The organism is Pseudomonas moraviensis subsp. stanleyae, assembly GCF_036283065.1.
GTDB lineage: Bacteria > Pseudomonadota > Gammaproteobacteria > Pseudomonadales > Pseudomonadaceae > Aquipseudomonas > Aquipseudomonas stanleyae.
Map to the genome: position 1 here is coordinate 57672 of NZ_JAADJI010000003.1, position 57671 is coordinate 115342.

At 56.3% G+C, this 57671-nt stretch carries 44 protein-coding genes and 2 pseudogenes (1 of these 46 only partly in view); 15 read left to right on the plus strand and 31 right to left on the minus strand.

The window, feature by feature from the left end:
• Positions 1 to 74: 74 nt before the first annotated feature.
• Positions 75 to 1502, plus strand: a complete 1428-nt coding sequence (locus GXB78_RS05350) for a mechanosensitive ion channel family protein (protein ID WP_329514624.1) — start codon at positions 75 to 77, stop codon at positions 1500 to 1502.
• 207 nt (positions 1503 to 1709) lie between these two features.
• Here GXB78_RS05350 and ycaC read toward each other — a convergent pair whose 3' ends face one another.
• The 6 genes from ycaC to GXB78_RS05380 all read right to left on the minus strand — a co-directional run bounded on the left by ycaC (position 1710) and on the right by GXB78_RS05380 (position 8309).
• The gene (gene ycaC / locus GXB78_RS05355) at positions 1710 to 2333 is read right to left on the minus strand and encodes an isochorismate family cysteine hydrolase YcaC (protein WP_186623210.1); all 624 of its coding nucleotides are present in this window, start codon (positions 2331 to 2333) and stop codon (positions 1710 to 1712) included.
• Positions 2334 to 2401: 68 nt separating this feature from the next.
• Positions 2402 to 4240 (minus strand): amidohydrolase, encoded by a 1839-nt coding sequence (locus GXB78_RS05360; RefSeq protein ID WP_329514625.1) that lies wholly within the window; start codon positions 4238 to 4240, stop codon positions 2402 to 2404.
• Positions 4241 to 4282: 42 nt separating this feature from the next.
• Complete coding sequence (locus tag GXB78_RS05365) at positions 4283 to 4909, minus strand: antibiotic biosynthesis monooxygenase (protein ID WP_329514626.1); 627 nt, start codon at positions 4907 to 4909, stop codon at positions 4283 to 4285.
• On the minus strand, positions 4902 to 5315 hold the full coding sequence (locus GXB78_RS05370) for a DoxX family protein (RefSeq protein WP_024012430.1): 414 nt from the start codon (positions 5313 to 5315) through the stop codon (positions 4902 to 4904). Before GXB78_RS05370 ends, GXB78_RS05365 begins: the two co-directional genes overlap by 8 nt.
• A 1032-nt stretch (positions 5316 to 6347) precedes the next feature.
• Positions 6348 to 7271 (minus strand): LysR family transcriptional regulator, encoded by a 924-nt coding sequence (locus tag GXB78_RS05375; RefSeq protein WP_122506416.1) that lies wholly within the window; start codon positions 7269 to 7271, stop codon positions 6348 to 6350.
• Positions 7272 to 7325: 54 nt separating this feature from the next.
• On the minus strand, positions 7326 to 8309 hold the full coding sequence (locus tag GXB78_RS05380) for an MBL fold metallo-hydrolase (protein ID WP_408005109.1): 984 nt from the start codon (positions 8307 to 8309) through the stop codon (positions 7326 to 7328).
• 236 nt (positions 8310 to 8545) lie between these two features.
• Here GXB78_RS05380 and GXB78_RS05385 point away from each other — a divergent pair, with 236 nt between their 5' ends.
• Both GXB78_RS05385 and GXB78_RS05390 read left to right on the plus strand, forming a co-directional pair.
• Entirely contained in the window at positions 8546 to 8977 is a 432-nt protein-coding gene (locus GXB78_RS05385) for an AraC family transcriptional regulator (protein ID WP_329514627.1), read from the plus strand.
• Between the two features lie 134 nt (positions 8978 to 9111).
• Positions 9112 to 12021, plus strand: coding sequence for an ATP-binding protein (locus GXB78_RS05390; RefSeq protein WP_329514628.1), 2910 nt, complete (start codon positions 9112 to 9114; stop codon positions 12019 to 12021).
• Here GXB78_RS05390 and GXB78_RS05395 read toward each other — a convergent pair.
• Positions 11986 to 13458, minus strand: a complete 1473-nt coding sequence (locus GXB78_RS05395) for an ATP-binding protein (RefSeq protein ID WP_329514629.1) — start codon at positions 13456 to 13458, stop codon at positions 11986 to 11988. The genes GXB78_RS05390 and GXB78_RS05395 overlap by 36 nt on opposite strands.
• Before the next feature lie 90 nt (positions 13459 to 13548).
• The gene (locus GXB78_RS05400; protein WP_329514941.1) at positions 13549 to 14499 is read right to left on the minus strand and encodes a GlxA family transcriptional regulator; all 951 of its coding nucleotides are present in this window, start codon (positions 14497 to 14499) and stop codon (positions 13549 to 13551) included.
• Between the two features lie 220 nt (positions 14500 to 14719).
• Here GXB78_RS05400 and GXB78_RS05405 point away from each other — a divergent pair, with 220 nt between their 5' ends.
• Complete coding sequence (locus GXB78_RS05405; RefSeq protein WP_329514630.1) at positions 14720 to 15442, plus strand: pirin family protein; 723 nt, start codon at positions 14720 to 14722, stop codon at positions 15440 to 15442.
• 41 nt (positions 15443 to 15483) lie between these two features.
• Here GXB78_RS05405 and GXB78_RS05410 read toward each other — a convergent pair whose 3' ends face one another.
• Positions 15484 to 15921, minus strand: a complete 438-nt coding sequence (locus GXB78_RS05410; RefSeq protein ID WP_329514631.1) for a hypothetical protein — start codon at positions 15919 to 15921, stop codon at positions 15484 to 15486.
• Positions 15922 to 16171: 250 nt separating this feature from the next.
• Positions 16172 to 17047, minus strand: coding sequence for a LysR family transcriptional regulator (locus GXB78_RS05415; RefSeq protein ID WP_329514632.1), 876 nt, complete (start codon positions 17045 to 17047; stop codon positions 16172 to 16174).
• A gap of 111 nt (positions 17048 to 17158) precedes the next feature.
• Between GXB78_RS05415 and GXB78_RS05420 the strand changes: the two genes are divergently transcribed.
• The 3 genes from GXB78_RS05420 (at position 17159) to GXB78_RS05430 (ending at position 20477) form a co-directional block, all read left to right on the plus strand.
• Positions 17159 to 18358, plus strand: a complete 1200-nt coding sequence (locus tag GXB78_RS05420; RefSeq protein ID WP_329514633.1) for a YbfB/YjiJ family MFS transporter — start codon at positions 17159 to 17161, stop codon at positions 18356 to 18358.
• Between the two features lie 61 nt (positions 18359 to 18419).
• Positions 18420 to 19418: an NAD(P)H-quinone oxidoreductase gene (locus GXB78_RS05425; RefSeq protein WP_329514634.1), complete on the plus strand. Its 999-nt coding sequence runs from the start codon at positions 18420 to 18422 to the stop codon at positions 19416 to 19418.
• Positions 19419 to 19532: 114 nt separating this feature from the next.
• Complete coding sequence (locus tag GXB78_RS05430) at positions 19533 to 20477, plus strand: alpha/beta hydrolase (RefSeq protein ID WP_329514635.1); 945 nt, start codon at positions 19533 to 19535, stop codon at positions 20475 to 20477.
• 29 nt (positions 20478 to 20506) lie between these two features.
• Here GXB78_RS05430 and GXB78_RS05435 read toward each other — a convergent pair whose 3' ends face one another.
• The gene (locus GXB78_RS05435; RefSeq protein WP_329514636.1) at positions 20507 to 20836 is read right to left on the minus strand and encodes a hypothetical protein; all 330 of its coding nucleotides are present in this window, start codon (positions 20834 to 20836) and stop codon (positions 20507 to 20509) included.
• Between the two features lie 185 nt (positions 20837 to 21021).
• Here GXB78_RS05435 and GXB78_RS05440 point away from each other — a divergent pair, with 185 nt between their 5' ends.
• Positions 21022 to 21297, plus strand: coding sequence for a hypothetical protein (locus tag GXB78_RS05440; RefSeq protein WP_329514637.1), 276 nt, complete (start codon positions 21022 to 21024; stop codon positions 21295 to 21297).
• A 70-nt stretch (positions 21298 to 21367) separates the two neighbouring features.
• On the opposite strand, the gene GXB78_RS05445 is transcribed toward GXB78_RS05440, so the two are convergent.
• From GXB78_RS05445 to GXB78_RS05455, 3 genes are all read right to left on the minus strand, one after another.
• The gene (locus GXB78_RS05445; RefSeq protein WP_329514638.1) at positions 21368 to 21655 is read right to left on the minus strand and encodes a hypothetical protein; all 288 of its coding nucleotides are present in this window, start codon (positions 21653 to 21655) and stop codon (positions 21368 to 21370) included.
• Between the two features lie 132 nt (positions 21656 to 21787).
• Entirely contained in the window at positions 21788 to 22855 is a 1068-nt protein-coding gene (gene rtcA, locus GXB78_RS05450; protein ID WP_329514639.1) for an RNA 3'-terminal phosphate cyclase, read from the minus strand.
• A 169-nt stretch (positions 22856 to 23024) separates the two neighbouring features.
• On the minus strand, positions 23025 to 24251 hold the full coding sequence (locus tag GXB78_RS05455) for an RtcB family protein (RefSeq protein ID WP_329514640.1): 1227 nt from the start codon (positions 24249 to 24251) through the stop codon (positions 23025 to 23027).
• A gap of 193 nt (positions 24252 to 24444) precedes the next feature.
• Here GXB78_RS05455 and rtcR point away from each other — a divergent pair, with 193 nt between their 5' ends.
• Complete coding sequence (rtcR, locus tag GXB78_RS05460) at positions 24445 to 26043, plus strand: RNA repair transcriptional activator RtcR (RefSeq protein WP_329514641.1); 1599 nt, start codon at positions 24445 to 24447, stop codon at positions 26041 to 26043.
• A gap of 881 nt (positions 26044 to 26924) precedes the next feature.
• Here the strand turns inward: rtcR and GXB78_RS05465 are convergent.
• The 4 genes from GXB78_RS05465 to GXB78_RS28090 all read right to left on the minus strand — a co-directional run bounded on the left by GXB78_RS05465 (position 26925) and on the right by GXB78_RS28090 (position 30631).
• Entirely contained in the window at positions 26925 to 27380 is a 456-nt protein-coding gene (locus tag GXB78_RS05465; protein WP_329514642.1) for a hypothetical protein, read from the minus strand.
• Positions 27381 to 27685: 305 nt separating this feature from the next.
• A complete protein-coding gene (locus GXB78_RS05470) occupies positions 27686 to 29755 on the minus strand; it encodes an AAA family ATPase (RefSeq protein ID WP_329514643.1) in 2070 nt (689 codons plus the stop codon).
• Positions 29756 to 29893: 138 nt separating this feature from the next.
• Entirely contained in the window at positions 29894 to 30175 is a 282-nt protein-coding gene (locus tag GXB78_RS05475) for a nuclease-related domain-containing protein (protein WP_329514644.1), read from the minus strand.
• Positions 30176 to 30337: 162 nt separating this feature from the next.
• Positions 30338 to 30631: a pPIWI-associating nuclease domain-containing protein gene (locus GXB78_RS28090; protein ID WP_408005114.1), complete on the minus strand. Its 294-nt coding sequence runs from the start codon at positions 30629 to 30631 to the stop codon at positions 30338 to 30340.
• Here GXB78_RS28090 and GXB78_RS05480 point away from each other — a divergent pair.
• A pseudogene (locus tag GXB78_RS05480) lies at positions 30626 to 30842 on the plus strand (5'-nucleotidase); the annotation flags it as partial. The gene GXB78_RS28090 and the pseudogene GXB78_RS05480 sit on opposite strands and share 6 nt — an antisense overlap.
• A gap of 162 nt (positions 30843 to 31004) precedes the next feature.
• On the opposite strand, the gene GXB78_RS05485 reads toward GXB78_RS05480, so the two are convergent.
• Positions 31005 to 31697, minus strand: a complete 693-nt coding sequence (locus GXB78_RS05485; RefSeq protein ID WP_329514645.1) for a hypothetical protein — start codon at positions 31695 to 31697, stop codon at positions 31005 to 31007.
• Positions 31698 to 31797: 100 nt separating this feature from the next.
• Positions 31798 to 32331, minus strand: a complete 534-nt coding sequence (locus GXB78_RS05490; protein WP_329514646.1) for a hypothetical protein — start codon at positions 32329 to 32331, stop codon at positions 31798 to 31800.
• Between the two features lie 620 nt (positions 32332 to 32951).
• Here GXB78_RS05490 and GXB78_RS05495 point away from each other — a divergent pair.
• Positions 32952 to 34270 (plus strand): annotated as a pseudogene (locus GXB78_RS05495) (tyrosine-type recombinase/integrase); the annotation flags it as partial.
• 185 nt (positions 34271 to 34455) lie between these two features.
• Here the strand turns inward: GXB78_RS05495 and GXB78_RS05500 are convergent.
• From GXB78_RS05500 to GXB78_RS05520, 5 genes are all read right to left on the minus strand, one after another.
• Complete coding sequence (locus GXB78_RS05500) at positions 34456 to 35895, minus strand: HNH endonuclease (RefSeq protein WP_329514647.1); 1440 nt, start codon at positions 35893 to 35895, stop codon at positions 34456 to 34458.
• Positions 35896 to 36116: 221 nt separating this feature from the next.
• Complete coding sequence (locus tag GXB78_RS05505) at positions 36117 to 37319, minus strand: hypothetical protein (protein WP_329514648.1); 1203 nt, start codon at positions 37317 to 37319, stop codon at positions 36117 to 36119.
• 266 nt (positions 37320 to 37585) lie between these two features.
• Positions 37586 to 37975, minus strand: a complete 390-nt coding sequence (locus GXB78_RS05510) for a hypothetical protein (RefSeq protein ID WP_329514649.1) — start codon at positions 37973 to 37975, stop codon at positions 37586 to 37588.
• A gap of 29 nt (positions 37976 to 38004) precedes the next feature.
• On the minus strand, positions 38005 to 38898 hold the full coding sequence (locus GXB78_RS05515; protein WP_329514650.1) for a hypothetical protein: 894 nt from the start codon (positions 38896 to 38898) through the stop codon (positions 38005 to 38007).
• A 305-nt stretch (positions 38899 to 39203) separates the two neighbouring features.
• Positions 39204 to 45833: a DUF3320 domain-containing protein gene (locus GXB78_RS05520; protein WP_329514651.1), complete on the minus strand. Its 6630-nt coding sequence runs from the start codon at positions 45831 to 45833 to the stop codon at positions 39204 to 39206.
• Positions 45834 to 46356: 523 nt separating this feature from the next.
• Between GXB78_RS05520 and GXB78_RS05525 the strand changes: the two genes are divergently transcribed.
• Positions 46357 to 47811 carry a tyrosine-type recombinase/integrase gene (locus GXB78_RS05525; protein WP_329514652.1) on the plus strand — a complete coding sequence of 485 codons (1455 nt, stop codon included), beginning with the start codon at positions 46357 to 46359 and terminating at the stop codon, positions 47809 to 47811.
• A gap of 243 nt (positions 47812 to 48054) precedes the next feature.
• Positions 48055 to 49401 carry an MFS transporter gene (locus tag GXB78_RS05530; protein ID WP_329514653.1) on the plus strand — a complete coding sequence of 449 codons (1347 nt, stop codon included), beginning with the start codon at positions 48055 to 48057 and terminating at the stop codon, positions 49399 to 49401.
• Positions 49402 to 49502: 101 nt separating this feature from the next.
• Here GXB78_RS05530 and GXB78_RS05535 read toward each other — a convergent pair whose 3' ends face one another.
• On the minus strand, positions 49503 to 50402 hold the full coding sequence (locus tag GXB78_RS05535; protein WP_329514654.1) for a LysR family transcriptional regulator: 900 nt from the start codon (positions 50400 to 50402) through the stop codon (positions 49503 to 49505).
• A gap of 98 nt (positions 50403 to 50500) precedes the next feature.
• Between GXB78_RS05535 and GXB78_RS05540 the strand changes: the two genes are divergently transcribed.
• Both GXB78_RS05540 and GXB78_RS05545 read left to right on the plus strand, forming a co-directional pair.
• Positions 50501 to 51127 carry an RraA family protein gene (locus tag GXB78_RS05540; protein ID WP_329514655.1) on the plus strand — a complete coding sequence of 209 codons (627 nt, stop codon included), beginning with the start codon at positions 50501 to 50503 and terminating at the stop codon, positions 51125 to 51127.
• 17 nt (positions 51128 to 51144) lie between these two features.
• The gene (locus tag GXB78_RS05545) at positions 51145 to 52014 is read left to right on the plus strand and encodes an NAD(P)-binding domain-containing protein (RefSeq protein ID WP_329514656.1); all 870 of its coding nucleotides are present in this window, start codon (positions 51145 to 51147) and stop codon (positions 52012 to 52014) included.
• A 471-nt stretch (positions 52015 to 52485) separates the two neighbouring features.
• Here GXB78_RS05545 and GXB78_RS05550 read toward each other — a convergent pair whose 3' ends face one another.
• The 5 genes from GXB78_RS05550 to GXB78_RS05570 form a co-directional block, all read right to left on the minus strand.
• A complete protein-coding gene (locus GXB78_RS05550; protein ID WP_329514657.1) occupies positions 52486 to 53526 on the minus strand; it encodes an MBL fold metallo-hydrolase in 1041 nt (346 codons plus the stop codon).
• Positions 53527 to 53595: 69 nt separating this feature from the next.
• Positions 53596 to 54165: a TetR/AcrR family transcriptional regulator gene (locus GXB78_RS05555; RefSeq protein ID WP_329514658.1), complete on the minus strand. Its 570-nt coding sequence runs from the start codon at positions 54163 to 54165 to the stop codon at positions 53596 to 53598.
• A gap of 17 nt (positions 54166 to 54182) precedes the next feature.
• Positions 54183 to 54986, minus strand: coding sequence for a crotonase/enoyl-CoA hydratase family protein (locus GXB78_RS05560; protein WP_329514659.1), 804 nt, complete (start codon positions 54984 to 54986; stop codon positions 54183 to 54185).
• A gap of 51 nt (positions 54987 to 55037) precedes the next feature.
• The gene (locus tag GXB78_RS05565; RefSeq protein ID WP_329514660.1) at positions 55038 to 56423 is read right to left on the minus strand and encodes a DUF1329 domain-containing protein; all 1386 of its coding nucleotides are present in this window, start codon (positions 56421 to 56423) and stop codon (positions 55038 to 55040) included.
• Positions 56424 to 56562: 139 nt separating this feature from the next.
• A protein-coding gene (locus tag GXB78_RS05570) for an acetyl-CoA C-acyltransferase (protein ID WP_329514661.1) crosses the window boundary here: on the minus strand, positions 56563 to 57671 show its 3' portion. The gene runs 76 nt beyond the window's last position; only the last 1109 of its 1185 coding nucleotides appear in the window; the start codon falls outside the window, past its right edge; it ends in the stop codon at positions 56563 to 56565.

Here is a 57671-nt window from a genome sequence, read left to right on the forward strand (position 1 = left end):
GCGCAACCCAGCGGGAGCAAGCTCCCTCGCCACAAATGCCCCTCACCGATGCCTATGCAACGCCGGAGATTGTCATGTCCTTCTTCCTCACTCACCTGCTGTCCTGGAGCGCCGTCCTGTTGCTGCTCGACGCGGCACTCTGGCATTTCTCGCCCTTCACCCATCGCGCGCCGCGAGTCGGCGTGCGTCTGGTGCTGTTTCTGGCGTTCAGTGCGCTGGTGATCAACGCCGGTGTCAGCCCGTTGCAGGCCCCGCTGTTCGCCGATGATCGCGTGGCGCAACTGGGTGCGACGGCGCTGGGGATTCTCTGGTGGTTGTACGCGGCAAGAGTGCTGACCGAAGTGATCGGCCTGGCCCTGATGCGCCGCATCGGTCACAGCGGTCGCTTGCTGCAGGACGTCATCGGTGCGCTGGTGTTTCTGGTCGCGATTGTCGCGGCCGCCGGCTACGTGCTGGAGCTGCCGGTCAAAGGTTTGCTGGCCACCTCCGGGGTGGTCGCCATCGTTGTCGGTCTGGCGCTGCAAAGCACCCTCGCCGATGTGTTTTCCGGCATCGTCCTCAATACCACCAAGCCGTACCAGGTGGACGATCTGGTGATGATCGACGGCGTCGAAGGCAAGGTCTTCGATATCGACTGGCGCGCCACGCACCTGCTGACCAGCGCCGGCACCATGGCCGTAGTGCCGAACTCGGTGGCGGCCAAGGCGAAGATCGTCAACCTCAGCCGGCCGAGCAATATGCACGGCGTGTCGATCAGCATTCAGGTGCCGAATCACATTCGCCCGCGGCGGGTGCTCGATGCTCTTGATCGCACCTTGCAGGGCAGCAGTTCGCTGTTGCTCAGCCCGGCGCCAAAAGCCGTGCTCAAAGAGGCCGGCGAAACCATGTCCGAGTACGTCGCCAGCGGTTTTATCGCCGAGTTGGGCAAGAAGAGCGAAGTGCGCAATCAGCTGTTCGACCTCGCCCACCGCCATCTCGAAGCGGCGGGCATTTCCCGGCACCCCGACGGCGTGATCGAACCGTCGAGCCGTGCTCGCGCATTGCTGGACGAGGTGAAGATTTTCCGTTCGCTGAGCAGTGACGAACGCGATCGCCTCGCTGAGTCGATGGTCGCGCAACAGTACACGGCAGGTCAGGTAGTGCTGGATCTGGACGAAGTGCCGGACAGTCTGTTCGTGATCGCCACGGGCGTGGTCAGCGCGACAGTGCCGGACGGCAATGGTCAGACCGAGGCCGGGCGCATGGGGCCGAGCGAAGTCATGGGTGAGCAGAGCATTCTTGCCGATACGCCGTCGCAGGCGACGTTCACGGCGCTGACGTCGAGCATCATCTATCGCCTCGACAAGCAGTTGACCCGTGAGTGCATGGACAAGCGCAGCGAAGTCGGCCGGGCCTTGAACAAGTTGCAGGCGGTGCGTCAACAGAACAGTCGCCTCGCGTTGATGGCCAAACCGGTGGCGGTGAAAAAAGGCGGGTTCTTGGGTTGGTTGCAGAAGCGCTGAAGCGCCAAGATCAAGATCAAAAGCCTCCCCCTCACCCCAACCCTCTCCCCCAAGGGGGCGAGGGGGAAAGGGAGCCGATCTCCGGGCGTTTCAAGAGCGGAGCTCGGCTCGGTATTGCAGGTCGATGCAACTCTAGCAAACAACGCGGTCAGTCCCCTCTCCCTCCGGGAGAGGGCTAGGGTGAGGGGCTTTTGACGTTCGACCAAATTACTTGGCGGTGAACTTGGTATAGCTGTTGATCAGGTTGCGATAGTTCGGCAGGCGCTCGGACAGCAGATGCGCCAGACCTTCCATGTCGTTGCGCCAGTCGCCTTGCAGCTCGCAGGCCACAGCGAACCAGTTCATCAGGTGGGCACCGGCGGCCGACATGCGCGCCCACGCCGCTTGTTGCACAGTGGTGTTGAAAGTGCCCGACGAGTCAGTGACGACGAACACTTCGAAGCCTTCAGCGATCGCCGACAGGGTCGGGAAAGCTACGCAAACGTCGGTCACTACACCGGCGATGATCAGTTGCTTGCGGCCGGTGGCCTTGATCGCTTTGACGAAGTCTTCGTTGTCCCAGGCGTTGATCTGGCCTGGACGCTGGATGAACGGCGCGTCGGGGAATTGCTCGAGCAGCTCGGGCACGATCGGGCCGTTCGGACCTGCGTCGAAGCTGGTGGTCAGAATGGTCGGCAGCTTGAAGAACCTGGCGATGTCGCCCAGTGCCAGCACGTTGTTCTTGAACTCGTTCGGCGAGAAATCCTGCACCAGCGAGATCAGACCGGTCTGGTGATCGACCAGCAGGACGACGGCATCATCTTTGTTCAGACGCTTGTAAGGAACGCTCATGGCAAAACTCCTGGAGGGATGGTTGTTGCGTGAAGCGCCGGCCCTGACGACCGGCGCTTTTTTCGAACTCAGAACGCGAAGCAGGAACAGCCGAACGCGCCCCAGAAACCGGCGAAGTCGCTGACTGGCGCATTGGACATCCGCGCTTTTTCATGGCTGTGGGTGTGCACGGCGCACGGCCCGCTGCACTGGTGAACCTGCGCTTGCAACGGCGAGTTCGGGCGCCAGTGGCCCGGGACTTTGACTACCGGCGACCAGTCCGGCAGCACCGGAATCGAACGCGGGCCGAGGTCTTCGAAGTCGCCGGCGGCGAAGACGATCTTGCCGCCGACCACGGTCATCACCGACTCGATCCACTTTATCGCTTCTTCTTCAACGCTGAAGAAGTCCGCGCTCAGTGCCGCCAGGTCTGCCAGTTGGCCGACGCGGATCTGGCCCTTCTTGCCCTGCTCCGAGGAGAACCAGGCGCTGCCGTGGGTGAACAGTTCCAGCGCGGTGCTGCGTGGCAGACCTTCTTCGTACAGCGCCAGACCGCCAACGGTGCGGCCGCTGACCATCCAGTACAGCGAGGTCCACGGGTTGTAGCTGGACACGCGAGTGGCGTCGGTACCCGCGCCGACCGGCACGCCTTCAGCGAGCATGCGTTTGATCGGTGGCGTGGCTTCGGCAGCTTGTTTGCCGTAGCGGTCGACGAAGTATTCGCCCTGGAACGCCATGCGGTCCTGAATCGCGATGCCGCCGCCCAGCGCTTTCACGCGCTCGATGTTTTGCGGGGTGATGGTTTCGGCGTGGTCGAAGAACCACGGCAGACCATTGAACGGAATGTCGCGGTTAACCTTCTCGAACACGTCGAGCATGCGACTGATCGATTCGTTGTACGTGGCGTGCAGACGGAACGGCCAGCGCTGCTCGACCAGGTGGCGCACCACCGGCTCCAGCTCTTGCTCCATGGTCTGCGGCAGGTCCGGACGCGGTTCGAGGAAGTCTTCGAAGTCGGCGGCGGAGAACACCAGCATCTCGCCAGCGCCGTTGTGGCGCAGGTAGTCGTCGCCCTGATGCAACTTGACGCTGCCGGTCCAGTTCTGGAAATCGGTCAGCTCTTCTTTCGGCTTCTGGGTGAACAGGTTGTAGGCGATGCGCACGGTCAACTGGTCGTCTTTGGCCAGTTGCTCGATCACCTGGTAATCGTCCGGATAGTTCTGGAAACCACCGCCGGCGTCGATCGCACTGGTCAGGCCGAGGCGATTGAGTTCGCGCATGAACTGGCGGGTCGAGTTGACCTGATATTCCAGCGGCAGCTTCGGCCCCTTGGCCAATGTCGAGTAGAGAATCATCGCGTTCGGCCGCGCGACCAGCATGCCGGTCGGGTTACCGTTGCTGTCACGGACGATCTCGCCACCGGGCGGGTTCGGCGTGTCGCGGGTGTAACCGGCGACGCGCAGGGCGGCGCGGTTGAGCAGCGCACGGTCGTAAAGGTGCAGGATGAATACCGGGGTGTCCGGCGCTGCCTGGTTGATTTCTTCCAGGGTCGGCATGCGTTTTTCGGCGAACTGGAATTCGTTCCAGCCACCGACCACGCGCACCCACTGCGGGGTCGGTGTGCGATCGGCCTGATCCTTGAGCATGCGCAGCGCGTCGGCCAGCGACGGCACGCCTTCCCAGCGCAGTTCGAGGTTGTAGTTCAAACCGCCGCGAATCAGGTGCAAGTGCGAGTCGTTGAGGCCAGGGATGACGCAGCGGCCCTTCATGTCGACCACTTGTGTGGCGCTGCCTTTGAGGGCCATGGCCTCGGCATCGTTACCGACGGCGACGAAACGGCCATCCTTGATCGCCACTGCACTGGCCAGTGGTTTTTCCCGGTCTACGGTATGAAATTGGCCATTGAATAAAATCAGATCGGCGCTCATCGCAGTTCCTCAAGCAAAAGTGAAAAGAAGCAAACCCCGCGCTCAGCGCGGCGAGGTTTCTTGGGAATCGAGGTGTTCATGGGCCTGGCTGGCTTCCAGCCACGGGGTGAACAAACGGGTGACCGGCGGCATCACCACGTAGACCACCGAGAGGACGATGGTCAGGGTGATCAGGAACGTGGCGACCACGTAGTTGGACAGGATTGGATGCAGCGCCAGCAACGGCCCCCAGATCAGCGGCACCAGCAAGGTGTGCGGCAGAATCACCAGCAGCGAGACCACGGCCTGCTTCCAGCGCGGCGGCGGCGAAGCGGCATCGGCAAGGGGCGAGAACCAGAATTCATTGACCGGAGCGACTTCGGTCTGATCGCCGTCGGCCAGCATCGGTGCGGCTTCGGCGACCAGCGCTTGACGCTCGGAGGATTCCAGCCAGCCTTGCATGGCCTCGGTGGAGCTGAAGCGCAGCACGCAGGTGTAAAAATCCAGACGCCCGCGTTTGCCGCGCACCACGTCCACACCCAGATGCCCCTCGCGCTGCCCGGCAACGCGCACGATGTTGCGCAGCCATGCTTCATACGCCGACTCGAAACCGGCCTTGACCGAGTGCTTGATGATCAACGTGACGGTCTCATCGGCCCCCGGTGCTTGTGAATTGAGGACTTCAGGCATAACGCAGCACTCCGGGCAAACGAACAGGAATCGCCAGCCGTCCGGGCCCGGCAATCAAGACAGTGGTGAAAAGAATCAACAGCAACCAGCCAAACTGCCCTTCGGCCACACTCCATTGCGGGTGCACGACCAGCAACGCCACCAGCAGCACAAAGAGAATAGGCAGGCAGGCCAATCGCGCCAGCACACCGGCGACGATCAGCAATGGGCAGAGGACTTCGGCGAAAATTGCCAGGATCAGCGTCAGGTGCGCGCCGAGATGGAACGGGTCTTCGATCAGTTGCAGCTGCGCGGTGAAGTCCAGCAACTTGGGCAAGCCGTGCACCCACAACAGAAACAACCCGCCGCTGACCCGCAGGAACAGCAACCCGATATCGCGCGCCTGTTCATCCCTCGTAGCAATCATGACCCGACCCTTTGAATGTCATTGACGGGAATCATGCCAAGGCCGGGGCGGGAGAAATTGGATGGGTGTGCTCAGTTGCTTTTCAGACCCCCGAGGGTCTGCAGACCGCCACAAAAACAATGTGGGAGCGAGCCTGCTCGCGAAGGCGTCAGGTCAGTCACATCCACACTAACTGACACACCGCTTTCGCGAGCAGGCTCGCTCCCACAGGGATTGGCGGCGTGCATCTAATTTGCAGACTGCACAAAACATTGTGGGAGTGAGCCTGCTCGCGAAGGCGTCAGGTCAGTCACATCCACACTGACTGACACACCGCTTTCGCGAGCAGGCTCGCTCCCACAGGGATTGGCGGCGTGCATCTAATTTGCAGACCGCCACAAAAACAATGTGGGAGTGAGCCTGCTCGCGAAGGCGTCGGGTCAGTCACATCCACACTGACTGACACACCGCTTTCGCGAGCAAGCTCGCTCCCACGGGGATTGGCGGCCGCACTCAATTCGCGACCGCAACAAAAACATTGTGGGAGCGAGCCTGCTCGCGAAGGCGTCAGGTCAGTCACATCCACACTGACTGACACACCGCTTTCGCGAGCAGGCTCGCTCCCACGGGGATTGGCGGCGTCCATCTAATTTGCAGACTGCACAAAACAATGTGGGAGCGAGCCTGCTCGCGAAGGCGTCGGGTCAGTCACATCCACACTGACTGACACACCGCTTTCGCGAGCAGGCTCGCTCCCACGGGGATTGGCGGCGTGCATCTAATTTGCAGACTGCACAAAAACAATGTGGGAGCGAGCCTGCTCGCGAAGGCGTCAGGTCAGTCACATCCACACTAACTGACACACCGCTTTCGCGAGCAAGCTCGCTCCCACGGGGATTGGCGGCGTGCATCTAATTTGCAGACTGCACAAAACATTGTGGGAGCGAGCCTGCTCGCGAAGGCGTCAGGTCAGTCACATCCACACTAACTGACACACCGCTTTCGCGAGCAAGCTCGCTCCCACAGGAGAACTGCTTGCGTAATCGAGGGCGGTTAAAGCGCTGGAATATCCAGTGGCGCCGCCATGAACTGGCTGATCCGCGAGCGCAGCCACTTCTCCGCCGGGTCGTTGTCGTGCACCCCGCTCCACGCCATCGACAATTGCGCGGCATCGATCGGGAACGGCGGATCTTCGGCGCGCAGCGCACAGCCTTCGACCAAGGCACAGGCAGCGTAATCCGGCACGGTGGCGATCATCTCGGTACCGGCGAGCAAGGCGCGCAAGCCGCTGAACTGCGGCACACCGAGGACCACCCGGCGGCAGCGGCCGATCTTGGCCAGATCCAGATCGATATTCCCGCTCAGGTCACCGGAGAACGACACCATCGCATGCGGACGCGCGCAATATTCGTCCAGCGTCAGCGGCCCGGGACGGTCGTCGCCGCGCAGGACTTTGCAGGGAATGTCGCGCAGCTTCTTGCGCTTGGCATTGGCCGGCAGATCGGTGGTGTAGCTGACTCCAACGGAGATTTCCCCCGAGGCCAACAACGCAGGCATCAACAAGTAATTGGCCCGGCGCACCACCACGACGATCCCCGGCGCCTCCTGCTGAAGCTGACGCAACAGCGGCGGAAAAAGACCGAACTCGGCGTCGTCCGACAGACCGATACGGAACACATCGCAACTGCTCGCCGGCTCGAACTCCTTGGCCCGGCTGACCGCGCCGGAAATCACGTCCATCGCCGGTTGCAGCTCCTTGAGGATCGCCAGCGCCCGCGCCGTCGGCTCCATGCCGCGACCGTTGCGCAGCAGCAACGGATCGTCGAACAGATCACGCAAGCGCCCCAGCGCCGCACTGACCGCCGGTTGGCCCATGAACAGTTTTTCGGCGACGCGGGTCAGGTTCTTTTCGAACATCAGCGCTTCGAAAATCACCAGCAGGTTCATGTCGACGCGGCGCAGATCGTTACGGTTCATGGGCGTGGTTTCCTTATCGGTGTCAGACGCTTTTTGCCACAGGCGCTGCGCACTTTACTCGATCAACGGCACTTTCGCCGCGCGTTTGTACGGGCCGTACTCCACCGGTACCCACTGGAAATGTTTGCCCTCGGCGGTGATGTGGCCGATGCCCGGGAACGGCAGATGTGCTGCGGTCACCCAGGTCTTGCTTGCTGCCGCAGCACTGAACACGGCCTGACGACTGCTGATCGCTTGCTGACTGTTGACGTCGAAAGCGATCGACACTTCCGGGTGCAGAAACTGCACCGCGAGGTTGTGCACCAGATCACCCATGAACACGATGCTCTGCTGCTGCGAGGTGAAGCGGTACGTAGTGCTGCCCGGCGTGTGCCCGGCTTCCAGGGCTGCTTCGACCAGTCCCGGCAGTGGCGACTGCCCGGCGGCAAAAGTCTTGAAGCGACCGGCGGCAACGTAGGGCGCCGTCGAGTCCTGGGCAATTTTGAAAAACTCTTTGGCGCCGGCCGGAGCCTTGGCCAGCGCTGCCGGATCGAGCCAGTAGTCGGCCTCGGCCTTGGCTGCAAACACGGTGGCGTTGGCGAACAGCGGTTTCTTTTCGGCGTCGACCAGACCGCAGACATGATCAAGGTGCAGGTGCGTCAGCAGAATCGTGTCGACCTGCTCAGGCTTGTAACCAGCGGCCTGCATGTTGGCCGAAAGCTGCCCGGCGGTGGCGCCGATGCACTGCCCGGCGCCGGTGTCGACCAGAATCAGCTGCTTGCCGGTGTTGACCAGAAAGGCATTGAACGCAGTCTGCACGCCGGGGGTTTCAATCGAACGGCGGGCAAGCAGCGCGCGAATCTGGCTCTGGCTCATGCCCTGCAACAACTTCGGCGACAGATCGTTGTAACCGTCGAACAACGCCGTGACTTCGTAATCACCCACGGCCAGCCGGAAGTACCCCGGCGCCTGAGTGCCCACCTGCGGCGCCTGCGCCATCGCGCCCGACATCGCCAGCATGACCGCCACGGTCGTCGCTGCTTTAACCAAGACTTTCATTGCATTTCCCCTTGAACCTGGCCGACGGCGGCCGCGCTTTATCGACATCGTCGCGCAAAGCGCCGGGCGCTGACTTGCAAGGATGTGCTGAGTTCCAGCCTTAGCGAGGAAATTAACAACGATTAACTCGTCAGCTTCACGCCCTCCCCCAACAATGAGGCCCTCTGCGCAGCGTTGCTTTTTTGACCTGAGGGAATGCGCCGACCGTGCCTTCCCCACCGACACGGACCTTGGCCATGGCTTATCTACAGCAAACCGTCGCCCTCGCCCCTGCCTGCGAACCACGGAAAAACGCGACTGGCGGACTCAGTCCTCAGCGCGAGCGCCAGATCAAACAGTTGATCCTCGAGCGCCTTGGCGAAAGCCTCGAAGTGGCTGAACTGGCCCGCGCCTGTTCACTGTCACGCAGTCATTTCTCCCGCGCGTTCAAGTGCAGCACCGGCCTGTCGCCACAGGACTGGATTCGCGCCCAGCGCCTGGCCCGGGCCAAGTTGCTGATCCAGCACACCGATCTGAGCCTGACGCAGATCAGTCTGGAATGCGGCTTCTGCGATCAGGCGCACTTCTGCCACATGTTCACCCGCAGCGAGGGCATCAATCCCTTCGCCTGGCGCTGTCGAGTCATGGGCAAGCTGAACAACAGCGCCGCGCCACCTGCGGTGTTTTGACTGCTGCCGTTACGCCACCCGTTGCACTGATGCCAAAACCTGAGGATTATGCCCGGACACCCCGGATCAGAAGGCCTGCGCATGCGCCAGGGACTGATTCGCCCTGTCCGCCGCATTACCGCAGGAGCGCGCTGTTGAGCTTTTCCCCGAATCAGGCCATTGCGTTTGGCCCCTATCGGATTCATCCCGGGCAACGACTGCTGATTGAAGGCCAACAGCCTTTGCGCCTGGGACGGCGGGCGATGGACATCCTCCTGATTTTGCTGGCCCACGCAGGCGAAGTGGTGAGCAAACAGCAACTGATGACTGGCGTCTGGCCAGACAGTGTCGTTGAAGACATCAACCTGCGCGTGCACATGGCGGCGCTGCGCAAGGCGCTGGGCGACGGGCAGAACGGGCAGCGCTATATCGTCACCGTGGCGCAGCGCGGCTACAGTTTTGTCGCACCGATTGTGCTCGACAGCATCGAACAGAAACCTGCGGTCGCTGTGGCCAGACACAACCTGCCGCTGCGCCGTACGCGAATGATCGGTCGCCAGCCGGTGGTCGATCACCTGATCGCGCAACTGCCGCGCCGACGCTGCATCACCCTGATCGGCCCCGGCGGCATCGGCAAGACCACGGTCGCCCTGCGAGTTGCCGAGCAATTGATCGGCAAGTATCGCGACGGCATCCGCCTGGTGGATCTGGCGCCGATCGCCGATCCTGCGCTGATCGGCTCGCACATGGCCACACTGCTCGATCTGTCCGCGCCGGCAGGTGATGCGCAAGCGTGTCTGGTCGACGGCCTGCGTGATCGGCAAATGCTGCTGGTAATCGACAACTGCGAGCACCTGATCGATGCGGTCGCGGCGCTCAGCGAGCAGATTCTGCGCGGCGCGCCCAAGGTGCATATCCTCGCGACCAGCCGCGAGAGCCTGCGCGCTGAGGGCGAATTCGTGCAGCGTCTGCAATCCCTCGAATGCCCGTCCATGTCGACCCCGATGGAGCCGAACGAGGCGCTGGGCTTTGCTGCGATGCAATTGTTTGTCGAACGCGCCACGGCGGCGCGGGAAAGCTTTCAACTGAGCCACGCCGAGCTGCCGCAAGCGATCGAAATCTGCCAGCGCCTGGACGGCATTCCGCTGGCACTGGAACTTGCCGCCGCGCAGGTCAGCGAATTGGGCATGGACGGATTGCTCAAGCAGTTGCGCGACGGTTTGCCGCCGCTGTCAGCCCGACAACACAGCAGTGCCGAGCGCCACCTGACCCTGCGCGCGACGATGGACTGGAGTTTCAACCTGCTCAACGTCTGCGAGCAAACCTGTCTGCGCCGTCTGGGGATTTTCCGCGGCAGTTTCACCCTCGCCTCTGCAGCGGCAGTGGTCATTGGTCAACAGATCGACCCCGGAGCGGTGTTCAACGCAGTCACGCAACTGGTGGCCAAATCCCTGCTGAGCGTCGAAGTAGGTGATGAAGATGTTTTCTACCGCTTGCTCGACACTACGCGCCACTACGCACTGGAAAAACTCGAACAGGCCGACGAGCTCAGCGCAACCCGCCTACGCCACGCCGAGCGCTGCCTGACATTGATGCAACAGGCGCAAGCGGATTGGGACAACACCCCGACCGTGCTGTGGATGGAACGCTATGCCCGGGGCCTGGAGGATTTGCGCGCGGCGCTGGATTGGAGTCTCAACGGGCCGGGACCGGATGAGCTGGGCGTGCAACTGGCAGCCGCTTCGGCACCGTTGTGGCAGGAGCTGTCGCTGCTGCGCGATTACAGCCGCTACGTGCGCCGCGCACTGATGCTGCTCAAGGAAACATCTGTGCCCTGCCCTCGCCTGCAAATCGCCCTGAAACTGGCGCTCGGCAGCGCCAGCTATCACACCTGGGGCGGCACGCCACAAACCATCCAGGCTTTCGTCGACGCCTGCCGATTGGCCGAGAAACACGGCGATCTCGCCGGACAACTGCGTGCGGTGTCCGGGCACATGGCGGTCAATCTGAGTTGCGGGCATTACCGCATGGCTTTGGCCCAAAGTGAGCAGTTCGACCGCATCGGCCTGCACGGCGAGCCGCTGCTGTCACTGAGCACACATCGCTTGCGGGTGTTGGCCCTGCATTACGCAGGCGACCAACCGCAGGCACGCGTGCATGCCGAGCAGGTGCTGCAACGCATGGCCCACAGCGGTCATCTCAATCGCTTCACCCATGGTTTCGGCGTGCAATACGACCAGAGTGTTGCCTCGTTGACCGTGCTCGCCCGAGTGCTGTGGCTGCAGGGTCTGCCAGAGCAGGCCTGGCGCGCCGCGCGACAGGCGCTGGACATCGCCGTGCAGATCAACCATGGCACATCGATCTGCTACACCCTGGCGCTGGCCAGTTGTCTGATCGCCCATTACAACGGCGACCGCGAAAACTCCCGCGCCCTGCTGCAGTTGCTGCTGGAGCAATCGCAGAAGCATTCGGTGCTGCTGTTCAATAATTGGGGTCGGCACTACGCGCAGGTGATCGATCCGGATAATGCCGCGCCTGTGTCAGCGCAGAGCAGCGGTCTGATCCGCGAAGTCATGGTTACGCTGAATGAGCGCTTTGTCGATGAGGCACTGGTGGAGCGGGCATATAGCGGCGATGCGGGATGGAGTGCGGCGGAGATATTGCGCGCGCGGGCGGCGGCATTGTTGAAGGGTTCAGAGAGGCCCCTTCGCGAGCAGGCTCGCTCCCACAAGGGGTCGGTGTCGGGGGTAGATTCTCAGTTGGGTGCGGATTGCTGTGGGAGCGAGCCTGCTCGCGAATCGGCCCTCTCCGACACCGCTGCAACCCGGGAAGCCGAACGAACGCTGCAACAAGCGCTGACCATCGCCAGAAGCCAAGGCGCGCTTGCCTGGGAACTGCGCAGCGCCACGGATCTTGCTGAACTGTGGCAACGCCAGTTCCGCCATCGCGAAGCGCTCCAATTACTAAACCCGATCTACCAGCGCTTCACCGAAGGCTTCACCACGCCGGACTTGCGCAAGGTGCGTCTGCTACTCGACAGCCTGCGCGAGCAATGTCCGGCCTGATGCAGTGCGCGTGCGGTTGAGATAGCGCGCATGGCGCTGTTGCAGTTCAGACTTGTCGTCGCTGCGCTCGAACCGGTCACGAGCATAGCGGCGCACGGTGTTGAGCATCCAATAGCGGACCGTCGCGTGGATGGGTTGCTGGATCAACAACGATTTGCGTGCCAACCCTTCGATTATCGCGCTTAGCCTGGAACCGGCCAGATCCACGCTGCTGATCACACTCAGTGCGGCTTCCAGGGTAAAGCCCGTGCTGAACACCGACAGCCGCAGCAGCACTCGCTGTTCCATTTCCGTCAGGCACTGAAAGCTCCAATCGATCGCGGCGGCCATCGACTGATGGCGCGGTTCCGCGGTGCGCCGGCCTTGGCCAAGCAACTGCAAACCGTTTTCAACCTGTGCCTGTAAGCCGACCAAACCCAGTGCGTCGATGTGCGCAGCGGCGAGTTCGATCGCCAGCGGCAGACCGTCCAGTTGACGACAGATTTCGCGCACGCCCGGTAAATCCTGTTGACGCAAACTGAAGCCATGCTGCCGCGCCCGCGCGCGATTGACCAACAACTGCACCGCCGGATAGCTCATGGCTTCTTCGACGCTGTTCAATGTCGAGCGCTTGGGAATCGCCAGCAGCGGGACGTAATGAACGGCCTCCTGCGCAACGTGCAAGGCTTCGCGGCCAGTGACCAGAATCGACAGACGAGGCGCAGCGTGCAACAGGGTTTCGACCAGCGCCGGGCAGCTGTCGCGCTGGTGATCGCAGTTATCCAGCACCAACAACGCGTGGCGGCCGGTCAGCGTGAAAAAGTCTGTCTTCAGGGTGTGTAACAAGTGTTCGAGCAGCGGCTTGTCGTCTTCGAGGCCAGCAAGGTCGATCCACCAGGCGCCATCGCGAAAGTACTGCAGCAGCAATTCCGCCACGCGCAGTGCGACAGTAGTTTTGCCAACACCCGGCGCACCGGTAATTGTCATCAAGCGGCACACCGGCATTTGTCGAACCAGACTACCGACCAGGGCATCGCGCCCACTGACTGGCGTCAGTCGTGCGGGAAGATTGTGCAGCGGCGTGAGTGCGGCGGCGGGCATGGGCAGCGCGTCATTTATGCCCTGCTCTACCGGGGCGACAAAACTGTAGCCGCAGTGCGCCACGTGAATGATGTAACGCTGCCCGTTGCTGCCATCGCCCAGTGCGCGCCGCAGTGCCGCGATGTGCACCCGCAGGTTGATCTCTTCGACGATCGACGTCGGCCACACTTGAGCAATCAATTGCTCTTTGCTGACCACCTCGCCCGCGTTATCGAGCAGCACCTGCAGAATGTCCATGGCGCGCCCGCCCATGCGCAGCGCCTGCTCTCCTTCAAGGACCAGACGCTGGCGCACATGAAAGGCGTAGGGGCCAAAATGCAGCACCGAACCCTGGTTTGTGTCTTTGTGATTATTCATGCCAGACATCTTGGCACCCTTGCGTGACGATACAACCGCCACAGCCGACACAGTACGGACATCCGGCTGCGCCAGACGGACAGAACCGCTCTAGCTGAACTGTTCCCGGTATTGTAACGGTGTAAGACCGAGCTTTTCGGCGAACAGCGAGCGCATGTGCCGGACACTGCCGAAGCCACTCTTATAGGCGATGGTTTTGAGGGGCAGATCGCTGGTCTCCAACAGGTTTCGCGCGCAGTCAATACGTGCGTTCTGCAGGAACTCCATCGGCGTCATGTTGACGTCACGAGTAAACAGACGAGCGAAGTGGCGTGCGCTCATGTTCGCCAAACCGGCCATGCGCTCGACGGTGAAAGCTTCTTCCAGGTGTTCAAGCACGTAATTCTGCGCGCGGGTGATGGGCGTCTCTTGCGGAGAGACTGCCGCCATCAAAGGGCTGAACTGCGCTTGTCCGCCCTGGCGCTTCATGACCACCAACAAGACCTTGGCCACGTCCTGGGCGATTTTCTTGCCGTGATCCCGGGCCACCACCGCCAGCGCCAGATCGATGCCGGCGGTCACGCCACCGGAAGTGATGAGATTGCGATCCTCGACATAGATCTGATCGGTGGTCACCGTGGTGTTCGGAAAGGCCTTGATCAGGCGCTCGGTGTAATTCCAGTGCGTGGTGACGCGATACCCGTCAAGCAGACAGGCATGACCGAGGATGAATGCGCCAGTGCAAATCGAACCGTAGCGTTCGGCGCGCGGTACGGCGTTTTTCAACCAGGCGAACAGCTCGGGAAACCTCTGGTTGTAGGCGCCGGGTCCACCGGGCACCAATAACAGGTCATAGCGCTCCGCCGCTTCGTCGATGTGCAGATCAGCCTGGACCTGTACACCATTGGAAGCCCTCAGCAAGCCGCGCTGCGTGCCTAGAGTCGTCAGTTGATAGTGCAAATCAGGTTTCAGATAACGGTTGGCGACTGAAAACACTTCCAGCGGCCCGGCCATGTCGAGCATCAGAAAGTCAGGGAACAGCACCATTGCCACGGTCTTCATGGGAGGCATCACACATATTCAAGGGTCAATACGCACGCTACAGCCGGGGCATTATGGCCAACTGAGTCGTGATGAGCGTAACCGAGTGCGTGAACCTTAACGCAAAACTGTCAACCTGAGCCGGACAGTCTTTCAATTTCCATCTACTTATTGCCTCGCCGGGTAACCAGTAACCTTCTCCTCACTCGGACGAATTCACGTCCCGCCAGGAGATTTCATCATGCTGACTCTTCGCAAAGCCTCCGATCGCGGCCTCGCCAATCACGGCTGGTTGAAGTCGTTTCACACCTTCTCTTTCGCCAGCTACCGCAACCCGCGTGAACAGGGTTTCTCCGATCTGCTGGTGATCAACGATGACCGGGTCGCCGCCGGCAAAGGTTTTGGCCAGCACCCGCACCGCGACATGGAAATCTTTTCCTATGTGCTCGAAGGCGCGCTGGAGCACAAGGACACCCTCGGTACTGGCTCGGTGATCCGCCCCGGCGATGTGCAGTTGATGAGCGCCGGCAGCGGAGTGGCGCACAGCGAGTTCAACCACTCGGCCACCAAGCCCGTGCACTTTCTGCAAATCTGGATCGTGCCGGATGTCAGCGGCGCCAAGCCGCGCTATCAACAGGAACACTTCAGCGCGCAGAAAAAACGTGGTCGCCTGCAACTGATCATCTCGCCGGATGGCAGCAACGGCTCCCTGAAAGTCCGTCAGGATGCGCGGGTCTACGCCGGGTTATTTGACGGCGAGGAAAGCGCCACGCTGCAATTGCCGGCCAATCGTTACGCTTACGTGCACGTTGCGCGTGGCAGCGTCGAACTCAACGGCCAGACCTTGCAGGAAGGCGACGGCGTGCGGGTTCGTGAAGAACAGCTGCTTACGTTGAGCAACGGTGTCGATGCCGAAGTGCTGGTATTCGACCTGCGCCCACAGGAGTTGCCGGAAATGCCATGATTTGGCGCGCTGCAGAACGGCCTTCCAATGAAGGCCGTTTTTCATGGCGGCGGCACCGTTGTGGGTCGTGCGACTGGGTGGGGGACGGACACCTCTTTGCCGATCTGAATCGCCGCCAGCGTGGTTTGTATTGTGGTCAACACCGCCGCCTGATTGGCGAAATGCGCGCCTACCAGCAAGGAAGCCACGCCGAGGAAATGCACGGTGGTGGCAGCCCAATAGTTGGCCTTTACCGTTGATGCCTGCCTGATCGCTTCCCGCGATTCGTCGGCAATTTTCTGCACGCCCATCCACATCAGGTCATAACGCTTGTCCCGTTCCTGTAGGGCCCTGTCCCGTTCAAGATAGACCTTGTTCTGCTCTGCCTGAGCAGCGAGGAATCCGCGAATGTCGGCGCGCATTTCTGCTACGCGGCCGTCCATTCTCGTCTCGATGGTTTCTATCCTGGCATCGAATTCTTCACGGCTTAAGGTGCTCATGATTTGCCTGTCCCGACCTGCGTCTGATCTGTCCGTGACTGCATATTGACTCACTTCCCTGAATTTCAATTCAACACCTTTCCATGGCTACCGAGGCCTTCCCTGGCGCTTCGTTTCGATGCGGGCCTGGGGTCTGCATCGAGCTGCGGTCACAATAGAATTCATCAGTGTCGACGGCAAGCCGGCCCATTCTGCCTCGGACGTAGGCTGTTTCGTCAGACGTTGTAGCCTTGGCAAAACCCTGCATCCATTATTGGTTTTCCAGCGCAAACGCCTCAACGATCTGTTCGATAACGGCCCGCACCCGCGCGGTGTGACGCAGGTCGGCGTGGGTGACCAGCCACACTTCATACGGCAACGGCCGGGTCCGCTCCGGCCAGAGTCTGACCAGGCCGTCGCGCTCGCCCATGTACACCGGAATTTCCCCTACCCCCAGGCCGGCGGCAAGTGAGCGACGCACCAACAGGCTGGAACTGAGCGTCGCGACCATGCGCCCTTTGTTCAACGGTTCGGAGACCAGCGTCAAATCTTTTTTGCTCTGCAGATAGGGCTGATACACCACCAGATCATGCCCCTCGAAAGCACTGCCGGGCTGCGGTTCGCCACGGCGGTCGACATAGGCCTGCGCTGCGAAGAGTCCTACAGGCCAGCGGGCGATTCGCCGGGCGATTAGATCCGGGTTATCCGGACGGGTATTGCGCACGGCGATATCTGCCTCGCGCTTGGCCAGACTGAGAATCTGCGTCGACGCATCCAGCTGAATCTGCACATCCGGATGCTGATCATGCAGGCGCGCCATCGCCGGGATGATGAAGTCGATGGCCAGCGAGTCGGTGGTGCTGACCCGAACATTACCGGTCAGACGATCATCCAGCCCATGGATGTGCCGCTCCAGTTCCAGCGCCGAATGCTCCATTTTTTCGACACTCCTGAGCGCCGCTTCACCTACGGCCGTCAACGCATAGCCGTCAGACGTGCGCAGGAACAGCGTTGCGCTCAAAGACTTTTCCAGCGCGGTGATGCGCCGTCCTACAGTGGCCTGGTCCACGCCCAGAACACGCGCCGCACCGCGCAAAGTCGACTCCCTGCAAACCGTTAGAAATACTCGCGCATCATCCCAATTCATGCCGGCTCTCCCAGAAGCATTTTTGCATCACTCTGACGCTTAATCGCTGCGCATGCGCAGCAACGATAGCCGATAAGCTGAGCGCCATACACCTCTGATGAGATCGCTATCATGCGTACTGCAAACTCTTCCGGCATCTGGCTGCCGATCTTCGCCGGACTTTGCGCCAGCCTGGTCAGCATCGGCCTGGCGCGCTTCGCTTACACGCCTTTGATCCCTTCGCTGATTCAGGCGCAGTGGTTTTCGGCCAATGATGTCGTCTATCTCGGGGCGGCCAATCTCGTCGGCTATTTGATCGGTGCCCTGCTCGGTCGTCCCATGGCTCATCGGCTTGGCAACCGCAATGCTTTGCGCCTGATGATGCTGGCGGTCACGGCAGCATTTTTTGCCTGTGCTTACCCGTTGTCGGTGAGCTGGTTCTTCGGCTGGCGCTTGCTGTCCGGCATTGCCGGAGGCGCGATCATGGTGCTGGTGGCGGCAACCGTGCTGCCTCACGTTCCAGCTGCTCGCAGAGGCTTGGCCAGTGGCGCAATCTTCCTTGGCATCGGCCTGGGGATTGCCGGCTCCGGCACTATCGTGCCGCCACTGCTGACTCTTGGCTTGCAGGCAACCTGGCTGGGACTGGGCACGCTGGCGCTATTGCTGACCGCGTTGAGCTGGTACGGCTGGCCTGCGGATACCACGCATGCCGTGGCTGCGCACGCAACGTCGACTGATGAGCCGACACCGCCGGGCGTTTACCTGTTGTTCGCTCAATACGCATTCATGGCGGCCGGGCTGGTGCCTGCCATGGTGTTTCTGGTGGATTACGTGGCTCGCGGCTTGGGCGCCGGGGCGCATATCGGCGCAATGGTCTGGGTCATGTATGGCCTGGGGGCGATTGTCGGGCCGGTGACTTACGGCTTCCTGGCCGACCAGCTTGGCGCCCGCACTGGTATTCGACTGGTGTTGGTAGTGCAAGCCATCGCCCTCGGTTTGCTGGCCGTCTCCCATTCATTTCTGACGCTGGCCTTACTGGCGGTGATTCTCGGCTCGTTCCCGCCGGGCATCGTTCCCCTGGCCTTGGCCCGCGTGCATGAACTGGTGCCGTCGCATCACCGCCAACAGATCGCCTGGAGCCGCGCCACCGTGTCGTTCGCCACTTTTCAGGCACTGGCGGGGTTTGCCTATTCGGCACTGTTCAACGCTTCGGGCGGCCGGCACACGCTGCTGTTTGTGATCGCCGCCGGCGCGATCGTGGTTGCCCTGCTGCTGGAGCAAGCCATGCGCTGGCTGCCCTCGGCGCCTGAAACCCGTTGCGCGGCGAACTGAAGGGAATCATTGCGCGTTGCCAGCGCTCCCATCTACACGACCTTTTTCACAGGAATCGACAATGTCACTGCCCAATGAAATGACCCGTATCGAAATTACCGAACCCGGCGGCCCTGAAGTGTTGCAAGCCAAGCGCGTGCCTCTGCCAAGTGTTGCCGAAGGCCAAGTGCTGATCCGCGTTCACGCTGCCGGCATCAACCGTCCGGATGCCCTCCAGCGCGCCGGCAAATATCCGATGAAACCCGGCATGGACCCGATCCCCGGCCTGGAAGTGGCTGGCGAAGTGGTTGCACTGGGTGCCGGAGTAACGCGGTTCGCGGTCGGCGATCGTGTGTGCGCACTGACCAATGGCGGCGGCTACGCCGAATATTGCGCGGTTCCAGCCGGGCAGACATTGCCTGTGCCGGATGGTATCGACTGGGTTCAGGCCGCCGCGATTCCGGAAACGTTTTTCACTGTATGGGCCAACCTGTTCGGCCTCGGCGGCGCCCAGTCGGGCCAGCGGGTGCTGATTCACGGCGGCACCAGCGGCATCGGTACCACGGCGCTGATGCTCTGTCGTGAATTCGGCATCGAGGCGTTCGCTACCGCTGGCAGCGCTGCAAAATGCGCAGCGATCAGCCGATTGGGCGGGCAGCCGATCAACTACCGGGAGGAGGATTTCGCCAAGGTCATTGCCGAGAAGACGGCAGATCAGGGCGTGAATGTGATCCTCGACATCATGGGTGGCTCGTATCTGAACGGCAACATCAGCGCACTGGCGATGGATGGAAGACTGGTGATGCTTGGCTTCCTCGGCGGCGCCCGCGCCAACGATGTTGATTTGCTGGCGATCCTTGGCAAACGCGCGGTGGTCACCGGTTCGCTGCTGCGCGCGCGCACCGCTGCGGAGAAAGCCGCCATCGCCGATCAACTGCAGGAACATGTGTGGCCAGCCCTCGCCGCCGGGCGCTGCCTGCCGATCATCGACAAGGTTTACCCGCTGGCTGACGCGGCGCAGGCTCATGCCCGCATGGAGGGCGGCGATCATATCGGCAAGATTGTGCTGCAGGTGGCGTGAGCGATTGCAGCATCTTGTAATCGTTGCCCATGCACGGTGGTCGAAAAACAGTCACGCGCAGACCGAGGCATCTGGTAAAAAGCGTTCTTTGTCTGCGCCGTGGTGAAACGATTAATGTTCCTTTCCTTCCTGACTCGTCTGCGACGCCGCCGCCTGGCGTTTGCCATGATGGCGGCGCTGATCATTGGCGTGCCGACGAGTTGTGCGGTGCTGGAACACACCGAGCGCAAACTGCTGTTTCGTATCGAACCGGGCACCGCCGGCTGGTATCGCGGCCTGCCCGGCAGCGTTCAGGAACTCGATCTGCAACCGAAAAGCTTCAAGGCCGGGCAGAACATCCATGCCTGGTGGTGGCCGGCGGAACGTGCCAATGCGCCGGCAATCCTTTATTTGCATGGCGTGCGCTGGAACCTCACCGGGCAGTTGTTCCGCATCGAGCAACTGCGCGCGGCGGGCTATTCGGTGCTGGCTATCGACTATCGTGGGTTCGGCCAGAGCAAGGGCGACTTACCATCCGAAAGCAGTGTTTATGAAGATGCCCGCGTAGCTTGGGAGCGCTTCCAGCTGCTGCAACCGGACCCGAACAAGCGCCTGATCTACGGACATTCTCTCGGCGGCGCTGTGGCGATCGATCTGGCGGCTGAGCTTGGGAAGAATGCCGCGCGCAACCACACGCCTCTGCCGGTGCGCGGGCTGGTCATTGAATCGACCTTCACCTCGCTGGCCGATGTGGCCGCCGCCGTGGCGAAGACCTCGCTACCGGTGCGCTGGCTGCTGTCGCAGAAATTCGATTCCATCGACAAGATAGCCGACATTCATATGCCGCTGCTGGTGGTGCATGGCATGGCTGATGCCTTCGTACCGCCGCGCTTCAGCGAACAATTGTTCAATGCCGCTGAGCAGCCCAAACGCCTGTTGCTGGTGCCTGGAGCAACTCATAACAACAGCATGGCACTGGGCGGCCAAGGGTATCGCAAGGCTCTGGATGCGTTGATGCAGACCAAACCGTTGCCGCGTATTGCCGGGCCGGCACCGGTCAAGCGCTCCCGCGACTCTTGAGCTTTCCGGTCAGGCTTGGTAATCCAGCATCAACGCCGGGCTAGTTCGTGGCGTACGCATTGTTCGTAATAGGTCTGCTTGACCGCTGCCGGTTTGAGCTTCGAACTGCTGTTGTAGGTCTGCTCGGTAATCCCCATTGCGGTCATGCGCATCCATGGCTGCTGGAACCGCCGAACCTGCAATTGCTTGCGCGCGCCATACAGCGAAACGCCGGACAGCTTGGATTGCTGCGCACCGGCAGCAATGTCCGAGCCCCAAGTGCAGGCAAAGCGATGGCCCTTGCTTAACTCTTTTGCCTGCGCTCCCGAGGCGATCAAAGCCAGGGAAAGCATCGCAACGGTGATGACAATCGTCCGCATATAGCCAACCTAACCTTTTGAAAAAAGGCGATTTTGCCGGGGTGCATTGGGCCTGGGGGCCAGCAATTTGCCTGCTATCGGGATATTTTTCATCAGGCGAAATTCGCCACTCGTCCAATACCGCGCACCTTTGCCAGGCAGACTTATCAAACGCAGTACATCCCACCGCGCAGAAGGCCCAAGTGATGAACAAGAAAATATTCGCCCTGTCGTTTTTCAGCCTGTGCCTGATCAGCCCGCTCCACGCCTGGGCAGCGGAAACGACAGCGGGTGCCGCCACCCCTGCGACCGCCCTGCCTGGGGTCAATCACGCAGAAAGCTCTCGCGATCATGATGAGAAGGCGAACAAGAAAGGCGAAGAGTCATCAGGCGCCAACGCGGGCTCAGAGCCGCATGAGACGGAAAAGGATGCCGCGACGTCGAGCGACTCCGAAGATCTGCAGAAAAAACCTGCTCAGTAGGGGCTCCGGTAAATAAAAAGGCCAATGTCATCGACATTGGCCTTTTTTTAGCGTCGCAGAGACTGATTCCTCATTGCTTGGTGCACTGAGCGCCCAGTCCCATGCCCATCGAACCCAGCGCAACCATTGGGCCGCTCGGCAGTTCGCACGTATATTCACCGCTTTCGGTCTGAGCGGTATAGAAGGTTGTATTGAAGTCGCTGCGGATGTTTGAAACCTTGATCACGGGTTTGCCGATGGTGGTCTGTGCGCGATTCTTGAGATCACTCTCTCCCGGTTTGACGGTCTGGCATCCCGTAACCGCGAGCGCCAATGTTGCGAATAAAGCGAGAACCGGAATAGTCCTTGTTGAGTTCATGCAGATCGACCTTTTTGATTTTCATACCGGAGAAGTTCTGGCAATAAGCTGCCAAGCGAAAGGACTTTAAAGTCGAGCCGGTACAGGGGCAATTAGGTCGGATGTGCTAATGGCTCAAGGCTAGCGGCGCTCTCAGTGAGGTTTTGCAACTGCTTCAGGGGTTGCGAGCGACTGGTGATCGGTTTGAAAAATTTCTATCCGCAGGCGATCGCCGCCCTCCTCCCGGCAATCGATACGAACTGGCAAGAACATCTGAATGACCTCGATGTTGCTGCGCAGATGATCGGTCATGCGCGGCGTGGTAAACGATCCGCCACCGGCCAGCGCCATTGGCAACAGCAACTGATCGGCCAGGTGTTCAGCGACCGCAGCATTACTGCGCAACCAGTCGACAGCCTGATTGATCGCGGCATCGGCGACCTTCTCGGCGCGCAACGACACTTGGCCAAATGCGCTGAACACCTCAGTGACATCCTCGAAAACGTATTCCAGCAATAACACATTGCCCGGACCGCGTGCCGGATCAAGCGTCACCGGTTGCAGCGCCTCCGCAGGCCAGTTCAACCGCTTGGCCACTTGGCTCAGTTCTCGCTGGGCAACGCTAGGCGCAAGTCCGGCGGTCAGCGCCAGAGCCTGTTGTGAAATCGCCTCGCCGCGCTCACACAGATCCAGTCGCGTCAGGCGCGACGGCTGCACCCTGACCTCTATTTCGCCACCGCCGGCCGGCACAAATCCATGACGCAGCAAGTCCAGCTCGACATCGCCGCCCATGCGCCGCAGCAGCGGTAGCCAACTGCGCGAAAGAAAATCAGTCGGGGGCGCCAGCGGATTGTGCGTGCCACCAGAGATCGTCACTCGACTGGCCTTCGGCGCCCGCAACAAGGCCGGCAACAGCGTCTGTAGCACCAGCGTGCAACTGCCCGCCGTGCCCATGGCGAACTCGAAGTTGCCGGCGCGGATTGCGCCAGGTTCGAAGCTCAAGGCCTGCGAACCCAGATGCGCATCGCAGATCTGTGCATCACAAACCTCGGCCGCTGCCAACACGGCCGTCAGATGCTGACGCAGCAATCCCGGACGGCTGCGTCTGGCGCGGATCTGTTTAATGCGAAACGCCCGGCCTGTCACCATCGACAGGCTCAGCGCACTGCGCAACACCTGACCGCCACCAATGGCGCCGTCCAGTTCAATTATTTCTTTCATTGCCAATCCTTATGCGTACAGCCCGACGATATTCCTGTGGTGTCGATACTGCCGTTACGAATCTTGCCGAGTTCCAAGTAATATCGGGACTTCGAGGTCAAGCTCAGCCGCGATGAACCGGTGCAGCGGAAAACGGGGGCTACAAGCGCTCTCGCCAGCCGGCAGTTGCTTATCCTTTGACGCACACCACTTGCCGCAGGGTATGCAGCACTTCCACCAGCTCGCGCTGGGCGTGCATGACTTTGTCGATGTCCTTGTAGGCCATCGGAATCTCGTCGATCACCGCTTCGTCCTTGCGGCACTCCACGTGGGCGGTGGCGCGAATCTGATCGGCAATGGTGAAGGTATTTTTTGCCTTGGTACGGCTCATGGTCCGCCCGGCGCCATGACTGCAGGAACTGAACGACTCCTCGTTGCCCAAGCCGCGAACGATGAAGCTTTTAGCACCCATCGAGCCCGGAATTATCCCCAGTTCGCCCTTCTTCGCTGACACCGCACCTTTGCGGGTAATCAGCACGTCTTCACCAAAATGCCGCTCTTTCTGCACGTAGTTGTGATGGCAGTTGACCGCCTCCAGCGCGACCTCGAAAGGCTTGCGAATGATCTGCCGCGTCGCCTGAATCACCGCGCGCATCATCAGTTCGCGGTTCTGTCTGGCGAAATCCTGCGCCCAGCCCACCGCCTCCACATAATCATCAAAATGTCGGCTGCCTTCTTCGAAATAGGCCAGGTCACGGTCCGGCAGGTTGGCGATGTGCTGACGCATATCGGCTTGGGCCATCTGGATGAACAGGTTGCCGATGGCGTTGCCGACGCCACGCGAGCCACTGTGCAACATGAACCAGACCCGGTTGGCTTCATCCAGGCACACTTCGATGAAGTGGTTGCCGCTGCCAAGTGTCCCCAAGTGCCCACGGTTGTTGGTGTTGGCCAGTTTCGGATACTTGTCGGTGATCAATTTGAAGCGTGGCTGCAAACCCGCCCAGGCCTGATCGGCTTGCTGGGGAATCTCATCCCACGCGCCTTTGTCTCGCCGTGAACGATTCGAACTGCGGCCATGGGGCACCGCTTGCTCAATGGCGCTGCGCAGGCCGTGCAGGTTGTCGGGCAAATCAGCGGCGGTCAGCGACGTACGCGCAGCGATCATGCCGCAGCCGATGTCGACGCCCACCGCCGCCGGAATGATCGCGCCAACTGTTGGAATCACGCTGCCGATAGTCGACCCCTTGCCCAGATGCACGTCAGGCATCACTGCCAGATGCTTGAAGATGAAAGGCATTTTCGCCGTGTTCATCAACTGTGCGCGGGCTTCGTTTTCTACCGGAACGCCTTCGGTCCAGAGTTTGATTGGCTTGCCGTTGGCGACTTCGAGAAGTTGGTAGCTTTGATCTGTCATGTCTTGTTGTCCTGTTCGTTTTCATCAGCATTGCAGCCGCTGTGCCAGCTTCAGATGACGGGGTAACTTTTTCGCTATCCACCTGATTTAAAAAGACTTTTAACTCAGTAGACTTACAGCAAAAAATCCACCCAAGACAAACTCGGCGCGCAAAACTATCATTGCATATCGTCATTTATCTTATGAGATAAGCATGTCTGGAAAACGTACGGTCGCGATTGGATTTATCGGCGCTACCCTCGATCGCGTCGGCAAGGGCGCAAACCGATGGAGCCAATGGCGACCAACCATAGGCCTGTGCCAGCAAACAGATCTGCCGATCCACCGGCTTGAACTGATTCACGGCCTCGATGCTCGCGACGTCAGCCTTGCCGAGCGCGTCCAAGCCGACATCCAGCAGATTTCCCCAGCGACCGAAGTGCGCCTGCATCCAATGCCGCTGCGCAACCCTTGGGACTTCGAAGAGGTCTACGGCGCCCTGCACGATTTCACCACTGCATACAACTTCGACACTGAGACCGAGGATTACCTCGTCCACATCACCACCGGCACCCACGTCGCGCAGATCTGCTGGTTCCTGCTCACCGAGGCGCGCTACCTGCCGGCCCGATTGATCCAGACCTCCCCCGCCAAACGCAAGAGCGACAACGAGCCCGCCTGCGGCACCCATGCGCTGATCGATCTCGACCTGTCGCGCTATGATCGCATTGCCTCACGCTTCGCCAGCAAGCGCCTCGAAGGCCTGGAATTTCTCAAATCCGGCATCGCCACACGCAACGCCGCATTCAACCGCTCCATCGAGCAAATCGAGCGCGTTGCCCTGCGCTCCAAAGCCCCCATGCTACTGGTCGGCCCGACCGGCGCCGGCAAATCCTTCCTCGCGCGACGCATCTACGAGCTCAAACGCAGTCGCCATCAGATGCAGGGTCGCTTCGTCGAAGTCAACTGCGCCACCCTGCGTGGCGACGGCGCGATGTCAGCCTTGTTCGGCCACGTCAAAGGCGCCTTCACCGGCGCGCAAAATCCTCGCGATGGCCTATTGCGCGCCGCAGACGCTGGCATGCTGTTTCTTGACGAGATTGGCGAACTCGGTGCGGACGAACAAGCGATGCTGCTAAAGGCAATTGAAGAGAAACGCTTCTTCCCGCTGGGCTCGGACAAGGAAGTGGAGAGCGATTTCCTGATCATCGCCGGCACCCACCGCGACCTGCGCAGCCGGGTCGCCGACGGCCTGTTTCGCGAAGATCTGTATGCGCGCATCAACTTGTGGACATTCGATCTGCCGGGCCTCGCCGGCCGCCGCGAGGATATCGAGCCAAATATTGATTTCGAGCTGGAACGCCATGCTCGTGAACAGGGTGAGCGGGTGCGCTTCAATCTCGAAGCTCGCCGACGCTACCTGGCTTTTGCCAGCTCACGCGCAGCAGCCTGGCTGGGCAACTTCCGCGAACTGTCCGCATCGATCACACGGATGGCGACATTGGCCGACAGCGGGCGCATCGATGAAGCGCAGGTAGACGAGGAGATTGATCGATTGCGGTATGCGTGGGGCTTGGCGCAACCCGCTGCAGTTGATTTACCGGGAGATGGCGAGACCATGGACTTGTTCGACCGCTTGCAGTTGCAGGCTGTCATTGAGGTGTGCCGACGCGCGGACAGTCTGTCGGATGCCGGTCGACAGCTGTTCGGTATTTCCCGGCAGGCCAAGGCTCAGCCCAATGATGCCGATCGCTTGAGGAAGTACTTGGCACGGTTCGGACTTGAATGGGTCGAGGTAGCGGGCACGAAGTAAAGCGGTATTCATGCTCACGCCGCCAATGACCGCCGTAGAAAAAATGAATTAGCCGCCTGATCCCTCGGTCAAGAATTATGAACGCAGTAAATCTGACGAGGTGACAGCAATGACTATCCAGGCAGAGACACTCGTAGAATTGACCGAAGCGCTTCAAGAGCGCGGCATGAAGATGGTCTCAGACGTGCACTTCACCCGCGCGCCATACCGATACAACCACCGTTGGATCTGCATAGTAGAGTGAACATGCTTGTTGCCGGCGCCTGGATCGAAGCATCCAGTCGCCGGCGCCGTTTGGCTTCGCCCCTCAAACCCATGACCGTCTCCGTGTACATCCCGGCTACATTGCTAGCGGGTTAGGTGGATCGATAAAAAACCCGGCGCGATGGCCGGGTCTCGTACACGATATGAATTCAAAGGGTCTATTTCGCGCCGCCGTTGTCGCGACCCGTCTGGGCATCTTGATCAGAGCCAGGGTTCCCGGGTGGCGGATTCCAGTCTTCTGGTCGTTCGTCGGCACCTTGCTTTGGCTCAGAGTCAGCTTGCTCCAGGCCCGAATCATGACCCTCGCCAGAGTCAGGGGTTTGCTCGCCTGGTCCCGGATATGGCGCTTCAGGGCCGTTGTTGTCGTCGATCATCATTCTCTCCCGTCAGTGGCGCAGGGGCTGCGCTTAACAAGTGAGAGGAGATCGGCGCACAGAGAGTGCTATTTGCTCGACGAGCGGACATTCTTACTAAACCCAAACACTGGGTGATGCGAGTCGCAGGCGTGATTGAGTAGCCCTGCAAATCTCACACACATGAAAAAGGCCAATGCTGTGAACATTGGCCTAAGTCATTGAAAAATATGGTCGGGACGGAGTGATTCGAACACTCGACCCCTAGCACCCCATCTCCTTTTTCATACTTCTAAAAAGCTTCCAAAATTTTACTATGGATTTTTCTAAGCTAGTATTTACTTGAGCTCCAGCGGTGTTCTGCTCTACGAAAGTCCAGTCACGTCCATCAAGAGCCGGCATTTTGTGGGGGGAAGTAGGGGTAGTCCGTTTTATGGCTAAACTCACCATCAGTGAAGGACTGCATGTACGCATTCGTAATGCGTCACCGTTGCGGAACTGTTCGAAAAAGTATGGCAAATGCCCATGGTCAAGTTGGCCCGCGAGATTGGTGTTTCCTACGTCACCGTCGCCAAAGCTTGCTGCAAACCCGGCATCCCTCTCCTTGGCCTGGCCGTGGCCCACTGGGGCCAAATCGGAAAAAAAACTGCAACCCAAACCCAACCCAAACCCAAACTTCCTCAGGTCGAAGGCAATGTCCGATTCCAGGTGCTCGACCATGACACCTCGCTCGCCACGAGTGGCACTGATTTGAACTCACCTATAGTCCGGGGAACGTTTGAAGCCCCCCTATCAATTAACCGAGCCTCACGCGCTAGTGAGTCAATGGCTAAAGAGCGCAAAAACGTCGAAGCTCATGGACGGCTACCTCGATTAGCCGAGATAACAGAGCCCCCCCAACACAGGAGCCGCCAGGCATGCGATCTAGGACCTCTGACATTGACTCCGAACGACCATAACTCCCCTCACCTACCCCTGGGAGCAGTGCTAAATTCTCTACCAGCCACCATCTCCGCATATCCTCATTAATCATTGGAATACCGCTTAGGTACTGGTGCATCTACATCTTCCACGGGCTGATATAGCTTTTTACCAACTCTGACCACATAACCTTTCTGCTTGAAAGTGGCGAAGGCGCTCGCAACAATTGAACGCCACTCTGCTAGCGAAATCTGCTCCAACTCCCTGTAGCGATAGTAAATCTCATCCGCGAGAACATCTACCGACATGGTTGTCTTAGGCAAGCAGACTGCGATCCTGGATTGCGCAAACACGAACGCGGTCGTATAAAGGTTTCGTCCGGAAGGTAATTGGACCAAGAGGATATTGCTTCGAACTTTATTTTTATTCGCGCGCATCAGTGCTGCTACTGCTGCCACCTCTAAAGGAAGATGGGGTCGCAACTGTAGAGCCTGATGTGTCGGCAGCCTCGAGGTGATCACTGCATCATACAAAGAAATTTGGTCGATGATATCCTGATCGGGCGGCAACAACCTGCTCTCCACCGTATAGCAAAGTGCACACTTGATTTTCGCAGTATCACTGTGCGGAGTAAGGGAACCGCATGCCTTGCACTCTTCCATAGCCAGAGAATAATGACCACACGATTCAATCTCTCCATTTAACTCGGGCACAACCATGTAAAATTTAGTGAGCGTATCTCCATACCATATAAATATAGGATGAGAGATAGTTCGGGACAGATAATTAACCCATAGTACGAGTTGAGTTTCGTGCGCTTTAAACTCAACCAGCATCGCCCTCCAATCCTCAGCCCACATAACATCCAAACTCTTCATGCCCAAGGGTCTAATAGAAGTGCAACGCGCCACCATATTCCTAATGCGAAGCGGGACTTGGGCTTTTTTCAAAATCGCTGCACTTTCAGGCTTCCGCTGCAACCTGGATTGAAAATCCAGACGGCCTTTCCATTGGCGATTATGAGCATTGTAAATAGCTACAAACTTCGTCGTTGCGCGGGAGTAGGCGCTGAAAAGTTCGGCTGTATCTAATGCTTCAGCGCCCAAAACAATAACAACGGCAGCTTCTAAACCACGAAATTTCGCTATATTTTCAGTAGCTAGTTTCTCAGCTTTCAAAAAATCAAAATACTGCCTATCAATTATCGACCCTGTCAAAACGACGATATTTTCTGAACCAACGCCACCCGCGATTAGTTCAGACTTAATACGTAGAAGCTCCTCACAGGGGGTCAACGTGATGATTTCAAGCGCAGTTTCCGGTTCAGCTACTCGTGGCGAGGACAACTGGATCTTGGGAGGAACTACCTCTGAAAGAATTTCGGTAACTGCTTTCGGCATGCGTAAGATGATCGAAAGCGGAAAAGCAGCTACTCCTAAAATCTCCGTCAAGCCGTCTAAGGTCACGCCGTTGCGCTCGAATTTGAATACTTGAGTTTCGTCGCAGAAAAATGCTTTTGGCTTTCCATCAAACCAACTTACAAGCGTCTTGCACCAAGATTCTGCTAAGGCTTGCGATTCATCTACGACAAGCGTGTCATACTCTCCTAGCAATCCCTTGTTAATAGCGATATCGAAATCTTCTAAACACCTGTTCTTATACCACTCCTCCCCCACCGACAAATGATTCAGCGCATTTGCTGCTTGACGGCAGAGACCGTGCCAAGTCATCACTGTGCAGGTTCGATAGCCTTCAAGCTGCGCACGAATATGCTCAGTGAGCCGTGCATTGAATGAGAGGACCAATACCCGCTTGCCCTCCACCGAGAGTTTCCTCGCAGTTTCGATAGCTATCAAGGTTTTCCCAGTACCTGGCCAGCCCGTGATCAGTGAGTCCTTGTTCCTCAGCACAGAACGGACGACCAAACTTTGCTCGCTTGTTAACTGAAGCCAAACTTTATTGTCATAGCGAATTCGACTCCCCCATCGAGGCTGACCATCAATCTTTGGAGCAAGGTAGTCGATCAGCTCTTGGGTTCTGGAAGGGCCCAAATCAGAATTTCGAAGTGCCCTCTTCCAATACTTCATGAGGTCTATGATTTTCTGAGCGACGTCAGGGTACGCTTCAAAATCTATATACAGCGACTGAGGCGGATTGGACTGGGTATCGTACATTCCTGGGATATTAGACCGATCAAAATCCGAATCAGGAAAAATAAATCCGTATCCGATTCTCAGGCCTAGTGCCGGGTCATTACCAAGCCACGACGCGAATCCATGGACGTTTTTTTTGGTTTGACTTAGTGGGTCTATCTAGCCATTGCGGACATGTACAAAGAAAGAATTCTCGATTCGATAAACACCACTCTTAACCTCAAGGGCTAAGACCCCATCTTCTGGATGGACTATCAGAAAATCAATCTCTCCTGTAGGCCTCGCTCGTTTGTCGAGCTTGCTTACTGCGGAGCACAACCATGGCAGGCTATGGATTACGGTGTATTCGTCAGGTAGCTGGGATTTGAGGACTGAGTAAAGGTGACGCTCACCGTAGCTTTCAGTGTGATGTGGTCCATCCTCCGGAATCATCCTTGCCATCTACAACGCTCGCTTTTTCTAATCTATGACACTTGGACGCGGCGATGATAGCACTTTGAAGTTTAGACACGCGCCAGTTGGGCTGCCAATGGAATCGACCACATCGCCCGGATAGCACCGACAGCGCTTCGCCAAGACGGCCAGTTTAAGGCAAAGAGGTGTCTACGGAACCCGAGGCGATTCATCAGGGTGGTCGTCCCACTCATCTGGTCTTGTCTGCCAATCTCCGGTGTCCACCATCACCGAGTTCTCAACATACTCAAGGTCGTCGGGATCAGGATTTGGCGTCTCGCAAGTCAGCTCACAAGTGAAGCTGAAGGACTTGTCCATTTCCAACCCGTCGCCGTTTCGCACATCGGAGTTCGACCCCCACTGCAGTGTTACGCCGATAGTACCGCATGTTCTGAAATGGACCGCTTCGGCAGTTATGCCGATAACTTGATGCGAGTCGGCAATGCGCCTTCACATGAACGGGCTTTAAATACACTAAAAAGCTGGGGCGTGATGGCCAATGACGCGTTTTTTTCTGGGTGGTATCGAAAAGAGGAAGGTATTGGGTGTGCTAAGACCGCATATTTTTTTCGATGACCAATCGGGCCATTTACGTTCAGCCAGCACAGTAGTGCCATCTGTACATATTCCGTTTGGAGTCACCAACGAGGTTTAAAACACATTGCTCGTTGCTCCATGGTCTTGCCCTTAGGCTGCTGGCTAGCATAGGAGAGTTTTCCTTCTCCCGGCTGCTGGTGCCGTACGGGCGCTTTGATCAAGTGACGGTTTTAAAGACTTAATAACGCTGATTGCGGCCCAGGCATGAACCGTACTTCTTTCACTCAGGAGTAGTTATCTGGCTCTCAGCGCCTGATCCCGGGCGCGAGCGGTCGGCCCACGTGAACAACGCCATTTCTACGTCTGCCACTCGCCAGCCTGTCTCTGTTTGCGCCGCAAGAAGATTACATCCCGGCCGGGCGATCTTTGCCGCATCGAGTTGCGTAACCAAGTCAGCGCAGAAGGCCTGGAATGCAACGTAACCTCGGATCATCGAGTTTTCATTACTGTCGTAAATTTTGTTAAGCAATCCGGCTTTAAGCATTGCTTCGCGTATACGCCCATCAAGGCTGGCGTGCACATCCGGTCGCAAGAACCGCAGCAGCTTCGATGCATAGGTCAACCCGCACCCAGGGATCTGAAGCGCCGCAGTGATCGCGGCCTTTGGACTACCGATATTGGCAACTACTGGCTCGAAGATACTCCGCAGTGAAACGTTGCCCAGACCGACCTCAAATCTCATTCGGGGATCGTTCTTTCCGGCACCCCAGGCGAGAACTTCACGGACATAGTCCGTCGGTGCGTCAGTGATTATCGTCTGTTTAACAAGCCAACTGCCACGGTCTTCCAACGACTTTATCCATGGGAAGGCGGGATATATGTCGCCCGGATACCCTCGTGCCTTGTGGTTCACGTTCGACCAGTTGTAGGCACGAAAGAAGGCAGGAAACTCATTGATATCTATGACGGACAAAATGCTTCCTTAGCGCTGTCCTGCGCCGGTAAATTCTTGCTAAGAGGTAAAAATTACTCATCGACGACACCACAAGAGGCCTGAGTAAGGGGAATCGGTATCAATGAGACTTTGATTGGACCTTGCCATCCACCAGTGTCACCGTCATGTAGACATACACTTCAGTGCCCCACGTGTAGACTTGAACCCTCCCCGTACTTGCGGCTTCTTTACCGGGTATTTTCACGATTTCTAGTACCTCGTCATACGTCATTCCCGGTTGTATCGCTTGATACTGCCGCTCACTGATATTAGGGCGTTGTGCCCTGATTGTTTCAGCGCTAGGGAACCCAGTCTGCGACTGGTAGTTAACGGTATTGCCGTTTCCAGAAATGACTGGACTATTTGCGCCACTGCTGCTCTGCGACGCTGCGGTTCCTGGCAATACCAGCGCAGCTACTGACGCCAAAGCGCCTAAAATCCCCGCATACAAACCTATTTTTTTCATACTCACCATACGACGCTCTAAGAAAGTAAGGAAATAAGGAACGTCGCCCGCAAGCACCCGAGAAACGATGCCATGGGGCGTATGAAACTTAAACGCGGACCCACTCGCCAGGATCATCAGGTAACCCGGAACAGGCGTATCCAGCAACTCAAATGTTCTGGGGTGCAGCACCGAGCTAGTTGCATCACTTGTCAGATCATTGATCGCATCGGCAATGCTTCGATGCTGCCCAGGCTCTCATCATCAAATACTGGGTGAAATCGCCCGCCAGTCGACTGGGCAATGTAGAAGGTGCCAACCTGCGTCGGATACCTCAAAAGAGCTCGCATCGATTTGCCTCCCTGCATCGAGGCCAAAATGCCATCGATCGTTAATGAGCAATGTAAAAAAGCCACTATAAAGCCATCACACCTATTTCAATCCAATTAGCGCGATCAGGCAAGGCCTGGAGCAAGCCGTTCTGATAGAAGATTCCAGCAGGATCCAGTCGTTTTGTAGGGGTAAACACAATCAAATATGAAAAAGGGTCGCGAGATAAAATCTCGCAACCCTTTGAATTATATGGTCGGGACGGAGTGATTCGAACACTCGACCCCTAGCACCCCATCTCCTTTTTCATACTTCTTGAAAGGCTTCAAAATTTCACCCTAGATTTTTCTAAGCTTGTATTTACTTGAGCTCCAGCGGTGTTCCGCTCTACGAGAGTCCAGTAACGTCCATCAAGAGCCGGCATTTTTGTGGGGGTAAAAGTAGGGGGAGCCCAATTTATGGCCAAAATTACCATCAAAGAACTCGAGTCGCTGACCGCTGATGATGCCGGCCGAATCCTCCGAGAGGATGGCAATCTCGCCGGTCGAATCTCAGTCCGTAAGGACGGCGTGTCGGTCAGCTTTCTCTATCGGTATCGCTGGGGCAACCAGAACAAAGAGTACGCCTGCGGAACCTGGCCACGCAAATCCCTGACGGACATCCGCAAGGCCCGCAACCAGGCCCGCGCGCTCATCGATGAGCAGATCAATCCCAACGAACAGAAGAAAACCGCCAAGGCATTGGCATACGCCGCGGCTAACGTAGAGGCCGAACAAATAAAAACGACGAAGGTGCAAACGCTGACCGTCCAGGATCTGGCCAAGGCTTGGCTGGTGGATGGCGTCGCGCGCAAAGACGGCAATGCCGAGTACAGCGTCGTTTTAATAAGGACCTATTCTCGGCGCTTGGCAAGACAGCGGTGAGCAGTGTGTCCGAACACGATATTCGGGCACTGATCCGTACCGTCGTCAACCGCGGCGCTCACCGACAAGCCATCAGCTTCTTCGCCGACATCACCCAAATGTTCAGTTGGGCGAGAAAGCGCCAACCGGCAAGCATTACTGGTTGAAGGTGATCCGACTGAACTGGTCGACATCTCCCCCTAGATCCCTGCCGACTACGAAGCGGAAAGAGCCCGCATCCTTTCCCCGGCTGAGCTGTTGGAACTGCACAACCGCTTCCAGCAAATGACCGCCGATTACAACGCCCTCCCCGCCGGCCAAAAATACGAGGGCATTCGGTCGTTAAAGAAAGAAACTCAACTCGCGCTCTGGATCAGCCTGGGCACCTTGTGCCGGATTGGCGAGCTGCTCCAGTCCGAATGGAAAAATGTCGACCTGGACCGGCAGACCTGGTTCCTCCCGAGCGAAAACGTCAAAGGCGCCCGGGGCAAGAAACAGGACCACCAAGTTTTCCTCCTCCCTTCGCATTGCATTTCTTTCAGGAACTTAAAACCCTGACGGGCGACTCCCAGTGGTGCTTCCCCAACAAGCAGGATGATGGGCATGTGGACGTCAAAGTGGTGAGTAAACAGGCCAGCGATCACCAGACCCGATTCAAAAACCGCAAAGCCCTCTCACGATGGCGTCACGACGACACTGAGGTCTGTGCCGACGGCCACAACGGCGACAGGACGCCACTGCGCCACACTCGCTTGACCATGATACGAGCTTTGGAGGTCAGCCTAGACGTCATCGACCGCTGCCAAAGCCATCTTCTTGCAGGCTCGCGGGTGATGCGCCATCAACCACATCACGACTATGCCGAAGAGAAGAGGCGTCTTTATTTTCGACGGAGGCTTCCGGGCTCGAATTTTAGGTAACAGCGCGTAAAAGCACCGTTTTCATGAATCAATATGCGGATAGTTTGGGCCAGCCGACTTTTTCAACAGAATCGGCCACAAGTAGCTTTTGGCGAGCGCCTGCACAACAGTGGCAACTCGCCTAGTCCGGTGACTACAAGCTATTTTACGTAACCATCTATGCCGGTATGCGGTTCGTAAATAGTGAACTCTTGCTCTTTCGCAACACTGCAAAGACTCTCGTAAAGCTTGAACCTGGCATACTGATCCAAGACATCCGGGGCAATTTTCTTAGCTAGGGTCGGACAGCAATCCATATTTGCCTTGACTCTAAAATGCCAGTAGCTCTTTCGGATCATTGTCAAAGCGGCTATAGGATTATCTTTTAGTTTGCTGAGCATCGAAAGTCCGAATGTTTGGTCCGCACTCACGCTTTTTTCAAGTAGCTCGTCTACAACTGGGACCCCCGTAATGTTCGAAACTAAATAATGGATGAGCGCTTGCATGATGACCTCTACTTTATTGATCTGGATTTCAGGATCTAAGGCATAGGATCTGATACGAGCTTGATGTATGACGTCCCTCTCGACGTCCATCAAACTCCGACCATAGAACTGAACTCCAAATTGGCCCGCAAACATATGAAGTTCTTTCGGACCACCAGTCCAGTCGGCCGGATCAAAATCCCAGCTTCTAACACGTTGCGTGAAGCGCGCCAGAATTTTTTCACCACCATACTTACATGAGAGGTGAATGTATTTCTGAATAGCCCCAAAAAGCTCAACATAGCAGTAAAGATCGCTTCCATTTGAGAACAATGTAATCTGATGATTTGGATGCCAATCCTCGTGTTTATATTTATTGATCTCGTATATTTTCTCTTCATCTGTTACTGGATAGTATTGCGCCACTAACTGTTGAATTTTTTCAGTGTCTGAAGCGTCTAGAAAAGAAACGATGAAGTCTTCGAGATAACGAATTTCGACGCCAGAATGAAGAGCGAACTCTAATGCGATTTTTGATACACCACGAATAATAGCTAACGAATTAGAATCAAATTTAAATATGAATTTCTCTGCATAATTCCCCACATCATCTTCTTGCCGTATGGTGTATCCCGCCTTAGCTAGCTGCTGTATTGAATTACTCTTGGAAAAGTCTGTCGCTTGTTTGGGAGTGGAGGCAACAACCGTTATGGTTTTCTCTATTTCGTCACGGAAAAATATTGGGCGATTTGGTAGAACGCGATAATCCTCGCATAACCGGTAAGTCGTGGACTCCGAGAATTCAGGCTTGACTTTAGTCAGCACTTCGACCTTAGCACCGCTTCTGCTGGATTCCCTGTCTCGATTAGTTCCATGTAATATATTGAACAGCACCAATTCACTAGAAAACGGGGTGTCAATGAGATCGCCAAGCTTCCCCCCGCATTCTTCGCATAAAATGCGATTAGAGGTTAACTTTCCTCCAATTGCGTTTTGAATGATGTGCTCCTCGTGTCTCCGAGTCTCCTTCTCGTCATAGACATTTCGGCACACGTAGCACTTATCATTTGGATCGAGTTCACAGGCGATCTCCGTAGGTTCTGGCTCTGCATTCATGAAGTTTAAAATTCTCCGGGTATTTGATTGACAGACAATCGTTGTTGGAAGCTTGCTTTGTCGTCTCTGTCGCACCGACCGCTTTGGGTCTACTGCGGCTCTTCGCGACAGGCTACCCTTTGAGTACAATGCTGTGACGGGCAAAAACGGCCAAAAGCAATTATTGAGAAGCACCTAAGAAACCAGGGGGCATTTCAGTATCTGGTTTCGATCCGCCTCCTCTATCGGCGCAAAATAAGCTCGGCACGGAATAGCTTGCCGATGTCCAGCGAGGCTGAGAAACCGTCTGACGTAGTTCTGTTCCGGCCAATCAATTCTGGCCAATCGAATTCAGAATTCTTAATGAGCTCAACGATTGTTGGCTGCTCGGCAAGCTCACTCACAGCATCGCGGTTGATGCCTTGTCGCACGATGACGTGGGATACAAAGTCGCCCCCCACTCGAATTGCCCGAGGGAGCTCAATACGCGTTTCACGACCAATGAACCTTTCATCAAACAGCCTCTTGTGGCTATCAGCATCACTCAACTCGGCTCGCGCTATCGCATCACGCTCTTTTATCAACTGGTGACGCTTATCTTCTGCTGCTCGTGTCTCTTTTCCTCCCCAAGCTAGCACCTTCCCAGACGGCGAAGCGACAGCCTCTGCTGAGATCTCGAACCCTGCCATTCGTAATAGCTTGGACATGACACCCCTTGTAGCCGCGTCAGTTGCGTTTGGTAGATCCTGTGACAAAATCTCGACTGGCTCATCTGGGACGGGGTCAATCACTTTCAGACGGCTTCCTTCTGCTCCTTCGATGCCAATAGTGAGCCCGCATACAAGACGCTGTCCGACGTGTCCTTTGGGAAAAAGCAGAGATTGCTTCTGAGCTATCCCTCCTGAGAGCTGCCGCTCGCTGTAGTCAACTCCCGACTGGGTGCCCTTACATTCGATGACATGCCATCGACCTCTGGTATCCCTGGCTACGAAATCGGGAGTCTTGTTAGGCCCTCGTTTCGCAACTCGGCATTGAGTTACAAGCAATGACGCCGCGTACTGCTGCATGAAATAACGGCCGTCGACGATCAGATCTAGATCTAGATCTAGTTTATCTGTGAGCCATAGCATAGATACTCCCATGCCGAAGTCATCGCTCAAGATAGTCTTCTGGTGAGCGTCAAGCTCCGCAAAGCTATGCGTTAGCTTCATCTCCGTATCACCAGGGGTGATTGCTGCTAGATATCTAACCCATGCCCAGAACTCACTCAGCGTGACTCCCGTCGTCGCCACTGGCGTCGTCAGATAGCCGATCATCAGGAGCATTGACGGTATATTTAAATCGTAATGACTACGCCCCTTTTTGAAAGACTTAGGAAAAAGAGGAGGTACCCCAGGGCCTGGCCACGTAGATTCGTCAATGGTGATAGGGAGAGTTCTGTCCATGCTGCTCCAATGCTGTGCGTTCCTTGCAGGAATCAATAGTGTTGTAACTAAACCGCATGCGTCAAATTCTACTCACCGTGATGGAAGATCCTGTAATCGCTCCTCTCAGAGGATTAACGTAGTCGACACTTATCAACGTATCGACTGTATTGACCGTGCTACCAAGCAAGGTCAAGCTCTTGCAAAGCCCTTACCAAAAACGCCTTCCTAATCCCCAGCCTGAAGAAGCACCGCCGACAATAGAGACCGGATTTGTGGACATCACATCAATGAGATTTGGATTGAACCTTGCCGTCCACCAAGGTCACCACCATATATACGTACACCTCCGTCCCCCATGTATAGATCTGCATGTTGCTGCCGCTGGCGGCCTCCTTACCGGGAATCTTGACGATATCCAGCACCTGTTCATATGTCATGCCGAGCTTAATTGCAGCGTATTGTTGATCACTGATATTAGGACGCTGGGCCCTTATCGTTTCAAGATCGGGAAAGCCAGATTGATAGTTGACGTTATTCCCATTGCCAGAAATGACCGGACTGTTGTTACCGCTGGAGCTGTGCGAAACCGCCTGGGTCGGCAGGACGAGCGCTGCCACTGATGCCAACGCTCCCAATATGCCTGCGTACAAGCCAATTTTTTTCATGTTTGCCATGACACTCTCTGGATTCTCAGATGATTCAGTTATACGTTCACGGCGAAGCGCTGAGCATCAAGGGCGGCAACGGCCGAGAATCCAGCACCCTTCTTGAAGCTCATGTTATGGACGAAATTCTTCATCGCATCAGACGGGTCAATGGTTTCGAGGTTAAGTCCGTAAACAGTTGGCCTAGAGAACGCAACACTTAGAATTGGCTGTTCCTCCATATGACCTGTCGAGCTGTTAAGCACATTGTCAAGAGCGGTGACGATGACCAAGTCATCCGGCAGGATTGCCAACAACTCTCGACCTACTCGCAGGGCGCAGCTGCACACGTAGTCCTGATGAAGTTCGTTGAACCGCCCAGCAGGCATAGCTTTGGTCGACAGCTTGCCGCTTTTGAGTAGAGATTTGATTTCAGTCGGAATCACATCGGAGCCATGGATAGCGACTTTGGCTTCTAGGACACCACCTTCATGAACAATCATCTGAATAGCTGAGCCGAGGTGTGATATTTCTGCAAACGACTCGAAAGCTTCGATGGCATCTAGCTTGGCCTGACGGTCACCATCAAGGATACGGATCGCAATATCCCTCTCCTCTGCCCACTCGGTATGGGCGGTTTTCCATTCAACAAGCTGAGTCTGATATTGCCTTTCGTCTTCCGCCTGCGCGGTGCCAATCTTGCCTACAAGGGCTACTCGCTGACGAGCCTCTAGCTTGAAGAGCCGAGCCCAGAAATTGGGGTGATATGTAGCGGCAGCATGCGTAGCTTCTTGCTCAAGAGTATTGCTCTTGAGTGGCTGTCTAGGTTCAGGATTGGAGAGAAGCCGCTTCCATTTCACAGGCTCGGCACAATCCTTGTGTATCGAAAGGAGGATATCTATGTGATTTTCGTACACCTCAACTTCATACGCTGCTTGTTCCAGCGCTTCCATCTTTGCGTACTCTTTCTGTCGTTTTTCAAGTTCACGCTGCCGGCGATGAGCGTTGCGCTCTGATCGCCGCGCAGACGCTTGCAGCGAACGTACAGTCCCTTTCCAACCCATCACGACTCTCCATACCGTTAATGTGATGGCACATTAACATAGCTCCTGGTTCTGCCTGAATCATCTGAACACCTGGAAACTGAAAATACCAGGGAACCCAGAAGGAGGGCATATGTACTCCACGCATCACAGAGCGAGGGCAGGCCCATTTATTCACAAATAAGGGGTACCTTCACGGCCCCCCTTTCTTCTTGCTACTCCGCCGTTTGACGTATGGCCTTCTCAATTCGCTGACGTCCTGCATGAGCAAGCTTGCTTACACCAGCTTCCTTCGCGACCGCGTATATCAAGGACTCCCCTTCGTGACCCCGTTGCACCATCTCATCAACCAAAGCACGCAGTTCTGGCAGGCAGATTTCAGATAGCCCTCTCGTGGAATCTTCGTCGCCGGGCTTACGGAAGACGACACTGGTATCCGACTCGATATGAATAGGCCAGAAGAAGACTCCTGTCTGCTCCTCTTCATGTGAACGGAATCGTGCCCGGGCAATTTGGTCAACGCGATCACGTATCCGTGAGCCGGTTCGTACCCAGCCATGAGCACGGGCAATGCGCCTTGCGAGCGCCGTGTCCAGAACCGGTCCCTCTTCCGCTACGACATGAGCAATCATCTGCTCCAACGTTTCCGTGTAACTCGCCTCAAAGAACTGATCTGGATCGACCAACCCTACCGCCTGACGAGGGTCGGCTTCTTTATAAATCAAATATTCAAGGGGACGAGCAAAAGCCATGACATCCTCATCTGGTGTGATAGATGCAGCCTTGGCGTACTTCAAATCAGGCAACGCGCCTGAGGGGTCATTGGATTCGGCCACACTATCCACTGTGGCGACCACAGTAACCTGACTTGCTACCTCAATGACCTCAGCCATAGCTGCGTCGATTTTCAGTCGCTCTGCCTCTTGAGTTGCATCGATGACAGCCTGCTTGGCTCGGGAATCCGCTAGAATCTCGTTCAGCCGTTGATGTACCTTTTCGGCAGTTCCAATTGCATCAACCCACCAGTCCGTCGACCATATCCTAACGATCTCCCAGCCAAGTCCACGCAGTACAAATTCACGGAGCTTGTCACGATCACGAGCGGTCGCACTGCGGTGATAGGTAGCACCGTCGCATTCAATCCCGGCAAGGTACCGTCCAGGTGCATCAGGGTGAACAACCCCAAGGTCTATTCGAAAGGAGGAAACGCCAATCTGGGTAAATATCTGCCATCCCTTTTTAGCCAGGGCCGCTGCAACCGCTTCTTCGAATGGGCTGTCGAAACTACCCACGCTACCAAAGTCAGCCTCTGCGAGAGCCCGTGGGCCACGCTCTGCAAACTCCAAGAAGTGCTTAAGATCTCGAACCCCGATCGCTTGCGTACGAGCTAGATCAATATGCTCTGGGCGCAAGGTCGAAAACACCACTAGCTCCTGTCGAGCACGGGTTATTGCCACGTTCAGTCGACGCTCACCACCAGGGCGGTTCATCGGACCGAAGTTCATGGACAGCACACCCGCAGCGTCTTTTCCGTAGGTGGTCGAGAAATAGATGATGTCTCGCTCATCGCCTTGAACGCTCTCAAGGTTCTTGACGAACACAGGCTCCAGCTCGGACTCAGCGAAATACGAATCGAGTGATGGGTCTTTCCGGCAAGCCTCATCCAGCATGTCCATGATGAGCTTCTGTTGCTCGCCGTTAAAGGTTACGACCCCCACAGTCCGCCCGCTTTCGCGGAAGGCCGGAGACAGTAGGCGAGCAACCAAATCAGCAACTAAATATCTTGCTTCAATTAAGTTTGTTCGCGACCCGCCCTTGTCATATACACCCGGGACTGGGCATAACCGTACTGCTTTGTCGGCCGTAAACGGTGATGGGAAGGTCACCAGCTTCGACTGGTAGTATCGCTGGTTCGAGAAAGCGATCAGACTTTCGTGGCGGCTACGGTAGTGCCAGTTAAGATTACGCATTGGCAGATTGGCACTGATGCACTCGTCCAGAATACTCTCGAGATCAGCCTCTACATCCTCATCCTCAGCGGTCGACTCAGCGCGGTTAAAGAACGAAGTTGGAGGGAGCTGTTTGGGGTCGCCCACCATCACCACTTGCTTCCCTCGGGCCATGGCGCCGATGGCATCCCAGACAGGTATTTGAGATGCCTCATCGAAGATAACGAGATCGAATGGCGTTGAGGCAGGAGGCAGATACTGAGCAATGGATAGAGGACTCATGAGCAAGCATGGAGTCAGCTTGGTTAGCGCTTCTGGCGCACGACTCATCAGCTCCCGCAATGGAATGTGCTTGGTCTTCTTGCCCATCTCATGTCGCAGGACTCCCCACTCTGAAGAGCGACTTACACTGTCTTGGCTTGGTAGGTCGGAACACAGCCGAGCTCGGAGCCAGTCTTTGGTCAACTCGGTGAACTTGTCGTCCAAAGCGCGGAAATCGCGAATGCGTTGCTCATGCTCCACGCTGACGAACGTCCGGATCACCTCTTCGTTGTCGACCGTCGTATTCAGCCACCAGCGGGCATAATTTACTTCCAATACACGCCAGACTTTTCCAGAGCTGATAGCTCCTGCTTCCATCGCTTGAACAATCGGCGCTAGGCCGACAGCGTAGGCTTCATCGCGAACCTTCCGCCAAGCGCACCATGCCTTAAGGCGCGATTCAGACGAGACGACAGTTTCGCAATTTGTCTTGATATCACTTAGCGCCAGGTGAGCAGTTTCGATGACGCCCATTTCGGTGAAATGACCGACAGCCGTCAGGTGCGCCGCTCGCGCCTGTAGCAACTCAAGCTTTTCTCGAAGAGCAACACCTGCATTGGCTATAGCAGCCTCCGGTTCAAGTAGTGCGTTACCATCCCCCAACAGAGTTTGAAGCGGTGTTTTGTAGGCCGCGACCTGCTCAGGATTGAGTGCCAGCTTCGCCACCGCGGTAGCCATCTCCCCCTGAAACGCTGCCGCACTGCGCACGACGTCAACTTTCGTTTTCAAGTCATTCCAGACAGGAACGATTTCTCGCAGATCGGCCAGATCCACCAACTCTCGCTCAACTGCTGCTCTGTTCTTGAGCAACTCAAAATCAGCTTTTAACGACGAGCCACAACGCCCCTCCTCTACATGAGGATGGTCGTCGACAAGCCGACCGCGCTCTTCTATGCCACGTCGTTCAGCCTGGAAGCGCAGAGCTGCAGTCAGCACGTCAATATCCGTGGTCAAACCGCTCCAGAGAGAGCTAGTTGCTGAGCTGAGATCAACCAGCTCATCTAACCCAGCATCGAGACGAGTCAGCGCACGCAGCCGGCGGAGTTCCTCCTTCAGCTCATCACCTAGCTGGCCCTGCTCAACCAACTGCAAGCCGTCATCGATCCAGGCAGAATTACTTTTCTGAAGCCGCATAGCCTCTTGCAGCTTGATCGCTGTCGCGAGATGCGTTGCTTCGGATTTGGCACCTTGCCAAACAGCAACACACTCATGACCTGGCTCCAGCTCATCGATTGCTCGACGCACCGACCGAATCTCTACCCAAGTAGCGAGATCCTTGCCATTGTCGACTTCACCTGTTGACGTCTGCGTCGAAGCCAATAGCCCAGCGATGCGGCGTTTTCCGAACCAAGACTTAGGCCAGAAAGACTCCTCCGCGTCTTTCCACTCACGCAGCAGGAGTTCGGTATCAAGTACTTCAATCGCATCAACGTAGGACGCCGTTAGCTGTTGCTTGAGGTCGTCTATCTGACACAGCAATGTGACAGCTTGCCCGAGAACGTCAGTGACATTTTCTGGCCAGGCCGGGCCTAGATCAACGAACGTAGCGCGGCGTTGCTGCAGCAAATCAATGCCTTGTTTAGCTTCAGCAATAATACGAGAGGACCAGAGGGATGAGAGTCTGGAGTTAATGTCCCGGTGTTCGTCGACCCAAGTGCAGCCGTCACTCAGACGTTTAGAAATCGAGCGAGCATCGGGGCGCAGTGCGAAACGCCAATCATGCCCAGCGGCAGCAGGAAGTGCTCGAGAAAGGATCGATAGCCCCTCAAGCGCTGTTGGGGTGTACTCCGTAACAGGAAGCCCGGACAGCTCAACAAATCGATCGGCAGCTCTCTGGACTTCAAACACAGCGGGAAGCACGTCACGAGCCGCCTGCACGAATTGTTGCTGCCAATGAGGCGACCACTCTGCTTGGCCTACCCTGGACAAAGCGTTGCCTGCCAGCTGACTGTAACCCACAGCCTGTGCGTTCACTTCAAGGCGGTCGCCCAGCTCTCGAAGCTCAAGCATGGCCTTCTGATCATGCGTTTCCGGAGATGGCCAACCAAGTGGAGCTACTGCCTCATCAACACCCGATGTCACCGTCCCGATGGCATCGTAGATGGTGTAGCCGTTGCGGTGCCGGCGATGCAGACGCTCGACATAAATATTGAGGCTGTCACGCAGGGACGCGAGCCGCTGCGCTTCCACCTCCCATGCGGCAGCATCTACCTGCCCTTTCGCTTCCCAAGCCGACTGTAACTGAGCAAGGACATCCGTTTTCCGAGCTTTGCTGGAGTGAAGTTCAAGGCAGAACTCACCCAGACCGATTTCACGCAAGCGCCGGTACACGACATCCAGGGCAGCAATTTTCTCAGACACGAACAGCACCCGACGCCCTTGAGCGATCGACTGGGCGATCATGTTGGAAATCGTTTGGCTTTTACCCGTGCCAGGTGGGCCGATGAGGACGAAGTCTTTACCCTTGGCTGCTGCCATCACAGCCGCAAGCTGAGATGAATCAGATGGCAGTGGGCAGAACACATCAGTCGGGCCGTAATCACGGTCCAGAGACTCAGCCTCCGGAAACGGGGTATCGGAAATGAACGAATCGCGTGGCGTATCCAGAAGATGCTGGACTACTGGACTCTGTCGAAGGTGCTCTGCATTCTCGGCAAGATCCTTCCACATGAGATACTTGGCAAATGAGAACATCGAGAGCACAACGTCCTCGTTCAGCTCCCAGCCAGCGATGTCCTTAATCGCATGACCAACTTTGTTCCAAATGCCTACGATATCCAGACCGGAGTCGTCCCGAGGCAGCTCCTGCTCCAGCGAACCTAAGCCCAGCTCAAAGTCTTGGCGCAGCATCTCGATCAGAGTCGGGTTAAAACGAGGCTCATCATCGTGCAGCACCATGGTGAATCCGGAGCGTGCGCTCTTACGCTCCAAAGTGACAGGAACCAAGACCAGTGGCGCTTTGTACTTCTGCCCAGCTCTATCCTCACGCGTCCAACTAAGGAAACCGATGGCCAGGAAAAGCGTGTTGGAGCCACCCTCCTGCAAAGCAGTACGAGCGCTTCGATATAACTCAGTTAACCGGACATCCATTTCGGCGGACGTCAGCGCAACGAATACTTCCCTACGCTTGAGAGCATCTTCAGCATGACGACGGCGAACATCTTCTCGCTCACGCTGTTCATAGAGTGTGCGCTCACGCGGATCTGCGCCATCCATCAGGTCAGGCCTGGTAAGCAGCTTCAGAGACTGTCCACCTGCAAGAATGTCCTCGAGAGAACCGGGATCAGGAGATTCAAGCTTCAGCGCTCGCTTACCCATTTTGAAATTGAGCAAGTTATTTCGAAGCGACAGATCCAGAAGCTTTCGCTGCCACCGGCCGAGGCGATCTGCTGGGTCGAGCTTAGACAGATCCTCAACCTGCACCTTAATATTGTCATCGGCGATGCCGATCCCTTCCTCCACAAGAAGCGATGGGGCTTCATCAGACTCAGCAACGGCGACACGTGCAATCTGAGCCTCTGAGCTGGCGAGCGGTTTGATACGTTGCAAACGGGCGCGACGGATATCTAGCAGCATCTCGAAAACACTTTCAGCGTCTTCGGCTACCTGTTTCGTGCCCATCTCTACCGCATAAGAGAATGGCGGTATCGAGGCGTGGGTAATAAGAGTGGTCTCAAACAGCACGAGCTCCTGAAGCTTCACCCGCTTACGTACTGCAGTGACATCATCCACCACGGCAGTCGTAAACTCTTCTGGCTTAAGCCACAAACCAGCAAAAGCATGACCATGAGTGAATACGATCACGGGGTTAAGACCAATCTGCTCCAATGCTGCGCAGAAAAGCAGAGTCAGGTCGAGACAAGTAGCCAACCCGGAGTCAGCAATCTGACTGGGGCTACGAATCTTCTGTCCTGATTGTTCAAAACTGGCCGGCGGCAACGCATAGTCGAGCTTCATGCGCGCCACCGCGCCCCACACTGCCGACGCCAACTGCCAAGCTCTTTTGGGGCCACCCTCATATCCGTCAAGTGCGGACGGCTTATCGCTAAGACGAAGCAACTCGGCTGCCTGTTTGAGCAACCTTTCAACCGCCGCATCATTTGGCTGAACAAAAGCCGCCGTCATATCTGGTATATGGCGCAAGCCGCCCCACTGGTTTCTAGGCAGAAGGTCTACGACCTGTTCAAACAGAGCAACTTCCTTGCGACCGCTCTCCGCTTCCTTGTCATCGGCTTCTAGGACAAACGTAAAGGTCGACATCTCTGACTCTGTCAGGCGACTCAACAAAGGGCCATCCAGGACAAGATCAAGCCCAGGTATGACCCGGAAGCTATCTGCAGCGATCTCGTCAATCCGCCAGATCTTGGACTTAAATACCTCGGGCACCGAGCTAAGGGTAAGAGTCGCATTGACGAAACGATCACTCGTCTCGTTCGAGAGGCGAAGCTCGCGTATCACAGGGATGGCGTTCTGGAAATCTGCAAGGTTCAGCTTCGCCACCAAGGTGGCGAGGATTTTTACTTCTTTAGGCTGGACTTCTTCTTGGGGCGTGAGGGGCTGAACGATGTCGTCCATGCGCAACCATCCTTGTCGTTATGCCCAAGGGAGTGCCGGAATTGGCCGGCCAGAGGGCCCCTCTTGAGCTGATGGCGGGATAATAGCTCTTCTAGTGAAAGCCGTAATGTGCCTTTGGTCGATACTGATTTCTCATCCCATCATCGGATGGCCGCTAGATAGACCGAAGCAATCGGCCTGTCAAACGCCCCTAGGACAACACCCTATTATTGGTAATACATCCGAAAAATCCACTCAGAGCCAGCCGTTTTGTGGGGGTAAAAACGCGGACAAATAAAAGGGGTCGCGAGATAAAATCTCGCAACCCCTTGAATTATATGGTCGGGACGGAGTGATTCGAACACTCGACCCCTAGCACCCCATCTCCTTTTTCATACTTCTTGAAAGACTCCAAAATTTTACTCTGGATTTTTCTAAGCTAGTATTTACTTGAGCTCCAGCGGTGTTCTGCTCTACGAGAGTCCAGCAACGTCCATCAAGAGCCGACGTTTTTGTGGGGGTAAAAGTAGGGGGAGTCCGTTTCATGGCCAAAATCACCATCAAAGAACTCGAGTCGCTGACCGCCAACGATGCCGGCCGCATCCTCCGGGAAGATGGCAATCTCGCGGGTCGAATTTCCCTGCGTAAGGACGGCGTGTCGGTCAGCTTTTTCTATCGCTATCGCTGGGGCGAGCAGAACAAAGAATACGCCTGCGGGTCTTGGCCACGCAAATCCTTGACGGACATCCGTAAGGCCCGCAACCAGGCACGGGCACTCATTGATGAGCAAATCAATCCCAACGAACTCAAGAAAATCGCCAAGGCACAAGCATACGCCGCGGCTAACGTAGAGGCCGAAAAAGTAGAAACGACGAAGGCGCAAACGCTGACCGTCCAGGATCTGGTCAAGGCCTGGTTGTTGGATGGCGTGGCGCGCAAAGACGGTAATGCCGAGTTGCATAGACGTTTTAACAAGGACCTTTTGCCAGCACTTGGCAAGATCGCGGTGAACAATGTTTCCGAACACGATGTTCGGGCGCTGATCCGCGCCGTGGTCAACCGCGGCGCTTACCGGCAAGCCATCAGTTTCTTTGCCGACCTCACCCAGATGTTTAGCTGGGCTAGAAAGCGTCAGCCCTGGCGGGCCTTATTGATCGAGGGCGATCCGACGGAACTCGTCGACATCTCCCCTCTGATCCCAGCCGACTACGAGGCCGAAAGAAGCCGGATCCTTTCACCGGCAGAGCTGTTGGAACTGCACAACCGCTTCCAGCAAATGACTGCTGATTACAACGCCCTCCCCGCCGGGCGAAAATATGACGGCATACGGCCGCTAAAGAAAGAAACCCAACTCGCACTATGGATCAGCCTGGGCACGCTGTGCCGGATTGGCGAGCTGCTTCAGGCTGAATGGAAAAATGTCGATCTGGAGCGGCAAACGTGGTTCCTCCCCAGTGAAAACGTCAAAGGCTCCCGGGGCAAGAAACAAGACCACCATGTTTTCCTCTCCCCCTTTGCCCTGCATTTCTTTCAGGAACTCAAGACCCTCACGGGAGACTCCCGGTGGTGCTTTCCGAACAAGCAGGATGACGGACATGTGGACGTGAAAGTGGTGAGCAAACAGGTCGGCGACCGCCAGGCTCGGTTCAAAAACCGTAAGGCCCTCTCCAGACGGCGTCACGACGATACACTGGTGCTTGCCGACGGCCAGAACGGTGATTGGACGCCGCATGACCTGCGCCGCACGGGCGCGACGATGATGCAGGCTTTAGGGGTCAGCCTGGACGTCATCGACCGCTGCCAAAACCATGTGTTGGCCGGCTCTCGGGTTAGGCGCCATTACCTGCATCACGACTATGCCGAAGAGAAGAAGTGTGCCTGGAACCAGCTGGGCGATCGACTCAGTGCGGTGCTGTCCTCGAACTACGAGCACACTCCAAACGAGTCGATGTTCTCTTTTCCAGTGTACGCGGCGCCAGAAACGCGAGCACAGTCATAGGCGGTTGCGTCCATAGCTTACCGTGCGGTAGAGCAATGGATCACGACCTGGAGGCCCTTGCTGCCAAAAGGCTGCCAGCGCAGCCCAAGTAGCGTATGGCACCTGTTTTCTTGGTGGCTGGCCTCGCCCTCCCCGCCCAACAATGCCGATAAGGAATGTATCGGCTTTCTAATTTATCGCTTTTTCTATCTATGAAGAATGTCGACCATAGCAACTCCAATAAACATAAAAATCGGAGGGCCCATGACCGCTATCGCCACCACTGCTGCCACTGCACAGCCTGCAAGGTCAAAGTACCGCTGGCTTGTGCTGGGTGTAATCGTGACCGTATACATGTTGGCTGCGGCCGATCGCGCTAATATCGGCATCGCCTTGCCTTACATTCAGAAAGAATTTGGCGCGACCAATGCACAGGCTGGCCTGCTCGTCAGCGCATTCTTTTTGTTTTACTCGCTGGGCCAGATACCCGCTGGCTTTCTACTCAGTCGCGTAGGCGTTCGCTTGGTCGCCCCTATTTCCATAGGGCTGACATCTGTGGTTACGTTGTTAATCGGCACCGCCAGTAGCTTGGGCATGTTAAAAATCTACCGTTCGGCCCTAGGTGTCGCCGAAGCCGCACTTCCTCTTTCAATGCTCAGTACGATTAATCGGTGGTTTCCTGCTCGAGAGAAGGGCTTAGCCACCGGCGCTTTTCTATCAGCAGCCAAAATGGGAGCAGTCATCGCGCCCCCAATTGGTGCCGCGCTGATCATGCTTGATGGTTGGCGGACGATGTTTTTTGCTTTCGCCGTTCCAGGTGTGTTGATGGCCCTCCTTTGGTGGTGGCTTGTACCCAACGACCCTCGTGGCAGTCGTCGTGTCAACGAAGCCGAGGCTACCCATATCGAGGATCAATCGAAGGCTGACAAGAGTACAGAACGCACTCACAAAAGCTTTGGTGCATTCGACAAAGCCCTACGTTACAAAAACACTCCCGCGCTGGTGACCTCACGGTCTGTGTTCAAATCCTGGAATATATGGGGATGCGGTCTCGGTTATCTGCTGATGACAGGCGTTGTCAATGTGCTGCTGGCCTGGCTTCCAAAATATCTGGGAGAGGTAAAGCATTTCGAACTAATGCAGATAGGCTTCGTTGCGTCACTGCCGTTCGCGGGTGGCGTCCTTGGTAACGTGGTTGGGGGATGGCTATCAGATACGGTGCTAGACCGCCGCAGAAAACCGACGATGATGATCAGCGCGGTCGCGACTTGCTTGATGATGGTTGCACTGGTGTATGCACCTAATGACCTGTTCTCCGTGAGCCTGCTGCTTTTCGGTACCGGCTTTCTCCTGAATATTGGCTACTCATCGTTTTCTGTTTACCCAATGGGTCTCACAACCCGTACCACCTATCCTGTAGCAGCGTCCTTGGTGAACACTGCCGGACAGGCCGGTGGTGCAATGGCTCCTCTTATCACAGGAATGCTGTTGGACAGCTACAGCTGGACGGCTGTGTTCATTTTCCTTGGTGTATGTTCGCTCGCAGCGCTTGTGTTTGTAATTTCAATCACTGAACCCGCCGACGAGAATGCCGCTGCTGCCACTGCATAAGCAAAACCTCGTGCCAAGCCCGGCGACCTCACCGAAGTCGACTGCACCATTCTCAGAAACCAGTGAACGACACAAGGAGCAGGGGTTCCGCTCTGCTCCTATCAGCTTTGCAATTGCCGCGAGAAGTCGCATAACTCCACTGCGCGAGAAGCCACTTCCTGAACGAATGCAGAAGACCTGTCATTACGATACATCGCCATGTAGGGCACTAGCGGAAGCTCAGGTTCCGTTCGTATAACAGCCAGTTTCCCCTCGTCGACTAAGGGCTGGAAGCAGTCGAGTGGGAGATAAGTCACTCCCATTCCGGCGGCTGTTAGGCCAAGGATCGCCGTCAGGCTGTCTGAGGACAATGTTTTTGGTAGATCAATGCCAAGGGATCCGAGCCACTTGTTCACAAACAGCCCCGATCCTGATTTCTTTCCTTGGACTAGCACCGGATATTTGGCCAACTCGGCGAGCTCAACTACTCCAGCATTGGCGATTAAACCGGGCGCGGCCATCCACACGTTTTCAACCGATCCAAGCGGAACTGACGTCACCTCTGGCGCAGTGAAGGTGTCAGGGATGATTATGAAGTCGACTAAATCATCCATTAGCCTTTCATGAAGGTTGCGGCTCATATCGACTTCAGGCTCGACGGTCAGCCCCGGAAAATCGACTACCAATCGTGTGATGAGGCGAGGCAGCCACGTGAGAGCTGTCAGTTCTGTGATCCCAAGCCGAAGGCGGCGCGTGACGACATGCGTGCCATCCTTCAGCGATGCAATTTTATCGGCAAGGCCGAGCATTTCACGAGCAATAACAAGAAGCTCCTCACCCGAAGCCGTGAGTCGTGCGCCACGCTGAGATCGATCAAAGATCCGCAGGCCCGTTGACTGTTCTAGTTCTTGAATTCGCTTGGAGATAGCTGATTGCGTCGTATTGAGCTGTTCGGCAGCCCGCACGAACGTTCCGAGGCGCTCGATCCAATGCAGCGCGATAAGTTGCTGGAGGGTAACCACGAGCATTCCTAATAAGAATGTATATATATAGAATAATATCGCTTTTTCTATTCACCAGCATCTTTATCCTCAGAGACCTTGCCACCTGAGGAATTCAAATGAACGCCATCGTCCAAACCCCAGAGCTCAATGCGTTGCTGGCGGCCTATACCCGCACCTCGACGTCCATCATCAGCGATTGCCTTGATCGCCTACCTGGAGCCCCACTGCGGCCCTTCCACCGCATCGAAGGCACCATGGCCGGCATCGCATTAACGGTGAAAGTGCCTTGTGGCGATAACCGGGCAATACATCAGGCCCTGGAGCTCATCCGTCCAGGTCACGTCTTGGTTATCGATGGTGGCGGTGATATCAGCCGCGCCCTGATGGGAGACATTATGGCCGCTATCGCCGAAAAACGCGGTGCAGTTGGGATAGTCATAGACGGTGCTATTCGAGACTTGGCCACGATCGGCAAGGGGGCATTCCCTGTGTTTGCGCGAGCGGGGATGCACCGTGGCCCTTACAAAAACGGGCCTGGCGATATAAATGTACCTGTTTGCATCGGTGGCATGGTCGTGTCCCCTGGCGATTTCGTCGTCGCAGATCATGACGGTGTAGTCGCCTTCCCAGCATCGCTGGCCGAGAGTTTGCTGCGACAGTGCCACGCCACAGAACAAAAAGAAGCTGAGATGATGGCGCAGATCGCAGCCGGTACTTACAAGGGCGCCTACGCGGCCCACTGAAACGGAAAAATAACAAGATGAAAATAGCAATAATTGGCGCCGGTGAAGTCGGCCTCACGTACGCGCGACCATGGTCTGCAGCTGGAAATAACGTAATTCTGTGTGATCTCAAGCCATCCTCCAGGGCGCAAGCATTCGCCGAAGAACTGGGGCTAAGTATATCGACTTCGGTTATCGAAGCTGTTGCGGACTGTGACATCGTGGTCTCCTGCGTTTTTGGCACCGTTTCATTGGCTGTGGCTGAGGATGCACTCAGCTACATGCATGAAGGTGCCTTGTTCATCGATATGACCACTGCTGACCCGGCACAGATCAGGAAAGCTGGAGAGCGAGCTGCCAAACTCGAGATTCAGTATGTGGACGTGGCTATCCTAGGGGCCATCGCGCTAACTCACGAAAAGACCAACTTGATAGGAGCCGGTACAGGGATTGATCGTGCGGTCAGCCTTTATGCTTTGGCTGGGGCACCACTCAAGCCTGTAGAAGATGGTCTTGCGGGCGATGCAGCGGCTCTCAAGATTTTGCGGAGTGTATTCACAAAAGGGCTGGAGGCGCTTACGATCGAGTGCTTCATGGCTGCCGAGAAGCAGGGGGTTACTGAGAAACTGCATGACGCCTTGAGCGACATCGACCAGGCCAGTTTGCGTGACTTTCTTGGTGCCTTGATCCGGACGCATGTCGTACATGCGCCACGCCGGTTGAAAGAGGTCGAAGAAGCAGAACGGCAGCTTCGTGCGGCTGATATGCCTGTATCCGTATTGCCAGGCGTGAAAGATCTGTTTCAACGGACTGCCGATCAAATCAACGCGAGCGCTCTCGAAACCACTACACCGACATTAGATCAGGCATTCGAGTGGTTGTTCAAAGCCAACGGTGTTACCCGGTAAACCTGCAGAGCACGGCGAACTATTGCGAGCCGGAGCGGGCATGTCGATGGTTATAGCCGAGCTTATTCGAGTTGCGTCTGCGCGGACACCACTAAGGCGGGTCGTTGTCTACCACGGAACATTGCTTAGGATATGGGTTGGGTGCAGCCGGGCCACTCCTGGCGGGCTGGCTGCACGGCATTTCCAGAATATGGCAGGTGCCCTGGGACTGCTTTCAGACGCAGCTTGGCTGCAACTTGTCTTTTCCGTACTGGCCGGACGAACCTGCTTTGCAAATGAAGTGACTGATCGTCCCCACAGAACTAATGCATCTACTGTAGGGGATGCTGACCGCTACTGTCGGCCTGTGAAGGCAAGCAGATGGGTGCAAGGCGAATCTTCGACATGAGCCGAGAATAAAATCCGGATTGATACTCGTCGGGGAACTTGTGGATGAAGTAATTGAGCCATACCCGCCCCGCGAACGTACGGCTATACAACGGTGGCGCTATACCAATCAACTCCAGATTCGTCTTCACACTTGATTGCTTTCCCTCTCGCGAGCAGGTAGTTCAAGTTAGCCAAGCTTTCCCCTGTCGCCATCGTCAATAGGAAACCGTCTGACATGGTGATGTTGCGACCGAAAAGGCACTCGAAGATATCCACCGAGCGACAGGGCTCTTTGAGGCGAACGAGTAGCTCTGCAAGTATTCGATGCTGTATCAGCAACAGGTCGTCCAGTCGGGCGTGCAGACCTCTGAAACACTCATTATGAGAAGGTAGTACCAGTACTTGGTTGCTGACCTTGCGCTTGATTTTGATCAACGAACTTAGCCATCCCTCCATGGGGTTCGCATCAGGCTGAAGCGAAGGAACGGATACATTTGAAGTAATTCTGGGCAGTACTTGATCCCCTGAGATGAATAGTTGAAGCGCCGGGCAATAAAAGCACGCATGCTCAGGAGTATGGCCCTGTCCGACGATTACTTGCCACTCATGCTCACCTATAATAATTCGATCTCCGTCCGAGAGTATTTTAAACAGCGGCGGCAGCGGATGGGCTACTTTTGCAAAACCACCATATGAATTACAAAATGCATCCAGTGCACTTTGATTCCAACCAGCACGGCGATAAAATTCGATCTTAGCCGAAGGTACTGAATCCTCACGTCGTAGAAGCTCCTGGCATCCGTGATACTCATGGCCAGTCATCCAAAGCTCACAGCGAAAACGCTCTGTTAGCCAGCCAGCCATACCCATGTGGTCCGCATGCATATGGGTACACAGCACTCTCGTAACGGGGGCCCCTTTCAGTAATTGGCCAAGAATTCTCTCCCAGGTTTCCTGCACTATGTCGATGCGCATTCCTGTGTCGACAACTGCCCACCCGGAGCCATCCCGGATGAGCCAGAGATTGACGTGATCAAGCCTGAAGGGAAGTGGCATTCGAATCCAAAGCACTCCAGGAGAAATTTCAGTAACCGATCCTTGCTCTGGTTTCGGAAAAGGGTATTCCAAGCCTGATGTGGCCATTAGGTAATCTCTCAAGACAGTCGGTGAAAACGAGTGACCTCTGCTCGGCCACACGATGAAAGATTTTTCTTAGCCCGCCTGTGTTGACAGCGCTTGCTGAATTTCCTTGACCCATAATTCCGATCCGACTGCACGGAAAAGGAAACTAACTCCGAGCATGGCAGAAAACTGAATCAGGGCCTGTTCGCGCGTCATTCCAAAACCTTGGTCCTGAACAACGCTGACCATCGTGTCGAGCAATGTTTTGGTGCCATTGCGGTACGATCGTAAAAACGACTGGTCATGGGAGGAGTTGAAGGCGCTCTGACCCAAAGCAACTATCGGACAATGGCCGCTTTCGGCAAGGTCCAGATATTGAGTGATAAAAAATTGCGCAGGGGCTTGCGAAGCCTTTTGTGCTTCGCTCAACATACCCTGCCACGTTTGTAATGCAGAGTGGAAACTCCGATCACATACCTCAACTGCAAGGTTTTCCTTAGACTCGAAGTATTTGTAAAACCCGCCGCAGGTCAGATCGAGCTCCGCCATGACTCTTGAAAGGCCGACCTCCTTCACGCCGTGCTTATGAAATAGCGCGGAGGCCGCCTTCAAAATCCCTAAGCGCGTGGCCTCCGCCTTTTTGCATTTGTATCTCTTCATCCGGTGCCTCCTGGGATTTACCAGGTACGATTGATGTAACATTGCTCTGACTTTTTCAGCCTTCGTGCCACAGCAATGCTCTGGTTCGGCTTACCGATGACGCGCCGTTGCCACAATCGCTCAAGGCTTAGAGCGGAAGATTCGCTTGCACTCCATGCGCCTATTAGGAGTTGCTTTCCTGCTGCGATCGCATCGGGTGACTGCTTTGAAAACTCCTCACAAAGCTCAACAGCTGAGGCCAAAGGATCATCCGAGAGGTGGGTGATTACACCCAAATGCTTGGCTTCTTGGGCGCTCAGGGTCCTGCCCGAAAATGTAAGTTCCATTGCTATATCTTTCGACAGCAGTTCCCTCAAAAGTACTGTGCCTCCCATGTCTGGCACTAGCCCCCAATTAGATTCCATGATCGACAACTGTGAGGACGGTGCGGCTATACGGATGTCAGCGCCCAGAGCAATCTGAAGGCCAGCGCCAAAGCAGTTCCCATGAATTGCCGCAATGACGGGAACACTCAACGATCGCCATACCAGCGAAACCTTCTGGTATCGGTTCATAGTCGGCTTCCAGAGCGGGAGGAATGCCAGCAGCTTCTTCAACGGCCCACCGGTCATGATCTCTTTGAGATCCATCCCGGAGCAGAACGATGGGCCGTTTCCCGTAACGATTACTGCGCGGATATCCGGATCATGCTTCAGGTGCTCCGCGCAACCTATCAAGTCCAAAAGCATCTGCGTATTGAGCGAGTTGTGCTTGTCGGGACGGTTGAGACGGACAGTTGCTATTGCACCGTGGTAACTCAACTCTGCAAATTTCCAGTTCACACAATCACCCCGTATTTCTTTGAAACGCACGATAACAGCGGCTGTTGATTTTCAGCGAACGCCCAACTGTCTCAAAGCGCCAGTAGTGAAATCGTTCTCTTGCGGCTTGACATCAAAATTCCAGGCATGCTTTTCTTCGTTCTTCAGGCCCATCGCCAAGTAACGACCTGATTGCAAATCGTAAAGCGCATCCATGGTGTAAGACGGTACCTGTTGGTGGTAGTAGAACTGCGGATGCCCTTCTGCCACACGCCATAGCGCATCTCGACCGTCGTAGTGGTCGACGGTGGCAATCAGCCAACTGTCTTCATCAATGAAGAAGTCTCTTTTGGCGTAAATGTGCCGTGCACCTGGCTTCAAGGTAGCGGTCACATGCCATATCCGTCGCAATTCATAACGAGTCAAATCCTGGTTGATATGCCCAGCCTTGATGATGTCCTCGTACTTCAAGGTCGGGGAATCGAGTCGATAACTGTTAGCCGGGATGTAGATCGTTTTCTTTCCTTCAAGCTTCCAGTCGTAACGATCCAGCGCACCGTTAAACATGTCCAGGTTGTCTGCGGTACGCATGCCATCCGATGCGGTACCGGGCCCGTCATAGGCCACCTGAGGAGCCCTGCGTACTCGACGCTGGCCCGCGTTGTAAATCCATGCTTGGCGTGGGTTGGCGACTTGGTTCAGGTAGTCATGGACCAGCATCACGCTTCCAGCTAGACGCGAGGGGGCAGTGACGACCTGTTTGTAATACTGAAGCTCACCATCGGGTTTTTTCATCGCATAAAACGGTAAAACTTGGTCCTCAAAATGAACGGGAACAAAGCCACCGTTTACCTGGGGAGTAGCTTGTATAACGAATCGACTGAAGCCCTGACCTCTATAGCTGGTGAGGTGATTCCAGATCACCTCCTGGCCGTTTTCAGGAATGGGGAACGGCACTCCGCCTGCGTAGTTCTCAAGGCCGTTCCCCCCTTCCACCAGTTTTACTTTGGTCGCGTTCGCGCGAGTCATCTCCAGCCATTGACTGGGAAAGTTCACCGTCCGATGCGTCGGGTAAACTGGCATCTTGTAAGTATCTGGATAGCGTTTGAAAAGCGCTTGCTGACCAGGAGTCAGATGCTTCTTGTAACGGTCAACCGTTGCAGCGGTAATAACAAAGAGGGGCTTCTCGTTGGCAAATGGATCGGCCAGGAACCCTTTTGAATCCACGGCGCCGGCATTTTTCGCCAGGCCGCCTTGCCACTCAGGAATTCCGAGAGCAGTATCGGCAGCTTTTTCGGCACCGACCGGGGTCAAAACCCCACCTAGCTGGTTAGCTTTTTCAGGTGTTACGGCAGAAAAAGCCGGCGCACAATTCAATGCAGCCATAAGGACTGCTGAAGTTAAAAGCAGACGTGTTGTCTTGCTCAACGATTCGGCATAATCAAGTGATGCACTCATGTTCGATACACTCCTAGCTTTTGTTTTTATTGTTCAAAGGCGTGATGAAAAAAAGCGGGCGACCAGAGCGATCGTGGCGCCTGATCGGCCCAAAAACTCCTGTGATGGAGTCAAATAACTCGCCTCACAGGAAAACTATTCATACGACCTCAAATAACCCCGCAGCGCCCATGCCACCGCCGATACACATTGCGACAACAACAAACTTCGCCCCTCGACGCTTGCCTTCAATCAATGCATGCCCTACCAGACGTGCTCCAGTCATGCCATACGGATGGCCAATGGAGATGCTCCCGCCATTGACGTTGTACAGCTCAGGATCAATTTCCAGCTTGTCGCGGCAATACAGCACCTGACAGGCAAACGCTTCATTGAGCTCCCACAAGCCAATATCGGAAACTTTCAGGCCGTGTTGCTTAAGTAGCTTCGGAATGGCGTAGACGGGACCGATGCCCATCTCTTCTGGAGCACACCCAGCTACGGTCATACCACGATAGATACCCAGAGGAGCCAGCCCTCGGCGCTCAGCAAAACGGGCTTCTGTCAGCACACATGCCGAAGCGCCGTCTGATAGCTGGCTGGCGTTGCCACCCGTGATTACGCCACCCTCGACGACGGGCTTGAGTTGAGAGAGACCGTCGTAAGTGGTGTCCGGACGGTTGCCTTCATCTTTGCTCAAGAGAAGGTCGCGGAAACTTATCTCGCCGGTCTCCCTGTCCTGCAGCTTCATGCGTGCCTGGAACGGGACAATCTCATCGTTGAAAAGGCCCAGCTCCTGCGCTCTGGCAGTACGAATCTGCGATTCGAGAGAGTAGCGATCCTGCTCCTCACGTGAGATACCATACTTCTTCGCCACCGACTCAGCGGTATGCAGCATGGGCATGTAAGCGTTCTGAACATGAGCGACTACGTTCGGGTCTGCCTCCTGACCAACCCAGGCGAAGTAATTGTTCTGTACAGCAGAAATGTTGTCCTGCCCCCCCGCAATCGTGGCGTCCATGCCATCAAAGGTGATCTGCTTGGCCGCAGTGGCAATCGCCATCAACCCTGAGGAACACTGACGGTCCATCGTTTGTGCGGGAACAGTCACCGGTAAACCTGCGGCAAATACTGCATTGCGCGCCAAGTTGCCGCCGGCAGTACCCGCAGAAAGAACAGTGCCGATTACCGCATCTTCGAAAACATCGCCTTCGAGACCGGAGCGCTCCACAGCATGGCGAATAGCATGTGCCATAAGCGTGGGGGACT

Coding starts and splice junctions, on each gene's coding strand:
- GXB78_RS05540 (WP_329514655.1), top strand. CDS start 50,501: ATGAACGCCATCGTCCAAACCCCAGAGCTCAATGCGTTGCTGGCGGCC.
- GXB78_RS05405 (WP_329514630.1), top strand. CDS start 14,720: ATGCTGACTCTTCGCAAAGCCTCCGATCGCGGCCTCGCCAATCACGGC.
- GXB78_RS05530 (WP_329514653.1), top strand. CDS start 48,055: ATGACCGCTATCGCCACCACTGCTGCCACTGCACAGCCTGCAAGGTCA.
- GXB78_RS05470 (WP_329514643.1), bottom strand. CDS start 29,755: ATGTACGATACCCAGTCCAATCCGCCTCAGTCGCTGTATATAGATTTT.
- GXB78_RS05515 (WP_329514650.1), bottom strand. CDS start 38,898: ATGGAAGCGCTGGAACAAGCAGCGTATGAAGTTGAGGTGTACGAAAAT.
- GXB78_RS05415 (WP_329514632.1), bottom strand. CDS start 17,047: ATGAATTGGGATGATGCGCGAGTATTTCTAACGGTTTGCAGGGAGTCG.
- GXB78_RS05375 (WP_122506416.1), bottom strand. CDS start 7,271: ATGAACCGTAACGATCTGCGCCGCGTCGACATGAACCTGCTGGTGATT.
- GXB78_RS05425 (WP_329514634.1), top strand. CDS start 18,420: ATGTCACTGCCCAATGAAATGACCCGTATCGAAATTACCGAACCCGGC.
- GXB78_RS05420 (WP_329514633.1), top strand. CDS start 17,159: ATGCGTACTGCAAACTCTTCCGGCATCTGGCTGCCGATCTTCGCCGGA.
- GXB78_RS05565 (WP_329514660.1), bottom strand. CDS start 56,423: ATGAGTGCATCACTTGATTATGCCGAATCGTTGAGCAAGACAACACGT.
- GXB78_RS05465 (WP_329514642.1), bottom strand. CDS start 27,380: ATGGTCGAGCACCTGGAATCGGACATTGCCTTCGACCTGAGGAAGTTT.
- GXB78_RS05475 (WP_329514644.1), bottom strand. CDS start 30,175: ATGGCAAGGATGATTCCGGAGGATGGACCACATCACACTGAAAGCTAC.
- GXB78_RS05350 (WP_329514624.1), top strand. CDS start 75: ATGTCCTTCTTCCTCACTCACCTGCTGTCCTGGAGCGCCGTCCTGTTG.
- GXB78_RS05430 (WP_329514635.1), top strand. CDS start 19,533: ATGTTCCTTTCCTTCCTGACTCGTCTGCGACGCCGCCGCCTGGCGTTT.
- GXB78_RS05435 (WP_329514636.1), bottom strand. CDS start 20,836: ATGCGGACGATTGTCATCACCGTTGCGATGCTTTCCCTGGCTTTGATC.
- GXB78_RS05400 (WP_329514941.1), bottom strand. CDS start 14,499: ATGAAGACCGTGGCAATGGTGCTGTTCCCTGACTTTCTGATGCTCGAC.
- ycaC (WP_186623210.1), bottom strand. CDS start 2,333: ATGAGCGTTCCTTACAAGCGTCTGAACAAAGATGATGCCGTCGTCCTG.
- GXB78_RS05385 (WP_329514627.1), top strand. CDS start 8,546: ATGGCTTATCTACAGCAAACCGTCGCCCTCGCCCCTGCCTGCGAACCA.
- GXB78_RS05365 (WP_329514626.1), bottom strand. CDS start 4,909: ATGCCTGAAGTCCTCAATTCACAAGCACCGGGGGCCGATGAGACCGTC.
- GXB78_RS05370 (WP_024012430.1), bottom strand. CDS start 5,315: ATGATTGCTACGAGGGATGAACAGGCGCGCGATATCGGGTTGCTGTTC.
- GXB78_RS05380 (WP_408005109.1), bottom strand. CDS start 8,309: ATGAAAGTCTTGGTTAAAGCAGCGACGACCGTGGCGGTCATGCTGGCG.
- GXB78_RS05440 (WP_329514637.1), top strand. CDS start 21,022: ATGAACAAGAAAATATTCGCCCTGTCGTTTTTCAGCCTGTGCCTGATC.
- GXB78_RS05555 (WP_329514658.1), bottom strand. CDS start 54,165: ATGAAGAGATACAAATGCAAAAAGGCGGAGGCCACGCGCTTAGGGATT.
- rtcR (WP_329514641.1), top strand. CDS start 24,445: ATGTCTGGAAAACGTACGGTCGCGATTGGATTTATCGGCGCTACCCTC.
- GXB78_RS05500 (WP_329514647.1), bottom strand. CDS start 35,895: ATGAATGCAGAGCCAGAACCTACGGAGATCGCCTGTGAACTCGATCCA.
- GXB78_RS05445 (WP_329514638.1), bottom strand. CDS start 21,655: ATGAACTCAACAAGGACTATTCCGGTTCTCGCTTTATTCGCAACATTG.
- GXB78_RS05410 (WP_329514631.1), bottom strand. CDS start 15,921: ATGAGCACCTTAAGCCGTGAAGAATTCGATGCCAGGATAGAAACCATC.
- GXB78_RS05520 (WP_329514651.1), bottom strand. CDS start 45,833: ATGGACGACATCGTTCAGCCCCTCACGCCCCAAGAAGAAGTCCAGCCT.
- GXB78_RS05510 (WP_329514649.1), bottom strand. CDS start 37,975: ATGGCAAACATGAAAAAAATTGGCTTGTACGCAGGCATATTGGGAGCG.
- GXB78_RS05550 (WP_329514657.1), bottom strand. CDS start 53,526: ATGGCCACATCAGGCTTGGAATACCCTTTTCCGAAACCAGAGCAAGGA.
- GXB78_RS05525 (WP_329514652.1), top strand. CDS start 46,357: ATGGCCAAAATCACCATCAAAGAACTCGAGTCGCTGACCGCCAACGAT.
- GXB78_RS05455 (WP_329514640.1), bottom strand. CDS start 24,251: ATGACAGATCAAAGCTACCAACTTCTCGAAGTCGCCAACGGCAAGCCA.
- GXB78_RS05505 (WP_329514648.1), bottom strand. CDS start 37,319: ATGGACAGAACTCTCCCTATCACCATTGACGAATCTACGTGGCCAGGC.
- rtcA (WP_329514639.1), bottom strand. CDS start 22,855: ATGAAAGAAATAATTGAACTGGACGGCGCCATTGGTGGCGGTCAGGTG.
- GXB78_RS05360 (WP_329514625.1), bottom strand. CDS start 4,240: ATGAGCGCCGATCTGATTTTATTCAATGGCCAATTTCATACCGTAGAC.
- GXB78_RS05545 (WP_329514656.1), top strand. CDS start 51,145: ATGAAAATAGCAATAATTGGCGCCGGTGAAGTCGGCCTCACGTACGCG.
- GXB78_RS05395 (WP_329514629.1), bottom strand. CDS start 13,458: ATGAATAATCACAAAGACACAAACCAGGGTTCGGTGCTGCATTTTGGC.